Genomic DNA, 57,671 nt, shown 5'->3' on the forward strand with positions numbered 1-57,671 from the left:
TGAACAAACTTATGGAAACCCATGGAGACGATTGGGAGTCTATTTTTATGGAGTATCAAAAAGAACGTAAGCCCAATGCGGATGCGATAGCGGAACTCAGCTACCGGAATTTTATGGAGATGAGCAGTAAGACCGCCGACCCCAATTTTTTACTTCAAAAGAAAATCGAGAAACGGTTCGCTGCCAAACATCCCAAAAAATGGATACCTGCGTACTCCCGGGTCACTTTTTCCGAAAGGCCCTATTCCGAAGCCCTTGCCGTAGGCGATGCACAGGAAGCGATTATGAAACAGGTGATGCAACTACCGAATATCGCCGATAAATGGGACAGTACGGAGGTAGAGGAAAAGATACTGGGTTTGTTACAATGACCAAAGCATACCAAATTGCATTCAGCACATGCTGCAGAGGTGTGAAGGGCGCATATTAGTATTGCCTATCTCCTTTCCACTACCATTACTACTTTGAGTTTTGAAAACATAAGGGCCGAAGACTATGATTTTGGTTAGTGGATGATTATCCGTTTTGGATCTAAGGGAAGTTCAACATGGGATTTGATGTTACCTTCGTAATCCGCGAAAACAACGTACCCCGTACTGGCTGAGGTTGAATATGCAAAAATTATGGTTTCCGTTTTCAAATCGACCTTAAAATCATGAAAAGAACGGGCGTAATCTGCTGGAGTCACAAGGTCGGGTAGAATTTCCGTCAATACTTTATTGTCGAATGTTATTAGTTCTTCCGCCGTCATTTCAAAAAGGATATCCCCGTTTTCCAAATCGGTGATAGCGGGTGCGACCGGAAAGGAAGATGGTTGGGGAAGGGCAATAAAGGAAGGAAATTTGTTTTCTACTGTAAACGATGTCAGTAAAGTGGGCGTAAATGGTTTTGATACAATGGTAATACTCCGTTTAAAGCTAAAATCATTTATATCATAAACATCATATTCATTAAAGTTGTTGGTTTTACTATCTATAAATACTTCGTTGCCCGCTATAAATGCTTTATTGATGGTATCATCAAAAGTGAATTCGTTTAATACTTCTCCAGCTGCAAGGTCCACCAAGGATACTCGATATTCTGGTACTCCCCCTTCGGCTTTTAGGTAATAGACCAAAACAAAGTTATCATACGTTTGAATATCGAAAGGGGTGAAATCTGCAGAAGCAGAATCGGAATAGGCGACATCAATTCTTGAACAGGGTGCTTCTTCCAGTAGGTCGTAAACCTCTAAATAGAGGCTTTTATCGATTTCATTTTCGGTACCGGCCAGTTTGTATACCACATCGCCATTGGTTCCAGGGCCGTAGCGTATTTCATCTTCAAAACTGGCACAAAACTCCGGTACCAGAGTTGTGGTCGCGGTTGCTAAGTTTCTAAGTTTTAGGTCCAAGGTAGGTATGTCCAAAGTATAAAACAGTAACATATCAAAGGTGAACACCGAAAAATATTTATAATCCGGATTTAAACCGAATTCAGTTTCAAGATTGGTGAATTGGGTCGTTCCCTCACTGGAAATATCCAATACAGCAGGTTTATCATTGACTTGCCCATAAACCGTTACCGGAATATACGCGGTATCTTCTTCCTCTTCGGTGGTGGTGTCATCAGTGCTACTACAGGCCGATAGGGCAATGAGGGTACTAAAAAACCAAGGTAGGTAAAAGTGTTGGGCTTTAAATGACATCTGTTTTTTTTATAGTTGTACCGTGCTAGGCCAAAAAATCATCATAAAAGTAGCTAAAATATAGTCAAGGGTTTCGTGTTGTTATCTTAAAATGCCCTTTGTGGTCCGAGGAGTATGAAACTTCGCTCGACAAAGCGGTCTCTTTTTCTTTGGTTCTGTTTCTTTTGAAAAAGCAAAAAAATGAACGGACGTTTCAATTAAAAAACAAAGGGCTGATGTTCTTCATTCATTTTGTCATGAAGCCCATTTTTTAGTCGAACCCAGGTTGCTTTAATGCCATGTTGAAAACGAATTTCATTCTTTTCCGATTAACCTGTGTATGTTAAATGCGAAGCGGTTTGGTAGCGTTATGACCTCATGGCCAGGATACTAAACTCGGGTCTTTTGCGTTATAGAAAAGAAAAATGTAAGAAAATACATCAGTAAATCAATAAAATTGCATAAAGTTCCCTCAATTTTAGCAGTCTTGTTTTTAGGCTGTTTTTATATGGTCCATTCCCAAAACCTGGTGTATAATCCAAGTTTTGAGGAGCATTTTAAATGCCCCGAAGAATTGGGCAATATCGATGATGACGTTCCCCATTGGTCCAGGTCTACCGGAGGCACCACCGACTACTTTCACAGTTGTAGTTCGGATATGGGCGTTCCTAAAAATTTTAATGGATACCAACCTGCCGATTTTGGTCAGGCCTATGCCGGTCTATATTTAAGTGCTCCGAACGACTATCGGGAATACCTTCAGGGACAACTAAAACAACCGTTGCGGGCGGGAAAGCGTTATGAGGTCAGTTTTTATATCAGTTTGGCCGATAAATCGGGATATTCCATACGCGATATCGGAGTGTTGTTTTCATCGAACAAGAAAAAGGTCAATACCCGAAAGGTGATCAAATTTCAAGGCGATATCTCCAGAAATTCGAAATATAGTTTTACCGAAATGCGCAATTGGATGTATTTTACCAATACCAAAAGTTGGAGCCGGGTGGTAACGACATTTATAGCCAAGGGAAACGAAAAGTTCTTGACCATTGGTAATTTTCGGGATGATCGAAAATCGAACCTCCATAAAGAGAAAGGGGTGAAAAAGGCGGCCTATTATTATTTGGATATGGTTTCCGTCACCCTTTTACCCGATGAATATCCGTTTAACGACATACAGGTAAACAAAATATACAGGTTGCCCAATGTGAAATTTAAAACGGACGAATATGAATTGGACCATCTGGCAAAAACGGAATTGAAACGGCTTTTTCAAGAATTGGAAAAAGACGAAAAACTTTTTGTGACCATTCATGCGCATACCGATAATGATGGAACCGAAAATTATAACAACGAACTTTCCGCCAAAAGGGCAAAATCGGTCGCGGCGTACCTGACCGGTTTAGGGCTTCCCAAAGAACGTATCCGTTGGATCGGGCATGGCGGAAAGCAGCCCGTTGCGGACAATGCTACCGAAGATGGGCAACGCAAAAACAGAAGAGCGGAGTTTATGATCTCGAACGGAGCCTTTGAACAACAAGATGGAATTACGGAAACCCTTTTCGAGGATGGGCAATAATAGCGATACTACCTTTCAAGATCCTTGCGACCTTCGGAATTGCCATGAGATTGTACATTTTAACATAGGAAACGGCAGGAAGTTATAACCGAGCCCCACGACCCCTTTCGGTGGCAGGGGAATGACTATTGCATCAATTGGGGCGAACATTCGATAGGACATGGATTTTCTAAAATCCCATAAATCCATAAAAAGCTACCGTTTAACGAAGGGAAGCGGCCAGTGTTGTATCCGATAAACATATATCGTAGTTTTAGAGGATAACTAACACCATTTTAACTTTGAAATCGCGCGTATAGAAATTGAATTATTTTTTAGTTGTTCGAGGCAAAAAGCCTGTCCCCGGCTTGACCGGGGATCTAAGCATAGCCTTAGCTACGGTTATATTTTTTAACGAAGAACAGCCGAAAAAGAAACGATTTATTAGTGCTATTTCAAAGTTAAAATGGTACAACCATTCGGTAATGCTTGTTTCGATCGGCATAAAGCGATTGCTCTTTTTGTGCATGGGAATTTTTCCATTGCTCCTACGTGCACAGAACCTGGTCGCGAATCCCAGTTTTGAAAGCTATGCCAAATGCCCTGAAAGACTTGGACTTTTCGATACCAATGTCGCTTCTTGGTCATGCCCTACATCCGGTACCACCGATTATTTTAATGCTTGTAGTTCCGCTATGGGCACTCCCGAAAACTTTAAGGGCAGGCAACCTGCCGATTTTGGTGATGGGTATACCGGTATGTACGTGTTTGCCCCGGACGATTATCGGGAATATATACAGGTGGCGCTTACCGAACCATTACAGGCGGGAAAAAAATATCAGGTTTCTTTTTACGTAAGCCTAGCCGAAAAATCGGATTCCGCAATAAAGGAGTTCGGAGTGTTGTTCTCCAATTACGAGTTAAAGATTCCCACGCAAAAAAATCTTTCCAAGAAAAAACGGTATCAGTTACAGGGACATCAATACACCTATTTGGAAATCGGATACACCAATTTTTTTTCCGATACCAAAGATTGGATTTTGGTCAATTCCCAATTTACCGCCAAGGGAAACGAGCGTTTTATGTGTATCGGTAATTTTAAGGCCAACGCCCGTACACGAATGTTCAAGACCAAAAAAAATGCCAAGCAAGGGGCATATTATTATATCGATATGGTCGCCGTAAGCGGTGTTGAAAAAATGGAGGTGGCAAAACCCCTTGTAGCGATTGCCGATGGAAAAGAAACGAGTAACATCGAACTTGACCGAAGTTACATCTTTAAAAATGTACTGTTCGAATTTGATCGGTCGTCCCTTTTAAAATCGGCCAAAAATGAACTCGAAAAGGTATACACCTTATTGCGCTCCAATGCCAATCTGAAAATTGCTATTGACGGACATACCGATAATGTAGGGTCGGTAGCGTACAATCAACAACTTTCCCAGCTGCGGGCGAAAGCCGTAGCGAACCACCTGCAGGAATTGGGGGTGCCAAAGGAACGGATCGTTTGGCAGGGCCATGGCGGCAATTCGCCTATTACGGAAAACGAAACCGAACAGGGCCGGCAACAAAATAGAAGGGTAGAGTTTACCATTAGCAAAAGTGTCGTTGCTCCCGATTAAATTTGCGGTACCATTTCCATTCCCATTCAAATCCCCTTACCTTGCGGTAGATTGGACAATGATGTCGGTTACCATAGAAACAAAACAGGTATGGATGTAAATTTTGCGGTACTCATAGATGGAGATAACATACCTTCGGCTTATGTGAAGGAGATGATGGAGGAAATTGCCAAGTATGGGAACCCCACTATAAAACGGATCTATGGAGACTGGACAAACCCCAGACTTGGCAAGTGGAAACAAGTACTGCTCGAAAATGCCATTGTACCAATCCAACAGTACGGCTATACCCAAGGTAAAAATGCTACGGATTCCGCCATGATCATCGATGCCATGGATATTTTGTATTCCGGTAAGGTGAACGGTTTTTGTATCGTAAGTAGCGACAGCGATTTTACGCGCCTGGCCACAAGGCTTCGGGAAGCGGGCATGCAGGTATTCGGTATCGGGGAAAAAAAGACGCCAAATCCGTTCATTGTTGCCTGTGACAAGTTCATCTACATCGAAATTTTAAAAAACAATTCGGGAGAGGACACTACGGACAATAACAAGGACAAAACTGCTACAAAGAACGATATCGATAAAATTACGGCCAAGGAAGTCCGTTGGATATCGAACACCATTAACGATTTGGCGGATGATGACGGTTGGGCCTTTTTGGGCGATGTCGGAAGCCTACTTCAAAAGAAACAACCGAACTTTGATGCACGTAATTATGGGTTTCAAAAATTGACCCCGTTGGTCGATTCTATTTCCAACTTTGAAGTGGAGCGCCGTGAAGACTCCAAAGGCCGCAGAAAATTGGTTTTTGTAAAGATCAAGGAGAAAAAAAGAGCTTCGTCCCGTAAACGAAAATCCTAAGGTTTCTATAGCCTTCCGTTACTTTCCGTAAAGGAAAACTGTTTCAGGGATTATGGTCCGGTTTTGGGTTTGGTGGCATTTTTGTTATCCATTTCCATAGGCGAACGGGCCACGTCACAACACCCATTTTTTATAACATACTTCCTGACACAAGGTTGTCACTATCCGGTGGTACTATTGTAGCTCATAAGGCAATATCGAATGGAAAAAAGAAAACAAGAGGGATTTAGCGTCATCGGAATCAAAGTGAGGACGATCAATGAAAATGGGCAAGCGGCAAGAGATATCGGGAAACTGTGGCACAGGTTCGTTTCGGAAAACATCGTGGCTAAGATTCCCAACAAAATAAGTACCTCCGTTTTGTCCATATACACTAATTATGAGAAGGACCATACCGCACCTTATGATACCATATTGGGCTGTATGGTGGATTCCTTGGAGGATATTCCCGAGGGGATGGTCGGGCAGCGTTTTAACGATAGCAATTATTTAAGGTTTCTAGCGAATGGCGACCTGTCAAAAGGAGTGGTATACAAGGTTTGGAAGGAGATATGGGAAAACGATTTCGACCGCTTGTATACGGCCGATTTTGAAGTTTACGGGGAAAAGGCCCAGGACCCTACCAACGCCGAGGTAGAAATTTTTGTTGCAGTCCGGTAACGGTGGTGCGAATGGTCCGCTAATACCATTTTAACTTTGAAATCGCGCGTATAGAAATTGAATTATCTTTTAGTTGTTCGAGGCAAAAAATCTAAGCATAGCCGTAGCTACGGTTATATTTTTTAACGAAGAACAGCTGAAAAAGAAACGATTTATTAGTGCTATTTCAAAGTTAAAATGGTATAATTTCCAATTTCACACAATTTTATTTCTACCGTTCGGTTTTGGCAGTATTTTTGAACAAGGTCAGAAACGGAATACGCAATGCTGCATTGTGTGCAAAATAGCAACGCCTGAAACCAAAGTTCCTGAAAAGCGATATCTTTAGTAGGGAACGCGTCCCAACTTTTTTTCAAAAACCGGACAAGATGGTTTTGGCACGGTAATCGAGCTTTTTCCGTTTGTATTGCTCCGGATATTTCGGGGCTACTGAAGTTTAAAATGTTGAAATTATGGTGCAGAATGCGACCCTGAAGCCGCGGGGGGTAGGTATAAGAAAAGCACGGTTTGAGTATATTAAAACAAAGGGTATCCTTTGTTTGGGATTTGTATTTTTTATGATGTTACGATCACATGCACAGGACAACACCGAGTTTACGGTGAAAATGGAGAAAGAAGCCAAAGTGCTACGGACCGATTGCTCGGAGTATGCGGCCTATTTGGCCAAGGAAGAAGCGCTTTTTAAAAAACAGGCTTTTGATCGTGAAGTCGGGATGCACGTAATTTACGAGCCCGACCTACAAACGATAGCTGCTCCATTGGCCTATTTTTTCGTTAGGTTGAAGGAGGCGCCCGACCGATGGCCGTACTACCTGAAAGCCATTGCGACATCAAAAAATGTACGGGATAGGCAACAGTTTGTACACTATCTATGGGAAAAACAGGAGAAAGCCCCGGATAGTGCCGCTAACCGTTCGCAAGTAAATTGGAGCAGGTACCTTTCCATTTCGGGAAACAAGGAATGGGCCAATACCTATATCGCCGAAAATCCATTAGAGCATGTATTGGGCTATGAGCACGCATTGCCCTATCAGGTAATTTACCATTGGGCGGATAGCCTGGGCACGGCCAATAAAACGAAAGCGTATGCGTATGTAAGGACGCTCTATACCGGTGGTCCGTCCAATGGCGACGGCGAACGCTTTTTTAAACTTTTTTATCGGCTTAAACCAGAGCGGACCCAACAAGAGTTGTTGGAATATTGGCATCGCGACAATGGGGCATTCCGCTTTTACGTGCTAAAATTATTGTCAGAAAGCGATAACGTAAACAAAAAGGTAGCTTCCCAGTTGGTTACGTTACGGGCGAACAAGGATGAAAATCAAGATTTTTTGGAGTATATGAATACTGCCATCGCCTTTCTGGACCCCGAACAGGGAAAAAAGGAAATTACCTCATATTTGGCAAAGGAAATGGAAGATGGCGAAGCCATGGAAAACCACTACGTCGATCCCATAAGGGTACTTTTGGCCTACGCAGCCGATTTGGACGCGAATTCCAAGGAAATGAAAGTATTGCTGAACTATGTTCGCTCCGATGCTAACAGTACTTTTGGAAGTGTATATCGATTCGAAATGGCGAAAATGTTGGCGTCGGATTTTCAGGAGAAGTTTAAAGAGTTGTATGATAGTTTGGAGGAAAAGGAAAGGACCAACGGAAAAACAGGGTCGCTTCTTCGATCGTTGAGAGCGGAAGGCATTACAACGCGCAACTAAGAAAATGTTTCAGTAGACGCAATGGTACGGTTATTGCACCAAAAAATCAGTAAATTAGGATTGTCATGGCTCCCTTTGGATGGCGAAAGCGATAACACCTGCAAATACCAGATATAATGAAAAAAATAGTGTTCTATTCCTTTTGGATGCTGCTATTGTATTCCACTGCAGCCGGCGCCTCCATTTTACCATCGGAAACAAAAGAAGCCACACGTTGTCCCGTATTCGAATCCGTTTTCGTTGGCGGATGGTCCTACGATGTGCAAGGGGCACCGGAAGGCTATGAAAACGGGTTTTTATTGGTGCTAAAAGAAGGCAAGCAATATAAAGCACAAGTGCAGGTAGGGGACAAGGCCTATATGGCTACGGACGTAGTCGCAAAAAAGCGTACGCTCCGTTTTACCCTTCAGATCAAAACGGAGACCATTGGGGTATTTTTGAACGCCAATGGCAGTAACTTCACCGGAACCGTAAGGGCTACCCAAGGGGTCTTTAGGGTAATCGGGAAAAAAACGGTATCGGCGGGCTGAAGTAAAGCTCGGTCGCTATGCGGGACAGCGAGAAAACCTTTATTGCCTTGTTGTTGTATAACATACCCGTCGTAAAATACGCCGTCGACATTTCCTCCAGGTACGGGCGTTTTAAATCTTGGATAATTTAGCGGTCGCGCTTGGCGGTCCGCAATTTTTATGGATTACAAAACGGCCCACAGCCAACCGTTTACCGCTACTTTAATGTATGGTTGAAAAGAATTTCATACTTTTCTTAAAAACGATCTATTTCATCGGGCAATAGGTATAGTACAGTTACTTGAGGGACCAAAAAAAACCCTAACGCCCATCGGGCCTAGGGTTTTGTTCGACAAAACGATTTCAGGTCGTTGTGATACCATTTCTGGTATTACATGGTAATCGGCACGGCAACGCGAGTGGTATCCCATCCCATAACCAAATGTGCGCCTCCGTCCACTTCCTTAAAAGCGATCGAAAAGGCTTCCAAAGATTTACCATCCGTTGAGGCAGCTCCCTTTACCCGCACAACATCGTTCTTTTCATCATAAAAATAAGATCCCCATTGGTTCAACTGATCGTGAAGGATAACGGTCCATTCCCCGTCACCAGGTATGCTCAATAAAGCATAAGTTCCCGCTTTTACCTCCTGTCCGCCAAAAGTGACGTCTTTGTAAAAGGTGATTTCCGGAGCCTCATTTGCCCCTGTGCGCCATACTTCTCCCGATTTGGCCAATTCCCCAATGGAACGACCTTTCAATTGAGGTCTGCTATAAACGATACGGACCATTTTATCCGCAACCTTGTAATCGGAAGGGTATGATGCGGCATCCATAGGACTTTTATCCAATCCGCTAAATTTTTGAGCTGTGGCTTCCGATGCGAAAACCAAGGTTAGTGCCAATAGGGCAAGAGTACAAGCTTTTTTCATATTGTGTTTTTGTTTTTGTGCCTGAGTCGTTTCAGGTTTGTGGTTCAAAACTAGTTAACAGTGCTTTCAAATTCTTTTAAAAGGTCGTTAAAATTACACCACCTTACAGAATCACCGTTTTAAATGCTTTTTGGTATTCCTAAATTTTAATATGATCTGATATTGATGTAAAAATCATTAAATTATAAGTAAAAGCAGAATTTAAGTTTTATATACAAACATTAAGGGTCATATTTGTATTGAAATTGATATAATATTATTAGATATGTGTGGAATTGTTTGTGCCTTTGATGTAAAGGAAAGTACCGAGACATTAAGGCCTCAATTATTGGAAATGTCCAAAAAGATAAGACACCGTGGCCCCGATTGGAGCGGTATTTATGCAGGAGATAAAGCTATTTTGGCCCATGAACGGCTGGCCATTGTAGACCCGGTTTCTGGAAAGCAGCCCCTATTGGGGCCTGAAGGAAAACTGATACTTGCGGCAAACGGTGAAATTTATAACCATAGGGAACTGCGAAAACAGTTCGAAGGATCTTATGAATTCAAGACCGAGTCGGATTGTGAAGTGATCTTGGCCATGTACCAGGAGAAGGGACCTGGTTTTATAGACGAGCTTAACGGTATCTTCGGTTTTGCCATTTACGATTCCGAAAAGGACGAATATTTTATTGCCCGTGACCATATGGGGATCATACCCCTATATATTGGATGGGACCAAAACGGTACCTTTTATGTGGCTTCCGAGCTAAAGGCATTGGAGGGGACCTGTACAAAAATTGAACTATTTCCGCCCGGACACTATTTACACAGCAAGGACGGTACATTTACAAAGTGGTACTCAAGAGATTGGATGGACTATGATGCGGTAAAGGAAAATGAGACCAGTATCCATGCGGTAAAGGAAGCTTTGGAGGCTGCAGTGCACCGGCAGTTAATGTCTGATGTTCCGTATGGAGTACTGCTCTCTGGCGGTTTGGATTCCTCCGTAACTTCCGCTATCGCTAAAAAGTACGCACAAAAACGAATCGAATCCGATGATACCAAGGAGGCATGGTGGCCGCAGTTGCACTCGTTCTCCGTAGGTTTGGAAGGTTCTCCCGATCTGGCTGCGGCCCGAAAGGTGGCCGACCATATCGGAACGGTACATCACGAGATCAAGTTTACCATTCAAGAAGGATTGGATGCCATAAAAGATGTGATCTATAATCTGGAAACCTATGATATTACCACGATCCGTGCATCGACACCGATGTATTTAATGGCGCGGGTCATCAAATCGATGGGGATTAAAATGGTGCTTTCCGGAGAAGGTGCGGACGAACTTTTTGGAGGATACCTATATTTCCACAAAGCGCCCAGTCCAAAGGATTTTCATGAGGAAACCGTTCGTAAACTGGACAAGCTGCATATGTACGACTGCCTTCGTGCCAACAAGTCCCTAGCTGCTTGGGGTATTGAAGGACGTGTACCGTTTTTGGACAAGGAGTTTATGGATGTGGCCATGCGGATCAACCCAAAAGATAAGATGATCAATGGGGAACGTATGGAAAAATGGGTAGTGCGTAAAGCCTTTGAGGATATGTTGCCCGAAAGCGTCGCATGGCGCCAAAAGGAGCAATTTTCCGATGGTGTAGGGTACAGTTGGATCGATACCCTAAAGGAAGTTGTGGACAAGGAAGTGAGCGACGAACAATTGGCCAACGCCCGTTTTCGGTTTCCGCTTCAGACCCCGACTAATAAAGAAGAATTTTACTATCGTTCCATTTTCGAATCACATTTCCCTAGTGATGCGGCCGCGATGTCGGTGCCTCAGGAGCCTTCCGTGGCCTGTAGTACGAAAATCGCCCTGGAATGGGACGAGGCATTTAAAAATATGAACGATCCTTCTGGAAGGGCCGTTGCAAAAGTACACGAAGATGCTTACGAAAATTAGGCGTTGGGCATAAACGAAAATTCTGTTTCATTCAGTTTTTATTTTTATTAGTCAATCGACCCCGGCAATTTGTCGGGGTCTTTTTGTGAACGTTACCGTTGTTTTTTTCATCTCCAAGATGGTTTGGAAATATCTCGATTATTTTCTTGTAGCCTCTTTTGCACGAACCTTGAACGGTTTGGGTTGCCTTACAACACATCAAAAACGGGCCATAATACTACTAAGATATTTCAAGACAGCCTCTCAAAAACAAGCGTTTTTTGAAGAAATCCCTTTTCTAAATTTTCAAGTTGTCCCAAAGGGATTTTTCCACATTTTTTGTTGATAACTTCGAAGTGGCGTTTGGGTTGTAACGCCATATTCTATAGGGTATTCAGTATATTTGTAAGATTGCAAAATTTCAAGCGGGAACCTTTCCAAAAAGGACAAAAGGACTCCCGAACGAACAACCTAACACTATGAGCGAAGAAGCGGAAAAAAACAAAAATTATTCAGCGGATAGCATTCAGGCCCTAGAGGGTATGGAGCACGTACGCATGCGGCCGTCCATGTACATAGGCGACGTCGGTACCCGCGGTTTGCACCACTTGGTCTATGAGGTGGTCGATAACTCTATCGATGAGGCCATGGGGGGGCACTGTGACACCATAAGCGTAGTCATTAACGAGGACAATTCCATTACCACGAAAGATAACGGTAGGGGTATTCCGGTAGGCCTCCATAAAAAAGAAGGGGTTTCCGCCCTGCAAGTGGTCATGACCAAAATCGGTGCCGGTGGAAAATTCGACAAGGATTCCTACAAGGTATCCGGTGGACTCCACGGTGTTGGGGTTTCCTGTGTGAACGCACTATCCAATCATTTGCGGGCCACCGTGCACAGGGACGGAAAAATATGGGAACAGGAGTATGAGCGCGGAAAAGCCTTATACCCTGTTAAAACGATAGGGGAAACCACCGAAAGGGGTACCATCGTCACCTTTAAGCCCGATGATACCATTTTTACCCAGACCACGGAGTACAGTTACGAGACTTTGGCGAACCGTATGCGGGAGCTTTCCTTTTTAAATAAGGGCGTGACCATTACCATAATGGACAAACGCCAGAAAGACCCGGAAAGCGAAACCGGTTATGTTGGGGAAACTTTTTTCTCCAATGAAGGCCTTAAGGAGTTCGTCAAGTTTCTTGACGGAAACCGGGAGGCGCTTACGCAAAACATCATTTCCATAGAAGGGGAAAAGAACGGGATTCCGGTAGAGGTGGCCATGATTTATAACACCTCCTATACGGAAAATCTACACTCTTATGTAAACAACATCAATACCCATGAAGGGGGTACCCATTTATCGGGCTTCCGCAGGGGGCTTACCTCTACCTTAAAGAAGTATGCCGATAGCTCCGGAATGTTGGACAAGCTGAAGTTCGAAATTCAGGGCGACGATTTTAGGGAGGGGCTTACGGCCATTGTGTCCGTGAAAGTTGCCGAACCCCAGTTCGAAGGGCAGACCAAGACAAAGTTGGGGAACCGTGAGGTGTCCTCCGCAGTTTCTCAGGCCGTTTCCGAGATGTTGACCGACTATTTGGAGGAACATCCCGATGATGCCAAAACCATCGTGCAGAAAGTGATTTTGGCCGCTCAGGCCCGTCACGCGGCGACCAAGGCGCGTGAAATGGTACAGCGTAAAACCGTAATGAGTATCGGTGGCCTACCGGGAAAATTATCGGATTGCTCCGAACAAGATCCTACCCTTTGCGAAGTGTTCCTAGTCGAGGGGGATTCTGCGGGCGGAACGGCAAAACAAGGACGAGATCGTAATTTTCAGGCCATTCTGCCGTTGCGGGGGAAAATATTGAATGTAGAGAAGGCCATGCCGCACCGGGTATTCGAGAACGAGGAAATCAAGAACATTTATACGGCACTCGGGGTCACTATCGGTACCGAGGAAGACAGTAAGGCCTTGAACTTGGAAAAACTGCGCTACCATAAAGTAGTGATCATGTGTGATGCAGATGTGGATGGAAGCCATATCGAAACGCTCATCCTTACCTTTTTCTACCGGTACATGCGCGAACTGATCGAGGGTGGTCATGTCTACATTGCCACACCACCGTTGTATTTGGTGAAAAAAGGAAGTAAAAAACAATATGCCTGGGACGATAAAGAGCGCGATGCCATAGCCGACACCTACAGTGGCGGAGTAAGCATTCAGCGCTATAAAGGTCTTGGGGAAATGAATGCGGAACAGTTGTGGGATACCACTATGAATCCCGATTTTAGAACGTTGCGACAGGTTTCTATAGATAATGCCACGGAGGCGGACCGGATTTTTTCCATGTTAATGGGTGATGAGGTACCTCCCCGAAGGGAATTTATAGAGAAGAATGCCGTGTATGCGAACATTGACGTATAACAAAGCGTACTTTCACAACAATAATTCGTCCGCTACCTAGCGGACGAACTATTTTAGGGCCATATACAAACCCTAAAGTTTAAGAATGAAAGTAAAATTAGTAGCAACGGCACTGTTCATGACCGCAACCATGTGTTTTGGACAAGAAGATTTAAAAGAACGGGAAAAACAGGCGGCCTTCGATCCTGCATACAGTTCATATTCCAGAAAAAAACCAGCTTATATCACCCTAAAGGACGGAACCAAAATAGAAGGGGATATAAAAGATGTGGATCGAAAGAAAGGACAGATAGAGCGCCTGAAAATTATTGAGAACGGGAAGAAAAAGGTCAAGATCGAAGCGACCGAAATAGCAGATCTGTACATGGCACCTTCCGGTTTCGATCAGTTCAACAAACAGGCGACCTATTTCAACGATGCTACCAAATGGGGCAAGTCCGATGCTTCAAAGCACATTAGCAAGGGATATACCATGTATACCAATCAAATGGTTTCTTTGAAGAACAAGAAAAAACCAACGGAATATTTGATGCAGGTAATCAATCCGAAGTATAGTCAAAAAATTGAGGTGTATGCCGATCCTTGGGCAAAACAGACCGCGAGCATCGGTGTTGGCTCCTTGAAGTTGGCCGGAGGAATCGCCAAGAGCTATTACATTAAAAAAGGAGACGAAAAAGTACTTTGGTTGACCAAAAAGGATTTTGACGAGCATTTTGAATCGCTGTTCATGGACAACGAAAAGTTTAAAGCGAAATACGCAGACCATAAATTCAAATGGAGTCTTTTGGGTGTGTATGTTTTGGATTATACCGAGTTCAGCATGGAAACGGAAACGGTCGAATCCAAATAGTAATACCGTTTCCGATGTTAAATTACCCTTTAAAAATTACTCTTTTCCGTGTATACTTCAAAAGAAAATCCCTGTTTTTTATTTGCGCAATTTAACACCGGAAACGGGATAAGAAGTTTAAACGAGTTCATAAAAAAACCCTGACAGTTTTGTCAGGGTTTTTTTGGTGTATTTAAGAGTGTTTAATAAAAATCAGTTTCTGATGGCAACGATGGTTCCCTGGGCATCTTTTAATATTTCTTCGCCCTTGTCCGATTGTTGCAGGGTCACTTTCTGATCTGGAAGGTCGGTACCGGGATAGGAGATGGTATAAGTACCTTGATCCTCGGACCATTTGAAATCGGTGCGTAGGGTCTCTTTTGCATTTATTTCGTGGTTGTACCTGCCTAAATAGGCATCGTTAAAGGTCCATTTTTGAAGTACTTTTTGTTTGTTGGTCTGGCTCGTGGTTTGAATGTCCACCTTTTCCCAGTAACCGATGATCGGGTCATCGTTCTCGGGAATTCGGGAACAATTGCTCGCCAGTATGATGCCAAGAATGGCAAATAGCGAAAAAATCTTTTTCATAATGCAGGTAATTAAGATTCGGGGTTTCTTATAAACGATAACGGGAGCGCATCCCTTGGTATTGCTAAAATTCGATGTATGACCGCGAATTCGGATTTTCTTCGTTGAATAACACGTTTTAAGGGTATTCGGCGCATTTCGTCGATGATGGCATGGTGCGATTCATCGATAAAATCGGACAAAGTGCGGGCAGGATTTCAAGACGGAATTTGGCACGTTTCCGTTTCCTAATTTTTAAAAACAACTTTTTAACCGTGTATTTTTAGATAAAAACCAAAGGGCGGATAAAAATTGAGGACATTCGCTCTAGTATTCCGAAAATGCAATGGGTATTAAAAACCATATCGATGTCCGTATTTAGGTAAGATTCCGTAATTTTGGAAGCCTTAAAAAATAAACGTTATCATTATAAAAACATATTTATGAAAGTTACCGTAGTAGGAGCAGGTGCCGTAGGGGCAAGCTGTGCAGAGTATATTGCAATCAAGAATTTCGCATCGGAAGTCGTATTGTTGGACATCAAAGAGGGTTATGCAGAAGGAAAGGCCATGGATCTCATGCAATGCGCCTCTTTAAATGGTTTTGATACCAAGCTCACAGGGGTTACCAACGACTATTCCAAAACAGCGGGAAGCGATATTGCGGTAATCACCTCAGGTATCCCAAGAAAACCGGGTATGACCCGAGAGGAGTTGATCGGGATCAATGCCGGTATCGTCAAATCCGTTTCCGCAAGCCTGATCGAACATTCCCCGAACGTTATTCTGATCGTGGTCAGTAATCCAATGGATACCATGACCTATTTGGTACACAAAACGACCAATCTTCCCAAACACAAAATAATAGGAATGGGCGGGGCCTTGGACAGCGCCCGGTTCAAGTATCGTTTGGCCCAGGCCTTGGAAGCGCCTATTTCAGATGTCGATGGTATGGTCATTGGCGGACATAGTGATAAAGGAATGGTTCCATTGACCTCACATGCCACTCGAAACAGCATACGGGTATCTGAATTTTTGACCGCCGAACGTTTGCAACAAGTGGCCGAGGATACCAAGGTCGGGGGTGCTACCCTAACAAAGTTATTGGGTACCAGTGCCTGGTATGCCCCGGGAGCCGCAGTTTCCGGTTTGGTACAGGCAATCGCTTGCGACCAAAAGAAAATATTTCCGTGCTCTACCTATTTGGAAGGCGAATACGGCTTGGAAGATATTTGTATCGGCGTGCCCGTAGTGCTCGGAAAAGATGGTATAGAAGCCATTGTCGATGTTCCGTTGAGCGATGCCGAAAAGGCAAAAATGAAAGAGAGTGCCGAAGGTGTTACGAAAACCAATGGTTTACTGGAATTGTAAACCGAGAGCAGCGATCGGAATACTTTCGTTCGCGAAAGTCAGTTTTAAAAGTGCCATTCTTGTTACCAAGAGTGGCGCTTTTTTTGCTGTATACCGATAAAAAGTTCAGGTATCTTCAGCTGTCCTTAAAGCAAACAACACCTGAGATTTAGCCATACCGGTAATAACTCCTAAATATGTTGTCAAATCCTACGGGAAAATCATATATTTGCAGGCTGTTATAAAAAGCATCCAATTAATATACGTAACCAATGCAAAGTAAAGGACTTATAAAGCTTTTTGCCTTCTTGTTCGGGCTAGTAAGCATTTATCAATTATCATATACATTTATAACCAATAATGTAGAAAGCAAGGCCGAGGCCTTTGCCATAGCAAATGTTGCCGAAGACCAGGAGGACTATCTTGAAAAGCGGGAAGCTTTGGAGGCCAAGTATTTGGATTCTATCGGAAAGCAAAAAATATTAGGGTTCACCGATTATAACGAAGCAAGGAAGAAACAGCTCAACAAGGGGCTCGATTTAGAGGGTGGAATCAACGTTACCCTTCAGATTTCCGTAAAGGATATTTTGATCGGATTGGCGAATGGCACAAAAAATCCGGTTTTCAACAAGGCGCTGGCCGATGCCGATGCCGCTTCAAGGGAAAGCGACGACACCTATTTGGAACTCTTTTTTGACGCTTTTGACAACATTAAGGGAGATACCAAATTGGCTACGCCCGACATTTTTTACACCCGGGGACTAGAAGGAGAGATCAATGCGAACATGTCCGATGATGAGGTAAAACCCGTTATCCGTAAAAAAATTGATGAATCCATAGAATCCGCTTTTGAAGTACTTCGTGAGCGTATCGATGGTTTTGGGGTCACCCAACCGAACATCCAACGGGAAGGAACTTCAGGACGTATATTGGTAGAACTTCCCGGTGCAAGGGATATTTCTCGCGCCCAGACATTGTTGTCCAGTACTGCGCAGTTGGAATTTTGGGAAACCTACAGACCAAACAATCAGGCCTTGCAAGGATTCTTTTTTCAAGCGAATGAGGCCCTAAAGGGATTGGTAGCGGATACCAAGGAGCCAGAGGTAAAAGAAGCCTCGGAGATCGATTCGTTGCTTTCCGATGTATCGCAGGATTCCCTGGACCTGGCAACACAGCGCAATCCATTGTTCGAGAAATTCCAGATCGGTGCCCCCAGCTACGCAGTTGGTGTTGTCGCCATAAAGGATACCGCCGAGGTAGGGAGCTACCTTCGTATTAAGGAAATCAGAAGATTGCTACCGGCGGAGTTGCAGTTCGTTAAATTTCTTTGGGAACGCCCACAAGAAGGTTCAGAGACGGTGGAATTGTACGCCTTGAAATCCAATCGTGAAAAAACACCTCGTATCAGTGGCGATGTGGTAAGCGATGCCAGGGCCGACTTCGATATCGGAGGAAAGCCAGCAGTATCGATGAGTATGAATACGAAAGGTGCCAAAGAGTGGGAAAAGTTAACGGGCGATGCCTATACCAATCAAACCGGAATCGCTATTGTACTTGACAATAAAGTGTACACGGCACCTGGGGTTTCCAGTGGACCCATCTCCGGGGGTAATTCCGAAATTACCGGAAAGTTCACGATAAACGAAACCAAGGATATTTCCAATGTACTCCGTGCCGGAAAGCTTCCAGCACGAGCTGAAATTATCCAATCCGAAATCGTAGGACCCTCATTGGGGCAAGAAGCCATCGATAGCGGTCTGATGTCCTTTTTGATTGCCATGGCCATTGTATTGGTATGGATGGTGTTCTATTACGGAAAAGCGGGCATCTTTGCCGACATCGCTTTGTTGCTCAACATCTTATTGATTTTTGGGGTATTGACCAGTTTGGGCGCCGTATTGACATTGCCTGGTATCGCCGGTATCGTTCTTACCATTGGTATGTCGGTTGATGCCAACGTACTTATTTTTGAGCGGATCAAAGAAGAATTGGCCAAAGGAAAAGGAAAGGCACAAGCGGTCGCCGATGGTTTCAGCAATGCGCTTTCCTCTATCTTGGATGCCAACATCACTACGGGACTTACGGCCATTATCCTATTCATTTTTGGTTCGGGCCCTATCAAGGGGTTTGCGACTACGTTGCTTATCGGTATCGTCACATCCTTGTTCACCGCTATTTTCATAACACGATTGTTGGTGGATTGGTACATCGGTGGAAAAGACCGTCGTTTGGATTTTTCAACGCCATTGACCAAAAATTTATTCAAGAATATCGATATCAATTTCTTGTCGAAAAGAAAGATAGCCTATGTGTTCTCCGTAATTTTGGTAGGTATCGGAATCTTTTCTTTAGCTACAAAAGGATTGCAGCAGGGAGTCGATTTTATTGGAGGACGAACCTATCAAGTGCGTTTTGAAAAGGCGGTGAGTGCTTCCGAAATCGCTTCGGAGCTCAATACGGAATTTGGTAGCGGTACCCAGGTGAAGACGTACGGGGAAGCGAACCAAATCAAGATTACCACTGCGTATAAGGTAGATGTGGAAGGCATTGAAGTGGACAATGAAATTCAGGATAAGTTGTTCGGTGCATTACAGAAATATTTGCCGGACGGCACTTCCAAGGCCGATTTTATTACCGGAGGTGGAGAAGCCTCGTTGGGGATCTTACAATCGGTAAAAGTAGGGCCTACCATTGCGGATGATATTAAGAAGAATGCCTTTTTGGCCATTATCGGCTCGTTAGCGGTAGTATTCCTTTACATCCTGATACGTTTCCGTAGATGGCAATTTTCTTTGGGAGCCGTTGCAGCGGTTTTTCATGATGTGATGATCGTTCTCGGAATCTTTTCATTATTGGGTACCGCAATGCCGTTTAACATGGAAATCGACCAAGCATTTATCGCGGCCATCCTTACGGTAATCGGATACTCTTTGAACGATACCGTGGTTGTGTTCGACCGTATACGGGAAATTATCGGTGAAAAGGGATGGAAAGCGGGAGAGAATATCAACCTGGCCTTGAATAGTACCCTTAGTAGAACGTTGAATACTTCCTTGACCACCTTGGTGGTATTGTTAGCGATATTCACTTTTGGTGGAGAGTCGTTACGAGGCTTTATGTTCGCCATGATCATCGGTATTATTGTAGGTACGTACTCGTCCTTGTTTATCGCGACACCAATAATGTACGATACCTTAAAGAAAAGTGTTACCTCGCCGATCAAGGAAAAAGCAAAGGCCGTAGAACAAGAAAAAGTGACTGCATAGTCAGAATACAATGGCATAACAGAAACCGCTGATGGTGCATTCCATTAGCGGTTTTTTTGTGTTCTATGGTTTTGTTGTAGTGCGAGGATTTCGAGGGTTTGTACCATTTCAAAGTTTAAATGGTATTAGTACAGTACCTCGCCTTTGGCGCCTTTTGGAGTCATCGTAAGTTGATATACCTGATCCGCATTCAATCCCGGTTCGGACCGGTGCGAAACAAAAATAACGGTCGTGTCGCTTTCCTGTGCGAACCTATTGACGAGGCTTACGAACATTCGAGCACTTTCATCATCCAGTCCGGTAGTCGGTTCGTCCAAAATCAATAGTACGGGGTGTTTTATCATTGCCCGTATGCACATGACCATGCGTTTTTGTCCGGTGCCGAGCTCTTGAAAAAGAACATCTTTTAAATGCCACATACCGATCAGTTGCAACCATGCCTTGGCCAGGCGAAGCTGCGCCGCAGTCGGACGGATGTAGAGCCCTATGGAGTCGTATAGCCCGCTGATGACCATATGGATTACGGAATGGTATCCCGTAAAATTATCGGTCATTGCCGGAGTAAAATACCCGATTTTTTGTTTGAGCTCCCATACACTTTCACCGCTTCCTTTTTTTTGACCGAAAAGGTACAGCTCTTGGCCATATCCTTTAGGATTTTCCCCGGTGATCATGGAAAGTATGGTCGTTTTTCCGGAGCCGTTCGCTCCACGGAGTTCCCAAAAACTTCCCTTTTCAATGGTCCAGTTAATGTGGTCCAAAATACAGCGCCCCTCATAAGAGACCCGAATGTCTTTCAATTTGATGACGATGGGAGCATCATAGGACATCGGTTCAAGCGGTTCGGGAATGCGTTGCTCCACAAAAAGTTCCCGCGCTTCCGCTCCTGGGTCTTCCCGATCTTCGAATTCAAGAACATCTTGGATATCTCCCCTAGGGCCCATTTGGACCACATGTTCCGTAAAAGTGAGAATATCCGTTTTTCTGCTAACGACTTGGATAAGGGAAATCGTACTGGAAGCTTTTTGCAAGGTGGTTTTTACCGTTTCCCGTGTTTTGGAATCCAAATGATCAAAAACGTTATCGAGTATAATAAAATCGGGAGCTTGCTCCAAAAGAAATGCGAGGAGCACCTTTTTCTGCTCACCGCTCGACATGGTCTTTAAATTTTGGGTGCGGGTATCGGTGATGATCTTACGATCGTGTTTTTCTTCTTCGTCGATAAACTCCGAAAGTGTCTTTTTGGAAAAAAGAAGCCCTTGTTTGTCCTTAAAATGTTCAAACCCTTTTGGGATGGGACCTTTTAAAAGCGATTCGATAAAAACGGCTTTCGGACTGGAATTGTCCACCAATATGGCCCAGTGCTGTGCATTCATAGGGCAATACGGTATATGTGAACGGGATTATTGTGGTATTGCGTAGTCCCGCGCTGTTGCATTCCGACAGCGGTGGCTACCTTTTGGGAAGGAAGGTTGTGAATTTGAATGATGGAGATAAGCGAAGGGGCCAATTGCCTTTCAATTGCAACTTCCTTGCATTGCAAGGCGGCCTCCGTGGCAAGGCCTTTTCCCCAAAATTCCGGTAAAAGGGAGTAGGCGATCTCAATTTCCCGTTTGCCGGCAACCTCCTGAATGAGCAATCCCGCCAATCCTACAAGCTGTTCGGTATCACGGAGTATTAAGGCCTGCTTTCCGCCCAATCCGTTCTCATATCGGTATAACGTCCGTTCAAGGTCGTCGGTACAGGCTTTTATCGGGTCTTTTGGCAGTCCTGACCAAAATTCGGAAGTACGTCGGTCTCGGTGAAAAGGCAACCATGCATCAAAGTGGGAAAGCGTTACTTTTCGGAAAAGCAATCGTTCGGTCGATTCTCCATCCAACAACAATTCCATAACGGCTATAGCTTTTCGTAGGCAATTCGGTCCCCAACCGTCAGCCCGAGTTCTTGTACCAGCCCTGCATTCACTTCCAGTACATATTGAACGGGAACACCAGATGGTAGGCTGTTTTCATTAAAAGGTTCGGCATTTTCTTGAAAACTGGCAATGGTCAGATCTGTTTTTATAAAAATAAGGTCCAAGGGAAATGCGGTGTTTTTCATATAAAAGGCATGCATTTCTTCCCGTTCAAAAACAAAAAGCATCCCTTGTTTCCGTTCCATTCCTTTTCGGTACATCAGACCGGTCTGCGTTTCATAGGAATTGTCGGCAATTTCGATATCCATGGTCATGATCAGGCTATCGCTTTTTTGCGAAAAGAAGGAGAGCGTACCTTCTTTGGTAAAACGCACTTCTTGGGTTTTTACCGGTTTTTTAGCGTCCTCCTTGCATCCCGTAAAAACGGTTAATAGCATCAGGGAAACGATAAAAAAAGTACAAGGGCGCATGTTCTTGGTTTTAATCAGCAATGAATTCAACGGTTTTACACTGTTTTTCCCGGTCGGAACATAAAATAAAGCCCTACTATAATGAACGGGATACTGAGCCATTGCCCGGTGGAGAGCAGCCCTAGACTTTCTTCAAAACCACCTTGACTTTTCTTCACGTACTCGACAAAGAAACGAACGGTCCACAGCAAAATTAAAAACAGACCGAAAAGGTACCCTTGTTTGTTCTTCTTGTCCGTTTTCCAATATAAAAAGTAGAGCAGGGCAAATACACAAATATAACAGACCCCCTCGTATAATTGTGCTGGGTGACGGTATGGAATTTGTGCCAGGTATTCGGAAAATTCGGGATTGTTCTCAATGGCGTCATAGGCGGCATTCAAGGTTTTTTCTTTTGTGACGCCCAAGGCTTTTGAGGGATGCATATCATTGGAATCCCGAATAAAACGGGTGGCGAAAAGGGTGGATTCCTCCGTTACCTTTCCATTGATCTCCGAGTTGAAGAAGTTTCCTAGGCGTACCAAAAAGGCTCCTATGGCGAAGGGAATGACCATACGGTCCAAAAGCCACAACAAGCTAAACTCGGGATGCTTTCGAATGTATAGGTACATGCCTATGATCACGCCGATCGTAGCACCATGACTCGCAAGACCGGTAAATCCGGTAAACTCGTATCCATCGATAAATCCGAACAACGAACCCTTTCCGGTGTCGCGTATCGGCAATAATATTTCTATCAAATTTTCGGAATAGTAAGACCAGTCATAAAAAAATACATGTCCCAAGCGCGCACCTAAAAGTGTTGCGATAAGGGTGTATATAAAAAGGGAATCCAGTTGTTCAACGGTTTTCCCTTCGTTTTTAAAAATACGTTTCATAAGGGCCCAACCCAAGGCAAAAGCGGTCACCCATAGCAAATTGTAGTATTTGATCTGCAATGGTCCAAGGCTAAATAAGGTTTCGTTCGGATTCCAGGTAATACCTAAAAAGTACATAGTAATTGTTTAGAGGGCTAAGATACATATTTCAAGTAAAGTCAGGGTATTCCGATAACCCAAATGGACTAGAAAAGTGAATACCCCTGAAACGTTCAAATTTCAGGGGTATTCCTTCCGCTATTGGCCATCACCGTTAATAGAAAAACTGTTCCGAAAGGATTTTTCCGTTTTGCACTTTATAAACGATAACTTCATCTAAAGGCCATTGGTTGCCGTCTTTTAATTCAACGGTCATTTTGTATGGGATAGCGATATAGTCTTTAGCAATAATGGCATCACCCACTTCCATACCTTGCACACCGGCAATGTTTTCCTGCATCGCTGCATCTTTTGCTTTAATGGCGGCAACGCCCTTAACGTGTGCGAAATGTTCGGACTGTGGCTCGATATGCTCAGCATCTGGATGAAAGAGCTCATCATACACATCATTGAATTTGCCATCCCTTAAAAGACTTACTAGTCTGTTTCCTACTTCTTGATTTGTCATTTCTTTTATGTTTATATTAATCGAATTGTTAAGAGACCTTCTTAAGCCTCTTTTTATTAAACTTTAAGTCGGATTTAGTTTTAATTTCAGTTTGCATATCGGTTTCCGCAAAATATTTTAAGTCGACCAAAGTCTGAAGAACGTCTTTTTTCATTTTTGGTACCATCATCCAACTCATTAATATTTTTGGAACAATGGCCAGCTCAACATTCAAATCCAGTTCCACTTCGGAAGTGTTTACGCTTTTCTTATTTACCGTAAAAGAATTTACCGCACTTTTCATCATTTTGGGTAATCCGTCTGCGCGATACCTATAGGTCATTCTTTCGGTATCCACATGTTCTACTATCTCGCTTATTTCGCCCCAAGCACTGTGGCAAGTACGTCCGCCATTTTCATTACCTAGCACTTTGCGGTCAGAAGAAGAATTTACTGTGCTTGCCCAGTCACAAACTTGTCCATACTTGTTCCATAAAATATCCCAGACTTTTTCTGCCGGTGCGTCTATTTGTATTGTTTCCTGTATTCTCATAGTGCAGTTATATTAAGTATACCCTTTTGATGCAAAAATTGAAGAGGTGTGACAACGCTGCTCAGTTTTCAAAAAAAATGCCCGCTGGATCAGCGGGCATTTTTTTAGTGCAAATTAGAATTATGCCTTCTCCGCCATTTTGGTTGACATTTCGTCAATGGAAGAATTCATAAATCCTTTAAACTGCTCTTCGTTCATTTGTGGGTTTTCCATAAATGCGTCATAGTTGGACCACCATACGATCATTGATTTATTGTAGCCCAAATCCACCACTTTAAAGTTGTTTACCAGGCCTTTTACAGGTACGCCCTCAACTACGGCATAAGTATATGTACGGTTGGTATCGTCGAACGAAAGGATATTTTCTTTAAAAAAACCTTTTCCGTCCGGTGTGGAGCAAACACGCTGCCCACCTGCGCCTTTTTCGCCCGTAAATTTTACACTGGCCACAGCGGATGAATATTTGTCGATATCATCCAGTTCTCGGATAATCTCCCAAACATCATCTGCACTTTTATTTACTACTTTGGTGTAGGTAAGTTTTGCATTTGGGTTTTGTGCAGTTGCGTTTTGATTTCCCGCTCCGATTGCAAATAGTACAACAAAACCTAGTAATTTTAATGTTTTCATTTTATATGTTTTTAAATGTTACAAAGCTTTGATGCAATTAAGTTTGAGGTGTGACGGATTACGCCAATTTTTTACCGGAGGGCGTGCCGAGTTGTTATTGAAGCATAAAAGCGAAACTCATTAAAACAGGTACTTTAATAGGTTTAATCAAGACGAAGTTGTCACATATTAAAAAGAATTGCATCTAATTCATAAACTAGGTCACAATGGACAACCCTTTCTCAAATACATATACCGGTGAAAAGACAGATTCCGCACTTGTCTTCGAGGCACAGAACGGAAGTACACAAGCGCTGGAAGAATTACTTTTAAAACACCAACCTTTTATATATAATGTGGCTTGGAAAATGGTGCGCCATCCTGCAGATGCAAAAGATTTAACACAGGAAGCACTTATAAAAATCGTTACAAGCTTAAGTAAGTTTCAAGGTAAAAGTAAGTTTACAACCTGGTGTTATAGGATTGTAGTCAATCATTTTCTGGAATCAAAAAGAAAACCGGGCGAGGAAGTGTTTACAGGTTTTGATGCACACGCAAATGGTCTTGAAAACACTCCTGATACGTCAATGACCGAAGCCGAGAAGCAGGAAAATGAAACGTATATCAAGGAAATGAATTATTCCTGTATGAGCGGAATGTTACTTTGTTTAAACAGGGACCAACGTATCGTTTATATATTGGGTGAAATGTTCGATGCCGACCATACTATAGGTTCTGAAATTCTCGATATTTCAAAAGAAAATTATAGAAAACGACTTTCTAGGGCACGAAAGGATATGTTCAACTATATGAACAATAAATGTGGTTTGGTCAATCCTGATAATCCTTGTAGATGTCATAAAAAAGTACAATTTGCACTTGATAATAAAATTATAGATGCAAAGCATTTACTGTTTAATAGAAAAGAGCATTCCAACTTTAAAAATGCCATAAAGCCGGACGCCGATTTTATGCTAGAAACCGTAGAAGACAAGTTTGATGAACTTTATAGGCAAATGCCTTTTAAGAAGGATTTTGATAAAAAAACCTTTTTACAGGATATTATAAATGACAAAGAAATTAATCGTGCAATGCGCCTGAATTAGTAGTTGACAACTAACGAAATTAGTAAATCCCAATGTGCACACATTGGGATTTTTTATGTGTATTTGTCACACCTTACTAATTTCTGCATCTAAAATTAAAATAGTAAAACGAAGATTATGAGAATATTTAAATTATTGATGATGTCCGTATCAGTATTAATGGTCGGGTGTAACGAAAAAGCTGAGAAAACCGAAAAACAAATCAAAGCAGAAGAAGTTACCATAAAATCTCAAGAATTAAAAGATGGGATTACAAATACCATATTCATTAATGCCAATGCTGATGACGTATGGTCACTTCTTAGAGAAATGGATAACATAGACGAATATTCGAGTGCAGTGGACAAAGTAGAGTGGAATGGTGATAAGGGTGTTGGCGGGCAACGTATGTGCACTTCATCTGATGGTAAAAACCAATTTAAAGAAAGTATCGTGGCGTTTAATGACCAGCAAAGAACATATTCCTATGCAGTTACGGAAGGTATACCCGCTAAAAATATGGTCAATACATTTAAAGTGGTAAATATGGGTTATCATAGATCTGCTATTGTCTGGACATCCAATTATGATATGTTTATAGAAAACCCGCAGATGGACGAAAATCAGTTTTTAGCTTTTGTAAATCAGTCCTCAAAGGAAATGATCGCTAATATTTCAAAAGTGGTTCAATAATGGGCTTTTTAAGCTTCATACGGATATCCATAGTAATGATTACATCAGCTTCGGCGAACCAGTGTAGTCCGGATAATCCCGTTGAGCAGACCTTTAGTCTGGACAGTAAGATTTTATCTGAACAGATTTCTGTTGTTCATTACAGTTTTTCTACATCTAAAGATATTCCTGTTATTTACATTACGGACGGACAAAAAATGATTGACAACGGTGCTTTAGAAAGGATAAAGACGCTTACCAGGGAAGAAAAAATTCCAAAGGCGGAATATGTATTTGTAAGTACCATTGCTGCCGAAACAAAGGAGGATAAGCGCAACACGTATTTTTTCTGTAACGCGGATTATATTTGGTTTTTTGAAGAAGAATTGGTACCTCGAATCGAGGGTGCACCTTCGCGAAAAGCCAAAAACAGAAGTTTGATCGGGATATCCTTTGGTGGATTGAACGCTGCCTATTTTTCGGGAAAAACGGATTTGTTTCAGAATTACGCCCTGTTATCGCCCATAACCTATCCTTGTGATGACGCGCTCAAGGCTATCGCTTTTTCGAAAAACAAAAATCTTAATATTATTATTTCAACAGGAAAAAATGATGCCGAAAAGTATGTGACGCCGCTTGCCAACCTTTATACATCAAAAGAATATAGGGTGAAGAATATTACAACTAACGGCGCCCACGATTTTGAAAATTGGAACGGACAGTTGCAAGAAGTACTAAATACATTGCTTCAATGAGATGGATCATGATGAACATACAACAATTTTTATTCACGAGCATATTATGCGTCACAGGATTGACATCTTGCCAAACCAATGAAAAAAACGCTTCACAAACAATAGAACGTATGCCAAAGGCACTCTTATTACAACTTTCAAAAACCGAGCAAGACCCACAAATGATGTTTTACTTGGAACAATCGGTCGAAGGTACTACCGTTGACGAAGTTTTGCTAAATTCCGAACAGGTAATGTTAAACTTCATAAATGCAATTCCCGATGATAAAATGTCGTACAACTACGGATTTGGTAAATGGACAGTTGCCGAAGTATTGCAACACATTATTTCGTACGAAAAGATAATGACCGAGAGTGCTTTGAAAATAGCAGAAAAGAAAGTAGAAAATCCTTTTGGAAATTACTCGCAATCATCTACCGCAGCAGCAGGGAAAGGTACAACTAAAGAGCAAATACTCGAACGTTTTAAAGTGACAAGAAAAGAAACTATGGCCACTTTCGCTTCCTTCACTGCCGAGGAATTAAAAATAATGGGGACACATGAATGGTTTGCTGCTTCCCCCAGAACTTTGGCACTTTGCATTTCAGGCCATCAGACGCATCATTTTGATGTGATTCAAAAACGGTATTTGGATTGAAACGAGTGTGGAAGAATGAAAAATGGTATTGGCTTTCCAATACTATTCTACTCATAAAATGGATTTGTTTTCACCTATCGGTTCAAGGATGTAGGACTAGTACAGTTTACGCACAGGCGTTGGACCAGTGTTGAGCCCATTGTATACCAACCGATGAACGGGTACATCTTTGATTACAGTGGTAAAATTAAGGTGCTTTCCATTGATTGCACATACGGGTTCCGTTACCGCACGGGTCACCTTGTCCTCATTAAACTGAATTCTTCCGCGGTATCCACCGAAACCTGGCGATAGCGGTGGTTATGGAACAATTGTCATTTCGTACCATTTTAACTTTGAAACAGCACTGATAAATGGTTTTTTTGTCACGGAGCCATACCAGCAAACCCTGTAAATCATGACATTTGTAGGGTTTTAAAACGCTTTGTATGTTTTAAAAGAGACCTCTTAGGGTACAGGGTCATAACCCTTTCCGCCCCAGGGGTTGCAACTGAAAATACGTTTTGTAGCGAGCCAACCCCCTTTAAAAAGGCCATGTTTTTTGAGGGCTTCAAGCGTGTATTGGGAACAAGTGGGGGAGTAACGGCATGTCGCCGGGGTATAGGGCGAAATGGCCAATTGGTAAAAACGGACGAGCCATACGAAGGGTGCTATTAAAATTTTTTTCATAAACGGTTCGCTTTGCATGTATAGCGCCACTGGCTATAGTACGGTAAAAGTAGTACCCTCCTTGCCATCCTTGAGCTGAATGCCCAAAGCGGCCAATTGGTCCCTTATCGTATCGGAAGTGGCAAAATCTTTATTGGCACGCGCTTCCATACGCAACTGTATCAACAGTTCTACAACACCCGACAGTTGCTCGGAGTTGGCCTGGCTTTCCTCATGCAATTGGAGCCCCAAAACATCGAATACAAAAGCGTTGACGGTATCGGTCAACAACTGTTTGTCCGCAGCGGTGAGGGTCGCCTCTCCCTTTTTTATAAGGTTGATGTGTTTTACCGCCTCGAACAAATGTGCGATGAGTACCGGCGTATTAAAATCATCGTTCATTGCTGAATAGCATTGTGCTATCCAAGCGTTTACGTCAAAATCACTTTTTTCGCCGGTTTCCAGCCCTTTGATCTGGCTTACCGCTTCCATCAAACGTTGATATCCTTTTTCGGAAGCCAAAAGCGCTTCATCGCTCAGGTCCAATATACTGGTGTAGTGCGCTTGCATCATAAAAAATCGGACCACGGAAGGGGCAAAGGCCTTTGATAAAACCTTGTTTTCCCCGGAAAATATTTCTCCCGGAAGAATATTGTTTCCGGTAGACTTGGCCATTTTTTTCCCGTTCATGGTCAGCATGTTGGCGTGCATCCAATACCGGACGGGCGATTTCCCATAACTGGCTTCGGCCTGTGCAATTTCACATTCGTGGTGCGGAAATTTCAGATCCATTCCCCCTCCATGAATATCGAAGGTTTCGCCCAAATATTTTGTGCTCATTGCGGTACATTCCAAATGCCAACCCGGAAAACCGTCGCCCCAAGGTGAGGGCCATCGCATGATATGTTGTGGTTCCGCCTTTTTCCATAGGGCAAAGTCCTGTGGATTTTTTTTCTCGTCCTGAGCGTTGAGCGCCCGGGTATTGGCGATCATGTCCTCCAACTTTCTGCCGCTCAGTTTTCCATATGTAGCCTTTTCATTGAATTTGGCCACATCAAAATAGACCGAACCGTTCACCTTATAAGCATATCCTTTTGCCAGGATATCCTTTATAATTTCAATTTGTTCGATAATGTGTCCCGTAGCGGTAGGCTCGATACTTGGAGGAAGAAAGTTAAATTTTTCCAATATGGTATGAAAATCCACCGTATAGCGTTGCACCACCTCCATGGGCTCCAGCTTTTCCAGTCGGGCCTTCTTTGCAATTTTATCTTCGCCATCCTCCGCATCGTCCACCAAATGGCCGGCATCGGTAATGTTACGCACGTAACGGACCTTATACCCCAAATGGCGCAGGTACCGAAAAATCATATCAAAGGACATGAAGGTGCGGCAATTTCCCAAGTGCACGTTGCTGTATACGGTAGGGCCACAGACATACATGCCCACATACCCATCGTTCAGGGCTACAAAACGTTCTTTTTTACCGGTTAAGGAATTGTAAATGTGAAGCGGTTGATTTTGATACAAAGGCATTGTTACGAGTACGGTATTAGAAATTGGTGTCTATATTGATGTAGTCCAAAAACTCCCGTCTTACGGAATCTTCCTTGAATTTACCGCCATATTCGGCCGTAACGGTACTACTTTCGATATCGCGGATGCCGCGCGAGTTGACACACAAATGTTTCGCATCGATAACACAGGCCACGTCTTTCGTGCCCAACACCTCTTGTAGCTCCTTAACGATCTGTATGTTGAGACGTTCCTGAACCTGGGGACGTTTCGCATAATAGTCCACGATGCGGTTCATTTTGGAAAGGCCTACCACGGTTCCGTTCGAGATATAGGCAACATGGGCCCTGCCGACTATAGGGAGCAAATGGTGCTCGCAAGTAGAGTAGAGCGTAATGTTCTTTTCTACCAGCATTTCGCCGTACTGATATTTGTTATCAAAGGTGGACGCTTTTGGTTTTCTATCGGGATGGAGGCCTCCGAACAGTTCGTTCACGAACATTTTGGCGACCCGCAACGGGGTGCCCTTTAAGCTGTCGTCTTCCAGATCAAGGCCCAGGGTAAGCATTACCGCTCTTATATTTTCTTGAATACGTTCTATTTTTTCCGAATCGGTCAATACAAACGCATCCTTCCGCATGGGGGTATCCGAGGCAGACGAAAAGTGATCGTCTCCCAAAGCTTCAAATTGCTCGTCCAAGGTATCCTTGATTTTCATTACTATCGTGAATAAAAAGAATGGCAAAGATATACATAATATCACACTTTAGGACGTCCATACCGCCCAAGACTACTTAAATTCCTGTTAAGGAGTCAGGAGCGTGGCGTTCGTTTCAGAGCGTATAAAAGGTGCTTTTTTTTAAGTACGTTCTTCATTTCGTCGATAAACGGTATAAAAACCCTGTCGAGTATACTAAAACATACCAAACACCAGTTATAAGCATAGTTATAGCGATGTTAATCAGCTCCGATACCTATGCGCAACCTACTCGTTTTTGCATGTTTCCTATGTCTTGTTATTTCCGTACGCGCGCAGACTTCTGCCGACTGTAGAACGGCCATTCCCGTATGTGCCGATGCCCCCATTGACGGTCTGCTGGACGGTAGGGGGGATATCGACGATTTTGACCCGGAGGTCATCGACCGTACCGGTTGTTTGGAAAAAGGGAGCCTTGGGAACGCTAATATTGAAAACAATACGGCATGGTACGTGTTTCGGGCGGGTACCGGGGGTCAGGTCGGTTTTGATATCGAAGGGCTCAACCCAACGGCAGAACTCGATTTTGCCGTGTATGGTCCGGATGTGGATTGCGGGGCGATCAGTAGTGGTGAGGCCCAGCCCATTCGCTGTAATTTTGAAGTAAACGAAACACGTTTTACAGGGGTGGGGGTAAACCCGGAAAATGGACAAACAGGGCAACCTTCCTTGACCCAAAACCTGAATACCTATGATGAGTGGCTGGATGTAGAACCAGGGGAAATCTATTTTATTTTGATCAATAACTTCGGAAGTGTGAATTCGGACCCGGAACCTTTTATACTCACCTTTACGGGAAATTCTGTAGAAGCCGATCAGAACACCGCATTGGACTGTACCCTGCGCGACGAGTTTTTGGGACTGGATATCATCGCTTGTGAAGGCGATCCCGACATTACCTTAAGCGCATTGAATTCTCCTGCCGGACCGGACATCGTAAACGTAAGTTGGACGGTAGACTACAATGATGACGGTACCATGGACGATAACTTGTTGAGCGGACCCGATGCCACCGAACTGATCGTTTCAAGCCCGAATTCCGGGCGCTATTTTGTTACGATTGAAACCAGTTTTGGTCCGGTAATCGATGATGTTTTGATTACGTTTTATGGCGTACCCATACTCGATCGAGTTGATATTTTGGAAGATATCCTTGATGACGATACCCGAACGAACAGTGTGGCCATTTTTGCATCGGGTGATGGCGATTACGAATATTCGGTCAATGATAGTCCCTTTCAGGACGACCCGGTATTCGATAATGTGCCCGTCGGCATAAATACGGTGATCATTAACGATAAAAATGGTTGTGGGACATCGGAACCCGATGAGTTTTTAGTAGCGGGATATCCCAAATTTTTCACTCCAAATGCCGACGGCATCAATGACGAATGGTTCGTATACGGAATAGAAACATTGACCGATCCTAGCGTATTCATATTTGATCGTTACGGAAAACTATTAAAACAACTCACCCCCAACGATACTTGGGACGGTACTTTCAACGGAAGGCCCTTGCCTTCATCCGATTATTGGTTTAAGCTCGATTTTTCTAGGACCGAGAACGGTATCGTTGTGGCCCGTACCATTCAATCGCATTTTACTTTGAAGCGTTGAATACTTCCGTTTCAACTACAGGGTTGTTAAAAGTTCAAGGTATACCCCAAACTAATATTCGTGTTTACACGATCCACTATAGCCGGTGTGGTCACCCCAACATCAAATAATTGTAGATTGGTAGTTCGTTCCGCACGGCTAAAGGCCAAATCGAGTCGGCTACCACCAAAATCATAACCTAGTCCACCTGAAAATCCGGTCAGATCTCCAACGGTAGTTCCGTTGACGTAAGGACTCTGTTCGTACCGATAACCACCACGAAGGCTAAACCGTTGGATACGGTATTCCCCGCCTACTCTTACTGTTGACACTCCAGTGAGTGCTTCCGTAATCTCTGAATTTGCAGTGTTGATAAATTCAGGATTGTCTCTGCGACTGAATTTTGAGCTTGAAAAGTCTTGATAATCATAATCGACGCTGAGCAGACCGCGTTTCCCAAATATGAGGGCCATACTTGCGGTTAGTTTCCCTGGAGTTTTTAGGGTATAGGTTTCAAAAAGATTAACAGCGTTGTTAAAATTGATAAAAATGATATCGGGATTTCGCTGGGCAAAATCAGAGTTTAGTTCTTGGGAGGTATCTGCTGTAAGCCTATACCATGTAGGGGATTGATAGCTGGCCCCCAAACGAACCGTTTCGTTTATTTTTAATATGGAACCTAGGCCGAGAGAAAACCCTCCGCCATTTATTCGCAACAAATTGTCAAAAGTGGTACTTGAAATTGCTGAATCGTCGTCATACCCGCTTTCCGTAAATAAGTCAATTTGCTCGTAGAAAACATCATGAATGTTAATTGAAGCGCCTAGGTGTAGTTTTTTTTGGTACTGTGTGGCAACGTTGATTGTATATTTTGCATTATATCCAGAGGTGATTTGTGTAAAGCGTTGTGCGACTTCTGAATAAGAAGCATTACGAATATAAGTGGTATTGGTATTTTCATTTGTGACGGGATCAATTATGCCGCCTTGAAACCCTAGGAAGGTTTGTTGGTCGTCAAAGGCAAAAGGGTTATTAGGATTTGCGCCGATATCCTCATATACACGTTCAATCAATTCACCATCATCCAATACAATTTCTTCAAGAGGAAGCCCGTTTGCAAAGGCCAAAAAGTAGGAGTCGATTCCTTGGTTGCTTCGTCCCTCGACCTGGGTGCGGTCGTCAAAATTTTCCACGAGGTCATAGTTGAAGGCGATGGAAAAACGGTTCCAGTCGGCCTCATCGTCGCTATTATTGAAAACCAAAACACCACCGATTTGATTCAATTCGGAAGTGTTGAAATCGAAGTTTCTTGAAGTCCCGAAATAATTGGAGGTATTGTCCCTGTTATAATTGCTGCCGGTCATGGTAAAAAGGCCGTGATTGAAGACCGCCGATCCTGCGGGATTGTTGTTCAGGGCCGATAGGTCTCCACCCAACGCTCCGAAAGCACCGCCCATCGCTTGATAACGGGCCGTTCCCTGGAGGTTTTCCCGTGAAAAACGGAGAACGTCGTTAATGTTTTGCGCGCTGCCGATAGCACATACCAAACAGGTTATGAAAATGGATAACTTTTTCATTGCTAAATAATTTTGTATTTGTACCATTTTAACTTTGAAATAGCACTAATAAATCGTTTCTTTTTTAGTTATTCTTCGTTAAAAAGCCTGTCCCCGGCTTGAACGGGGATAGAACCGTAGCTAAGGCTATGCTTAGATTTTTTGTCTTGAATTACTAAAAGATAATTCAATTTCTATACATGCCATTTCAAAGTTAAAATGGTATGGGAATTTGGAATACTACCCTCTGCTACGTCCGCCGCTGCGGCCTCCACCGCTGCTTCTTCCGCCACCTGAAGAACGTGACGACCCACCACCGGAACTTCGGTAGCTTCCGCTGCTGCGTGAGCTGCCACCGGAACTTCGGTAACTTCCACTACTTCGTGAACTTCCTCCCGAACTTCGGTAACTTCCACTGCTCCGTGAGCTGCCACCGGAACTTCGGTAACTTCCGCTACTGCGCGAACTTCCCGTTCTGCCGTAAGAACCGCTACTGCGGGTACTGTTGCGACTTCCGCTGCCCCTGTAGGTGGAGGTCCTTGGTGTTGTAGCCCTTCCCACTCCTGTGGAAGAACCCCTTTGGTAGCCACTGCTCCGTGGAACGGTACTGCGATAGCCGTTATTACTTCTTGTTGCGCTATTGTATCGGGATGTGCCATTGTTTCTCGGTACTGCCCGGGTACTTCGGCTGCTCCGGTACGAACGGTTCTGATTGATACCGGCAGTTCTTCTGCTGCTCGAGCTGCTTCTATAGTTTCGGGAGCTTCGTCCTACGTTGCCACGGGTACTTGATGTACTTCTGTAGCGACTGCTCGCATTGGAGCGACCAGCGGTACGGTTGGAACGGCCAAGAATGTCGCTTCTGTTTCCATTGGCGGCAAGCGCCCTTGTATTGTAGTAGCCACGCCTTCCTTGGTTTACGGCAAAATTGCGTCTTCCATATCCATAGTTGTTCCATCCGTTGTAATAGCCGTACGGTGGGCACCAGGTATTGAAACCTCCCCAACCCCAGCCAAAGCCTCCGCCCCAGCCCCAGTTGTTCCATCGGTTCCAGCCCCAGCCTCCGCCCCAGCCCCAATTGTTCCATCGGTTCCAGCCCCAGCCGGCATTCCAGCCGAAGCCTCCGCCCCAGCCCCAGTTGTTCCATAGCCACGGCGATCCGAAACCTGCGCCGCCCCAGCCCCAATTGTCATAGACATTGACAGTTACGTTCTGTGGGTTGTCTCCCCATGCCGGTTGTCCGGCGTAATCGTTGTCGCTTTGGTAGTAGTCGGTCAATTGCGATTCGGCAATACTATCGTTTAAGGTATCGCTGCTGTAACCGTCCACGTCCACAAAAATGTCGTCCTCCAGCAGTTCGCCATATTGGTCGGCCTGTTGCTCAAAGTAATTTTTATAAATGTTATCTCCGTTTGTACCCTGTTGTCTTTGTTGCCGGGTATTCTGAACCGGCCTTTCAACGCCCACCTGCCTTTGGCCATTGGAGTAAATACCGTCATTATCGTAGTAAGAGGCTTGATGGTACGATCCGCAGGAAGCGGCAATTATACCGACAAAGGTTAAAAGCATGGCCTGACGAAAGCGATGGAGGGGTGGCGATTGTATCATGGTTGCAATTTTATATTGTTGAACATTTTAAAAATAGTTAGTTTTACCCAAATATTTCACGTTACTAAGCACAATATTTGTGCCAAACTATAGACTATGGGTAAAAAATTGACGAAGCGTAGTGAGGATTATTCCAAATGGTACAACGAACTGGTGGTAAAGGCCGACTTGGCCGAAAATTCCGGTGTCCGTGGCTGTATGGTGATCAAACCCTATGGTTTCGCTATCTGGGAAAAAATGCAGGCGGCGTTGGATAAAATGTTCAAGGATACGGGGCATCAGAACGCGTATTTCCCATTGTTTATTCCCAAATCCTATTTGAGCAAAGAGGCCAGTCATGTAGAGGGTTTTGCCAAGGAATGCGCCGTTGTTACCCACTACCGTTTAAAAAATGACGAAAATGGTAAGGGAATCATTGTAGATCCCGAAGCAAAATTGGAGGAGGAGCTGATCGTCAGGCCCACTTCGGAAACGATTATTTGGGATACCTATCGACGATGGATCCAATCCTATCGCGACCTGCCCCTTTTGATCAATCAATGGGCCAATGTGGTGCGATGGGAGATGCGTACCCGACTCTTTTTGCGTACCGCGGAGTTTCTCTGGCAGGAAGGCCATACGGCCCATGCTACGGAAAAAGAAGCGGTGACCGAGGCAAAATTGATTTTGGACATCTATGCCGATTTTGCCGAAGAACATATGGCGGTCCCCGTGATCAAAGGTACAAAGACCGCAAGCGAGCGTTTCGCCGGTGCCCTGGACACCTACTGTATAGAGGCCTTAATGCAGGACGGTAAAGCATTGCAGGCAGGTACTTCACATTTTTTGGGACAGAATTTTGCCAAAGCCTTCGATGTGAAGTTCGCAAACAAGGAAGGAAAACAGGAATACGTATGGGCATCCTCCTGGGGCGTTTCCACACGTTTGATGGGCGCCCTTATCATGACACATAGCGATGATAACGGTTTGGTGCTGCCACCAAAATTAGCGCCGATACAAGTTGTTATTGTCCCGATTTACAAAGGCTTGGAGCAACTGGAAGTCATATCGGAAAAAGTACTTCCTATGGTACGAACATTACAAAAAATGGGAATTTCCGTGAAGTATGATGATCGTGATACGCACAAGCCCGGTTTTAAATTTAATGAGTACGAGCTAAAGGGCGTACCGGTGCGTTTGGCCATTGGGCAACGCGATCTGGAAAACGGTACCTACGAAGTGGCGCGTAGGGACACCTTGGAAAAGGAAAGTGTTCCCGCCGATGAAGTGGTCGCCAAAATCGAATGGCTTTTGGAGGACATACAACGCAACGTCTACCAAAAAGCTTCCGACCATAGGGATGCCAATATCACCGAGGTAAGCTCATATGAGGAGTTTAAAACGGTACTGGAAACGAAAGGCGGCTTTATTTCCGCCCATTGGGACGGAACGGGAGAAACCGAGGAAAAAGTGAAGAATGAAACCAAGGCCACTATACGTTGTATTCCCTTGGAGGATGTTGCTGAAAATGGGAACTGTATGGTCACAGGAAAACCTTCGGCAGGTCGTGTGCTGTTCGCAAAGGCGTATTAAGGGATGCAGGCCGATGTATTGGAGATAAAAAGGCGACCCGTTTTTAGGGTAGGTCTACCGGATATGCGACAGAAAATGAGGGTTTCTTTAAAAAAAAATAGCTAGCAGTTGTAGTAGTAAAAAATAATTGTATTTTTGCATCCGCAATTATGCGAAAGCAGGCCCGTTCGTCTAGGGGTTAGGACGCCAGGTTTTCATCCTGGTAACAGGGGTTCGATTCCCCTACGGGCTACTAAGGTACTTTTGTTTTGGTGCCCAATTTGTTTTTTGAAGTACCAAACGTATTGGCCCGTTCGTCTAGGGGTTAGGACGCCAGGTTTTCATCCTGGTAACAGGGGTTCGATTCCCCTACGGGCTACAAGTTTTAAAGCGGTTTTGCTTTAATCGAACAAGATAATATTTAGAAGAAATGGCAAATCATAAGTCGGCATTAAAAAGAATTAGAAGAAACGAAGCGGTTCGCTTGCGCAATAGATATCAGCATAAGACCACTCGTAACGCAATCAAAAAATTGCGTGGTCTTGAGGATAAGAAAGAAGCGGAGGCGTTATTGCCAAGTGTTGTGAGCATGATCGATCGTCTGGCTAAAAGGAACATCGTACACAACAACAAAGCGGCCAACTTAAAAAGTAAGCTTGCCAAGCACGTTGCTGCGTTATAAGGCTTACACAAGGTAAAAGAAACGCCCTAACGGTTTTAAATCGTTAGGGTGTTTTTGTTTTAAAAGAGAAAGATCTAATATAGGCTCCGCAAGTGGACCAAGAAAACGTTCAACACATTTTTTCAGGAACGCTCATGGAATTATTAACCATCAACGACCGTCCATCTTCATAAATCGATTCATAGAGGCCATTTTTAGGTATCCTAGGATAAAACAGGCGTACATCATGGAAAGGGCGGCCATATGCCAAGAATATAAATTTGCCGTTCGGTAGGTGTTGTAATCATATTCCAAAAGCAGCATTGCCCAGGGGTAGAACGAATGAAAAATGATATTCCCCGCACCAAGCCAAAATAAAAGGTTTCTGCTTTTTAAAACTTTTGAACTGCCCTTTTTGACCTCGATTATATATTGAACGGAACAATATACCAGTAAACAGGAACCGATAACGATGGCAAAATTCTGAGGCCTGATCATTACATTTTGAATAAAGGGATTTACGAGACTTGCAATAACCAAAGCCACCGTTCCCCACACTATAATTTTTTTTGCCTTTTCTGATTTTACCGTCAACCAAAAAATCCTAAAAAAATAGCCGTACCAAACGACGTCAAAAATATTATAGATTATGCTATTGTATGCTTCGTATTCCTCTTGATAGATCAATTGAAAGTTTTCGAAATCCCGTATCAACGCCCCTAAAATTTCCATCAATAGCGTATAGGAAAAAAGTATGGGTAGATATTTTAGGGGCGTATCAAAGTATAATTTGTACCGCACGATGGATAACACTACCGTAATCAAATAAACGAATAGAATGTAATTTTCCTTAATAAAATCCAATTCGGTCAGTTTTCATTATGGTAGGTCGGAAATCGTTCTGGTTCGTTCAATCGTTTTTTGGAGGTGGAACCCCATTGGCCCTATTTAAGGTGAGGCTCTGCCCGTTGAAATAGGGATTCGGCGAAACCGGATTTGGAGCGAGGCTCGGTAAAAAAGAGGCGTACGCTTTGGTGCTTTCGCTCTTTGATTTCCCTATGGTCGTGTTTGTAGGGCTGAAATCGTCTTTTAGCAACACGGGCCTCAAATCGTTTGGATCGGCATCATCGATATAAAACAGAAACTCTCGGTCTCCCTTTTTTAAAGCCGGTGAAATCATAATCGAGTTTTGCCTGGGGTGTACAAATTTTTCATTGTCCGGATAGTTTGAAAAATAGAACCGTAGCGTTGAGATATCTACTTTTGCCGCGGTCGCCTGTTGCTCGATAAAAGTGATATAGTCCTTTATGGTCTTGTAATCATAATACACGTACCGGGCGACATCGAATTTTTCGTAGGCTTCGGAACGTTGCATGCTTTTGAGCGCTCCCTTGTCGGCACCTTTCTTAGGGTCTTTTTCATATTGCTCTTGATCACGTTCTTTACCTGCTCCTCGGTTTATGGAATCTTCATACCGCTGGATGAGCGGCACCCTACGTTCGGAATAGTTGTCGTAATAGCCCTTGGCATTGGCAATAGTGATAATTTGCCCTGGCGGGGGAACAGGTTTTTCTTCTTTGGGTTCTTCGGTTTTTGGCTGGCAACTTCCCAGCCCGATTAGCAGCAGTAACATAAGCGGTGCTACAGCATTTCCACGGTTTTTCATGGTTCTGGTTTTTAGAGGTTAAAATAAGATTAATGTTTCTCAACTAGGGGGAAGAGCGCATCTCTGCACGATAAAGATATTTATTTTAAGGATAACAGTACTTAAAAAAGTAATTATTCCTGAAAACAATAAATCCCGAACACCAAAATTGGAGCTCGGGATTTAAAGTATGTATTTCGCCTGATGGCGTCTATTGACTCATGGTCATTAAAAACTCTTCGTTATTACGGGTCTGTTTGATGCGTTGTTCAATGAATTCCATAGCTTCCACGGGATTCATGTCCGCCAAATACTTGCGCAAGATCCACATGCGTTGAATCGTACTTTCGTCCAATAATAGGTCGTCTCTTCGCGTGCTCGAAGAAGTAAGGTCGATGGCAGGGAATATCCTTCGGTTCGAAATTTTTCGATCCAACTGCAACTCCATGTTACCGGTACCTTTGAATTCTTCAAAAATAACTTCGTCCATTTTGGATCCGGTTTCGGTCAATGCGGTAGCGATGATGGATAACGATCCGCCGTTTTCGATATTACGGGCGGCTCCAAAGAATCGTTTTGGTTTGTGAAGCGCGTTGGCGTCGACACCACCACTCAACACCTTTCCAGATGCGGGTTGTACGGTGTTATACGCACGTGCCAATCGGGTTATGGAATCGAGCAGGATGACCACATCATGGCCACATTCCACCAGTCTTTTCGCTTTTTCCAAAACAATGTTTGCGACCCTAACGTGTTCCACTGCCTCCTTGTCGAAGGTAGAAGCTACTACTTCGCCACGTACATTACGCTGCATATCCGTTACCTCTTCGGGACGTTCGTCGATCAGCAAAATGATCTGATAAACCTCTGGGTGGTTGGCGGCTATTGCGTTGGCAATGTCTTTCAACAACATTGTCTTCCCTGTTTTGGGTTGCGATACGATCATACCACGTTGTCCTTTACCGATTGGGGAAAACAAATCCATGACACGGGTAGAGATACTGCTCTGCCGTTCGGCAATATTAAATTTTTCCTGAGGGAAAAGCGGTGTCAAATGTTCAAAGGACACCCGATCGCGAACGACCTGCGGGTCTATTCCATTGATCTTGTTTACCTTGATCAGGGGAAAATACTTTTCACCTTCTTTTGGTGGGCGCACATTTCCCAACACCGTATCACCGGTTTTTAGACCGAACAGACGGATCTGCGATTGGGAAACATAAATATCATCGGGAGAGGAAAGGTAGTTGTAATCCGAAGAACGTAGAAAGCCGTATCCGTCCTGCATGATATCCAGAACGCCTTCACTTTCAATAATGCTATCGAATTCAAATTCGGGTTCCTTATAACGGTTGCGCAAATCTTTGTCAAAATTACTCTTATCGTAATTTTGCTGCTTTTGGGGCCGTTGGGGCCTATTTTTGCTTTGGGGTTTGTGCTGTTCTTTTCGAGGGGCGTTGTGTTCCGGTTTTTTAACTTCGGTCTTTTCTTTGGTATCGTTGTTCGATTCCGTTTTTTGTGACTTTTTGTCCTGTTCCGCACGGGGTTTCGGATTCGGCCTGTTTTTATCCACCCGTTCCCTTTTTACCTTGGGCTTTGCCGGGGCCGGTTTTTTTGTTTCGGTGGCTTCCGGTTGCTTTTTGGCTGGGGCCACTTCGGCTACTTTTTTGGGGTCGGCCGCTTGCACATCTAAAATTTGATAAACAAGGTCCAGTTTTTTGAGGGATTTGTATTTGGGAACTTTTAATCCGGATGCTATTTCCTGAAGTTCAGGTAGCTTTTTAGCTTTTAAATCTGAAATTTCAAACATTAAAGTATGTGTAAATTAGTACGTGTGTTGAAAATTGTTGAAGTCTTCTGTTAATTGGATAAACTGGGGAATGAAATCCCAGAGGGTAAGTGCTTTGTCTTAACGCAACAATAATACAAATTATTTTCAACATTAAATGAATATTTTTAAAAAGACCTGTACTTTTGCGATGCTTAAAACGTTAATAGTCCATGTTGCAGAGAATTCAAACCGTATATTTACTCTTGGTACTGATCATTGCGGGCGTTTTGCCCTTTTGGTTGCACCTTTGGTCCGATGCTAGCGGTACGGAAATTTATGCAAGCAATGAAATGTTGATTTCCATTTCGTTCTATGTAATCGCCGTTTTGGCCCTTGTGGCTATCTTGTTGTTCAAGAATAGAAAAAATCAATTTGTGATAAACAGATTGAATATGATATTAAATCTTTTTTTACTAGGATTTTTCGTTTACCGATCGCTAAACTTATCTGGAGAAACCTTGGTTTCGGAGAAGGGTATTGGGATGCTGATTCCTATTATTTCTATCGTTTTTTTGGTCCTGGCCAACAGGAACATTAAAAAGGATGAGGATCTTGTAAAATCTGTGGATCGTTTGCGATAAACCTTACATCTTAGTAGTATTAGTGCGTGAGCCCAGGGGTTGTTCCCTGGGCTTTTTTTGTACCATACGCAAGGTACTCTGCATAGTAATGCCATACTCGGAGCATACCACGGTAAGGGTGCCGTCCGACCGCTTTATTCAATCTTTAACGGAGAACGTTCCCTCCCTAAGGGCAGGTAACCAAACCGTTTCCAATTTTTGGGTGTAGGCGTCCTGGGAACCTTCTTTGGATTGGTGTTCCGAACGGGGCAACAACAACACTTCTCGATACTCTTTCAATTGGTTGATACCGGCATAAATACCCTCCGGCGGGCAAGTTTGGTCGAGAAGTCCGATTCCCATCAACATGGGACATTTGATATTGGGTACAAAATTGGCCACATCATAATACCGACTGGTAGCCCATACTTTTTCCTTGTCTTTTCCTTCGGTATTGGTATACCAATGTGGCCAACCGCCCTTTCTGCCGATCGTGGGGCCCATAGTATCAAAACCTGCGGGTACCAAAGCCATGGAGGCGGTTATCTTAGGATGCAGTCCCGCCGTAACCACGGCCTGCAGGCCTCCCTGGCTCGTTCCCATGACGACCAAGGTCTCTCCGTCCCAATCGGGATGTTCGGTCAAGTATTCGGCGGCACGGAAACAAGAAAGGTACATGCGTAAAAAGTAGCTCTGTTCCCTACTCTCATTATCAATGGAGGGGTAATCTTTTAGAAAACCTTCTTTTTTTTCGGTATAAAAATGCTGCTCCCGGTCGATAGGCAGGTCATGGGGGTTGATGTTGAGTACCAACCAACCCTCTTTGGCCTTGTCGATGGCCCATTCGGGTTGTAATGGATATACCCCTGCCCATTGCACGATCAACAGCGCGGGAAGTTTTTTGTTGTCCTTTGGTTTTGCCATTTGGCCACGGATCCAACTTTTGTTAATGTTTTTCATCTGAATATGGGCATATTCGATATTCGGATTTTCCGGCAAATGACGGTGTTGTATCTGGGTGTTTTTGGGGATGGCCTTTAGTAGTTCGATCTGCTTGTCCCAAAAGGCATCAAAATCGGCCGGGCGTTCGCTTGAGAGCGCTATTTTGTCGGGGTCGGCAATGGCCCCGCTCAGCTGTTCGTTATGCGACCCGTTCGCAGTTACCCAGTCGAGTTCGAGTAAAATGGCACCAGGGGCGGTAAATTGATGTTGCAACCGTGCCTTGTTGCCTTTTGTGGGTAGGGCCCCCTCGGAAACGACCGTGAGCCCGCCAAGCTTTAAAGAATAGGTAAGGGAGTCTAATTTTGCATCCTTATCTAGGGTAATGGTCCAATGGACTGTTTCCCCCACCGAAAAGATTCCATCGGGTCTGTCCAGGGAAATGGATACTTGGGCAATCGCCGTAAATTGAAACTGTAAGATCAAGGCGATCATGGTCGCCATTCGTTGTGCAAAGGTCATTTTGAGCTTGATTAAAAGGATTGTTATGCGTTTTGTCGGTTTACGAAAATAAGGAGAAAAAGATGGTTCCTGAATAAGGTTATCGTTTCCCCAATTCCACGACCTCTAGGTTTTTAATGTCTTTTCCATCGATTTCGAAACGTAGCATGGTCCGCACATGATGAAAACCATGTTTTCCACAAGCTCCGGGATTCATATGCAACACCTGCAGTTTTTTGTCCATCATCACTTTTAAAATATGGGAATGCCCACAGATAAACAATTGTGGAGGGTCATTTTTGATCTCGTTCCGGGTACGCGCATTGTATTTTGGGGGATAGCCACCGATATGCGTCATAAACACCGATACCTCCTCGCAAAAAAAACGATCGTTCAACGGAAATTCCTGCTGAATGGCCGTGTTGTCGATATTGCCGTATACCGCGCGCAGCGGTTTGATCTTTGCCAGGGTATCGGTAACGGATAAACTGCCGATATCCCCCGCATGCCAAATTTCATCTGCCTGGGCAGCATATTTTAGTATGCTATCGTCCATATGGGAATGGGTATCCGATAAAAGCAGAATTTTGGTCACGTACGATTGCTATTGTTCGGTCCGCTAAGCTATAAAATAGGAACGGCCAGTGAAAATTTCCCGATTAAAAATAATGCTTTAGTTTTTATCCTTTCGTTGCACATTTCCTTTTAGTGATCGAGCCTATGTACTCTTAAGGTTTAACACGATTATAACGGCTTTCCGATTCCCGTGCCACTTTTTAAGCAGGCTTGTTTCCGCTAATGTGTATCTTTGCATTCGTGAATCCTACTTTTCTTCCTTGAGATATTTTGTTCAGTTTTCATATATGGGAACCGCGTACCACGGGTGGCAAAAACAACCGAATGCCATTACCGTGCAATCGGTAATGGAAGATGCCTTTTCCAAGCTGTTGGGGAATGCCATAAACTTGGTTGGTGCCGGTCGAACGGACGCAGGAGTACATGCAAAGACCATGTTTGCCCATTTTGACAGTGATGGTATCGCCGAACGATCTGAATTGACGCATCGTTTGAATGCATTTTTGCCCGAGGGTATTGCCGTCGAGGAAATTTTTGAGGTTTCCGATACGGCCCACGCACGTTTTCATGCGGTGGAACGGGGTTATGAATATTGGGTGACACAGCAAAAAAATCCTTTTTTAACGGGTCTGGCACATTATGTAAAAATGCCATTGGACGTAGCGGCGATGAACCGTGCGGCATCCCTATTATTGGAGTATGACGATTTCGAATGTTTTTCCAAATCCAACACCGATGTAAAAACCTATCGCTGCGATATCCGTTCGGCACAATGGCAAGTTGTGGGGGACCGATTGGTCTTTTCGATTACGGCGGATCGATTTCTAAGGAACATGGTGCGGGCGATCGTGGGCACCTTATTGGACATCGGAACGGGTAAAAAATTACCAGAGGCGCTACATGCGGTCATCGCCAGTAAGGACCGGGCCATGGCGGGCCCTTCGGTACCGGCAAAAGGATTATATTTAACCAGGGTTTTATATCCACAGGAGCTATTTAAGTAATGAACTCATTTAGACTTTTTGGATTGAAGCGAAAATTAGTGATTTAAAGGCCTGTTGAAGACTTTTTTGAGTTTCATAGCAGGGCTACGAGAGGAAAAAAAGGCAAAAACAGGGCTGTAAAGGACAATTTTTTAGCCAATTAAAAAAGTCTAAATGAGTTCAATGGAAAATAATTCGGGGAAGGCATTTGATTACAACTTGTTCAAGCGGTTGATCGCGCATACAAGACCGTATCGCACAACGTTTTATGGGGTGGCCCTTGCCGCTGTACTGTTGTCCGTTTTTGCCGTATTGACGGCTTCTTTTGCCGGAAAGATCGTAAACGAGGCCATAAAACCGAACGATGCCGACAAGTTGTTGACCCTTACATTGACCATGCTGGGAGTGTTATTGGGGCAGGTGATCAGTCAGTTGGGCTTTAACTATTATGCCAATTGGCTAGGGCAATCGGTGATCAAGGATATACGTGTGGCCCTTTTCCAAAAGATGATGGGTTTTCGAATGCAGTATTTTGATAACTCGTCCATTGGGGTTTTGGTCACCAGGGCAGTGGCCGATATGCAGCGCATCGGGGAAATTTTTAGTCAAGGCTTTTTTGTGATCGTTGCCGATTTATTGAAAATGCTAACGGCAGCAATAGTGATGTTATATCTTAACTGGAGATTGGCTTTATTGGTCTTTGCCCTGTTGCCGATCATCCTATATGCTACCCGATTGTTTCAAAAAGCAATGAAAATCGCGTTTATCGAAGTGCGTGCCCAGGTATCCAATTTAAACTCTTTTGTGCAAGAGCGTATAACGGGCATGAAAATAGTACAGTTGTTCACACGTGAGGAAATCGAGAAAGAAAAATTCAGGAAGATCAACGAGAAACATCAGAACGCTTGGTTAAAAACGGTATGGTACAATTCCATTTTTTTTCCGATTGCCGAAATTGTCTCTGCCATAGCGGTAGGTTTGGTGGTGTATTTTGGCGTATTACAGGATTTGAACAGCGTTGTACCCGACACCATCGGTACCATTGTTTCCTTTCTATTTTTGATAGAACTTCTTTTTAGGCCGCTACGGCAGATTGCCGATAAGTTCAATACCCTACAGATGGGCATGGTCGCGGCCAATCGCGTATTTGCCATTTTGGATACCGACAGCCGTATTGCCGATTCTGGAGCAACGGAACGGGAACAGGTACAAGGGGAAATCTCTTTTAAGGATGTCCACTTTGGCTATTTGGCGGACGAGGAGGTGTTGCACGGTATTTCTTTCGATGTGAAAGCAGGGGAGACCGTGGCCATTGTCGGGTCCACAGGGGCCGGTAAATCGACCATCATTAACCTTTTGAACCGTTTTTATGAAATAAATTCCGGTACCATTTCGGTGGATGGCGTTTCCATAAAGGAATACACCTTGTCCAACTTACGCTCACATATCGCGGTGGTTTTGCAAGATGTTTTTCTTTTTGCCGATACCATTGCCAACAATATCTCTTTAAAGGACGCGGAGGTGTCCCTACAGCAAATCGAGGCGGCGGCAAAACAGATCGGAGTGCACGAGTTTATCGAAAGTCTTCCCGGAGGGTATACCTATAACGTAAAGGAGCGTGGAACCATGCTATCGAGCGGACAGCGACAGTTGATCGCTTTTTTAAGGGCCTATGTCAGCGATCCGAGTATTTTGGTGTTGGACGAGGCCACGTCATCCGTAGATACCTATTCCGAGCAGCTCATACAAAAGGCAACGGAAAAAATTACAGAGGGCCGTACCTCCATTATTATTGCACACCGGTTGGCGACCATTAAAAAGGCGGATAAGATTTTGGTGATGGATGCCGGTAAAATTGTGGAGACCGGAACCCATAAAGAACTTCTGAAAAAAGGTGGCTACTATAACACCCTCTACGAGGCCCAATTTTTGGCCGACGAGGTTGCTTGATGATAGGTAGCCATATCAAGTTTGGTAATTCACTAAAGTAGCTTCTAAGTAATATTGGACCTGATGAGTTTCTTTAAACCAAATCCTCTTTTAGCATGTTGGAAAGGCTTTCGGTATCCTTAAAAGGGACAAAGGCGCCGTTTTTAATGTAGGAGATGTTTCCCGTTTCCTCACTGACTACCAGTGCGATCGCATCGGTCTTGTCCGTAATGCCCACCGCTGCACGATGCCGTAACCCGAAGCGCAGCGGAATACCACGTTCATTGGAAACGGGCAGTATTACCCTCGTCGCTACGATATAATTGTTTTCTATTACTACAGCGCCATCATGGAGGGGACTGTTTTTATAAAAGATGCTCTCCAAGATCGGTTGGTTTACCTCGGAGTACATAATATCCCCCGTCGATTTAACAAAGTCCAAGGAGTTGTTTCGGGCAAATACCAAAAGGGCTCCCGTTTTGGAACTGGCCATGTTTTCGCACGCCCCTAAAATGGCGTTCACATCCAAACTGGTGGTCAACCCTTCCTGTCTTAAAAACTTAAAATGTTTTATAAAGTTTCGTTTGTTCGCAAAATTGGTCGAACCGATCATCAGCAAAAACTTACGTATTTCCTGTTGAAATACAATGATCAGGGCAATCAGGCCAACTTGCATAAAGGCACCGACCATACTACTGATCATTTCCATACCCAACAATTCGGTCAGTTTCCAAAAGGTCCAAACAATAACGATTCCGATAAAGATGTTGATGGCCACGGAGCCGCGGACCAATTTGTAGATATAGTAAAGAAGAATGGCGACCAGAATAATATCAAGGACATCCGTTATCTTAAATTCGATAAAATTCAAAAAATCCAATTCCCTTTCGCCGTTTTGGTAAAATTATGAAAAATAGACGTACCAAAATCGATGGTATCCGAACTACCGGTGTCGGGAGGTCGAAAATCATGGTAATGGACGTGAACTTAAGCTAAAAGCTGTGAAAGTGTGATGGCCTCCATTGCCTCCTTAACGTCGTGTACCCGAAGTATTTGTGCGCCCTTTTGCAAGGCATAGGTATGCAAAACGGTAGACCCGTTCAGGGCGTTTTCCGCAGTGGTGCCCAACGCTTTATAGATCATCGATTTTCTGCTAAGCCCCACCAAAATTGGAAGTTCCAGGGCTTTGAAAGCGTCAAGGTGCGACAACAGCTCGTAATTTTGCTCCAGGGTTTTGGCAAAACCAAAACCGGGATCTACTACAATGTCATGAATTCCGAGCGTCCTTGCCGCGGCAATCCGCTCTGAAAAATAGAATAGGATGTCCGTAAGCAGATCGCTATAGCCGGTCTGTTCCTGCATGGTCTTCGCAGTTCCCCGCATATGCATCATAATATAGGGTACCCGCAAACGTGCTACGGTAGCCAGCATTTCCGTATCCCTTGTTCCGGCGGAAATATCGTTGATCATGGCGGCACCGGCGGCTATACATTCGGCGGCCACGCTGCTCCTAAAGGTGTCTATGGACAATGTTATTTTTGGAAAATGGTCCAACAACAGCCGTACTATCGGTAAAATACGTTGCAATTCCTCCGTTTCGGATACCGCTTGCGCTCCGGGGCGTGAGCTATAAGCGCCCAGGTCGATAAACGTGGCGCCCTCATCCAACATTTTGGTTACCTGTGCCAATACGCCCTCATTATCCGAGTATCGGCCACCGTCGTAAAATGAGTCGGGAGTAACGTTTAGGATTCCCATTATTTTAGGAACGGCGAGGTCGATCAGGGTGCCTTTACAGTTTAAGGTCATATTCGCAAGGGTATCGTTTGACAAAACAAGTTTAAAACACGAGATTTGCCTTCAAACTCGGGGTTTACGACCGCCGAAGTCCAAGAATTCAAAATTTTGAACGAAATTTACGCAAATTAGAGCGATTACGATGCAGCAAACCTCCGAACAATACGACCACGTTATTCAAACGTGTCGCGCGCTATTCGAAAAGAAAATGAGCGACTATGGCAGTGCTTGGAGAATTCTTCGACTTCCCTCGTTAACGGATCAAATTTTTATCAAAGCGCAACGTATTCGAGGTTTGCAGGAAAATCAGGTGCGCAAAGTGGACGAAGGGGAGCGTTCCGAGTTTATCGGAATCATCAACTACTCCATTATGGCATTGGTTCAGCTGAAGAAGGGTGTTGCCGACCAGCCCGATCTTTCGGTCTCCGAAGCTTTGGCGCTGTTCGATGCCCACACCCATGAAACAAAACGGTTGATGGAAAATAAAAATCACGATTATGGCGAAGCTTGGAGGGACATGCGCGTGAGTTCGCTTACCGATCTTATTTTACAAAAAATATTACGGGTCAAACAAATAGAGGACAATAAGGGGAAAACGTTGGTCAGTGAGGGTATCGATGCCAACTATCAGGACATGGTGAACTATGCCGTTTTCGCCATGATCCATTTAGGGGCCGAACCGGAATAACGCGGTCAGTTGTAGCAGACCATTTTTTGGAACATGACAAACATAATGTGCGGAAAATATTTAAAAGGAAGTTGAGCAAATGATGAAATATTTGGTTTCCATAAGCAGGGTTTTAGTAGGGGTGTTATTTATCGTAAGCGGATTTATAAAACTGAACGATCCCGTAGGCTTCTCTTTTAAATTGGAAGAGTATTTTAGCCCGGGCGTGCTCGATTTGCCCTTCTTCGAACCTTATGCGCTGTATATTTCTATTTTTGTCGTCATACTCGAGGTGCTATTGGGGGTAATGCTCTTGGTAGGGTTTCGTATAAAATTTACGGTGTGGAGCCTTTTGGCAATGATTTTGGGCTTTACCTTTCTCACCTTTTATTCCGCTTATTTCAATAAGGTTACCGATTGTGGTTGCTTTGGCGATGCGTTAAAGCTGACCCCTTGGCAGTCCTTTATCAAAGATGTGATTTTATTGGTGCTCATCCTGATACTTTTCAAGGGAAGGGCCTTCATTAAACCGATCGTCGGTTCCAATGCCAAGCGTATCATTACCGTCGCGGCTTTGGTGATCAGTGCGCTATATGCAAGATATGTGCTGCGGCACCTTCCCGTAATCGATTTCAGACCATATAAGATAGGGGCCAACATTAAAGATGGAATGAACGTCCCCGAAGGGGCACCGGCGGCCATCTTTGATTATGCCTGGAAGTTTAAAATTGATGGCAAGGAAGAGGTTATCGTAACACAGGGCGATTACCCAAATGTAGAAGGGGAGTTCATCGATGTTGAAACTACGGAAGTGCAGAAGGGATATGAACCACCGATACATGATTTTACATTGGAACGGAACGGAACCGATTTTACCGATACCCTGTTGGTCGCGCCAAAGTTGGTAATGGTCATCGCCTATGATGTGGCCAAAACGGAACGCAATGTGTATTCGGAAATCAAGACCGTTACCGATACTGCCTTGGAAAAAGGCTATCAGGTCATCGGTATGTCCGCCTCCAACGATGCACTTACCGGACCCTTGATCAACGATTACGGACTCGGATTCGATTTTTATTTTACCGATGAAACGGCTTTAAAAACAATAGTACGTTCCAATCCGGGAGTATTGGTGTTGGAAAAGGGCACTATAGTCCAAAAAGTGCATTTCAATGATTTGGACGAACTGGAATTTAAAGAATAGCAATAGAAACACGTATAACGTAATCACGAAAATAAACAGTCATTATAATGAGAAGTAAAATAGTAGCAGGAAACTGGAAGATGAATAAAAATAGGACCGAGACCGAAGCCTTGTTGGCGGAGTTATCGGCAAAACTGCCCGATACGAATGCCGAAGTAATGGTCGCCCCACCTTACGTAAATCTGGGTGAAGCTGTCCGGTATCTTGATGATTCCATTATAGCGGTCATTGCCCAAAACATGCATTTTGCAGAAAGCGGTGCATATACCGGCGAGATTTCCGCAGATATGTTGTTGGATATTGGTGTGGATACCGCCATCATCGGTCATTCCGAACGTAGGGCCTATTTTGGGGAAACCGATGCTATTTTGGCTAAAAAAGTAGCTTTTGCCCTAGAAAAGAACATTCGTACCATGTTTTGTTTTGGGGAAGAATTGGAAGATAGAAAATCCGGGAACCATTTTAACGTGGTGGCCGACCAGCTAAAAAATGCGCTGTTCTCCTTGGATGCTTCGGCATGGAAAAATATTGTTCTGGCTTACGAACCGGTATGGGCCATCGGCACCGGGGAAACGGCTTCACCGGAGCAGGCGCAAGAAATGCACGCCTTTATCCGAAAAACGATTACCGATCGTTACGACGCCAATGTTGCCGGTAATGTATCCATATTGTATGGTGGTAGTGTAAAGCCTGGCAATGCCAATGAAATTTTCTCCAAACCCGATGTGGACGGTGGTTTGATCGGGGGCGCCTCACTGGTAGCCGATGATTTTATCGCCATTATCAAGGCAATATAGACAACCTTTTATTTTTTTGATGGCAGATACGGATACGGTTTATGTAGAGTATGTTTTTAACGTAAACCCTTTACAGCCCGCATGCGATATTTTGATTGCGGAGCTGGGCGAGGAGGGTTTTGAAAGTTTTGTGGAAAACGAAGATGGGGTACTGGCATATATCCAAAAAGAAGACTGGGACCCCGATGTACTTCAAAAAATTTCTATACTGTCGAATACCGATTTCGAATTTTCCCATTCCAAACGTGAAATTCAACAGGAGAATTGGAACGCAAACTGGGAGCGACATTTTGAACCTATTAGCGTAGACGATACCTGTGTGGTGCGCGCCCCCTTTCATGACAAGGTGGATGTGGAATACGACATTGTGATCATGCCTAAAATGAGTTTTGGTACCGGTCACCATGAGACCACCCATATGATGCTGGCGTATATTTTGGCCAACGATATGCAAGAAAAAGCGGTTTTGGATATGGGTAGCGGAACCGGGGTGCTCGCCATTCTAGCAGCCATGAAAGGAGCAAAATCGGTCGATGCGATAGACATCGACCATTGGTGTTTTTTAAACGCAAAAGAGAATGTAGATCGTAATGGCTGCTCCCATATACAGGTTTTTGAGGGGGATGTGGCTTTGATCGGTGAAAAGAAGTACGACCTCATCTTGGCAAATATCAACCGTAATATTTTACTGAGCGATATTCCTTCCTATGCCGGGGCTTTGCGCCCGGGGGGACAGCTTTTCCTGAGCGGTTTTTTTGAAGAAGACCTACCCTTGGTGAACGAACGTGCGTCACTATCGGGGCTCGAGTATCGGTCAAATCGTGAAAAAAATAATTGGGTCGCGGCCCATTATGCTATTTCTGATGTTAGCATACGCAAATAGAAACCAGGGATTTTTTGTTTAGGCGAAAAAGAACAAGTGTTAAGGGGCAAACTAACATCAGAAATGGTATTATGGTCTAAAGAGTTGACATGTTGGTGCTTATGTGCTGAAATTTCCCACGGTATTTCTCGCTGGACTGACATTCCTAAGCGCAAAATGATTCTGTTAAAAAAACCGGAAAGCGTTTTTTTTTCAGTTCAGAAGGTTATATTTAATCTTGAAACCACAGGTATAACGTTAAAGTTATTGTTATGGGTTACAAAGAAAAGTACCAAGAGGATGTATTATTGGAGGAGGAGACCGTCAAACAAAATGAGATCGTACTCTTCAATGATGAGGTCAACACCTTTGACCATGTAATCGAAACATTGATCGCCGTATGTGAACACTCCCCGGAACAGGCCGAACAGTGTTCCCTAATTGTACATTATAATGGAAAATGCACGGTTAAAACGGGGGAATACGATGATTTGAAACCACGTTGCAGCCGTTTGCTCCAAGCAGGCCTCAGTGCCGAAATCGTGTAATACGACTATCCAGCTTCTTTTTTATAATTGACAACTGTATTCGCATTACGCGAGAACTATTTATATCATCTACTTAGGTAGTTGGTATCAGTTTTTATAAACCAGTTGGGCACTGGTCCTTCCCCTTGAAGTGAACAGTTTGATCAAGTACATTCCGGTTCGTAGTTGATCCAAGACCACAAATTCCTGTTCCTCCGTTATCGTTTTTCGGAATACCTGTTTTCCGGTCAGGTCATAAATTTCTATCCATACTTCATCTGCAGGAATATCAGCGGAATAGACGGTAATCCCCGTGCTTATGGGGTTCGGTAAGGCTATAAAGGGATTGGTCCTTAAAAAAACGAGATCGGCTTCCCCTGAAAAGAAAGCGGTGCCATCGGTAAGATCGATACGTATGCGATAACGGTTGAGGCCTTCATTGGGCATGGGGTCGAAGTATGTCGTATCCCGGGCGTCCAAGGTTTCGAGCGTTCCGATTTCGACAAAGGCATCCCCTTGTTGCCGCTCAATGGCCACGGTAGCTACCTGATAAAGGCTGCTAAGGGCAATAGAAAGCGCTGCTCCGGTACCATCCTCGCTTTTATTGGCGATCAGTGAAGCGTCATAACAAGGGCCACCGAAGGTGCGGTAATCGATCGTTTCGCTGCGTATGCCCGAACTTCCGTCGTTCAATACGGGTTTTATCGAAAAATAGGGCGATGCGATTTCCTGCACGCTAACGACCAATGCCGTGTCCCTTAGGGTAGATAAGAGCTCAAGATCGGCTCCGTTCAAATTATAGACTTCGTACGCGTCGTCCTGTTCTTGCGCGTTCCAGGTAATTTCCACAGCGTCCCTACAATCCAAGGCAACATTAATGGTCGGAGCCCTGGAAATTTGAAAGGAATCGGAGAGGTATTCCCTGGTGCCAATGGTCATTTTAAGGATACCGGTGGCACTCAATCCCTCTGGCGGGGACCATAGGAGAAAACCTTCTTCCAATGATGCCTCCTCCGCAATCGTTTCCCAATCGACTCCGTTGCTATAGCTTACTTCCAGTATTCCAGACTCTTGGTCGAAGCTGTTTTCCCATCTGAGATAGCTTAGGGTTTCCCCATCATAGGGCAGGTTGTCCCCGCTTACGGGATAGTTCCATTGGAAAAAATCATTGTTTTGTACTTCATAGGCAATAGCAAAAGCTTGGGGGCCGCCAGAAATATCGAATCCCGATACCCTAAGGTTCATTTGTCCGGGCGCCGGGTCCGTTATCAGGATTTGTTCCACATTGTTCAGACGGTCAATCCCGGTGGTCGCTGCTGTTTCGAGTGCCGATAAGGAAGGGTCGGTACGCAATACCCATGGCATATAGGTGTTGTTTTGGCCATCGACAATGGTAAGGTCCAAATCGTTCACCAGTGCCTTATTGCTATTGACCTCCGCGGGTGCATCCGTCCATACCAAGGTCGCCTTTAAAAATTTGGTATTGGGAGGCACGGTAATCGTAAAATTTTGATCGGTTCCCCCATCTACTGTACCGGTAACAAAACGGTTCGATCTAATGTTTTCCAGTGCTTTATACGCATTTACCGCGCCGTAGCCCGAACGATGGTCGGGGCCTGGGGAATTTAGGTCGTCGGCCGTAGAGATCAATACCGCTTTTAATAGGGCTGCGGTCGGGGTTTCGCCATACCATTGTTGATACCCTTGGAGCAGTAGCGCGGCTACCCCAGAGGTCAATGCCGTAGCATTCGATGTTCCGGTAATGCTATAGGCCACGAGGTCCGGTTTGATCCTACCATCATAAGTCGGTCCGCTCGACGAAAACGAAACCACCTGTCCTTCCTCATTGGTAGCTCCTACAAGTAGGGTGTTTTTCGCCATTTTAAAGTTTCCCGTAAGGTTACCATAGGTACCTAGGTCTGCATAGGGGCCGTCCGTTGGAATTTCCTGTCCGTCATTCCCGGCCGAAAAAACATGTAGTTCTTCAGAATGGGTATAGGTGTGGTCGTCGTATGCGGCAGCTACCGAGCCGTAAAAGTTTTCGATGGCCGTACCGTAGGAATGGTTTTGCACAAAAATACCGGCCGACGATAGGTTGGTTTCAGGGTCTGGCGATACCAAGGAAAAGTCCGAGGATTGTAGTTTTGCCCCAGGGGCGATTCCCTTGCCCTTGATCGAGGAATTGCCCAGGCCGGCGATAATGGTCGCCATGTCAGTAGCATGATCGTCCACCGTTTCGGCGATCAAAGGGGAGTCGGTGAGTTTATCGATCAAGTCGATATCCCCTTCGCGAAACTTGTTGTCCTTTACCGAAACGGTTATCCCATTGCCGTTCAGTTCGGGATGGTCTCGGTATATTTTTGGAATATTATTTATGGATGGGTTCAAGTCCCTTACGGTACTTTCAGGGACGGTTTTAAGGGTTTCCTTGCCGATATAGCGGACAGTCGGTTCTGCCATAAGCTCTGAAAGAAAGGAAACCGTGCTTGCCTTGAAGTAAATGGTATTGAAATGACGGTGTACTATGGTAACATCCGGAAATTTGGCCAATAGCGCCAGTGTGCGTTCCGCATTGTCGGTTGTCGTCACATAGGGTATAGCACTATCGGTATTGCCGATGTCCTGGATAAGGCGGTCCGCTACTTTCCACCAATCGTTTGCGGGTACTGCGGAAAGTCCTTTTTTCTTTTTTAGGATAGCTGTATCGGTGATGAAAACAATGGCGTGGTACGGGTCCAAAAAGCGTTTTAATACATAACCTTCGTCCCTTAGGTGTTCTCTTTTGATTGGATGTGCGAAACGCACCAAAAATGTTTTTTGGCCATTTTTTGAAGAAACGCTTTGTTCCATATTGATGCTATCGCTGGCAAAAGAACTCCAAATCGGAGCTATCTTTTGCTGTCCAATACACCATTGGACAAAAAGGGCCATAAACCAAAAACACTTTTTCATAGCAGGTATTCACCTTTTAAAAGTATCGGTTTTCAAAAGAAAATCTGGTGTTTTTATCTTTTTTTCGACCAAAAACGTATCGTTTTTTTGTAGGAAACCAAATCTTAAAAAATGTTAACCCAAAATAGCGGAAAAATCGGCAAAAACAGCAGTATTTCGTCGATTTTTTGAGTAAAAAGTGCGGTTTATCGATAAAAGTTAATATTTTAACGGTGTCTTAACTTGGTGCACAAGGTTTGGACATTAATATATTATTAACATAAATCGTATTAAAAAATGAGAAAATTACGAAACTTTATGAAAGTGGTTGCTTTGTCATCCGTCGTTTTGGTCGCATCCTGTGAGAAGGACAACACCGAATCCGATGTGGCTTCTTCGGATGCCGTAAGTGATGATTTGGTAGCAAAACTAGATGGCTTTTACCTGAACGGTAAAGCTGCGGTACCTTTTGTTAACGAATATCCCGATGGAAGTTCGCAAGAGGGTGTTATGGTCGAAGATCTTTTCTTCAGTACAGAACAAATTCAGGCCATGCAGAATTTGAAGGATGGGGAAATGGAAATATGGGGCGAACAGTATCGCACCACCAATTTGGTCAGTCAGCCCAAGACGATCAGCGTTATCGGTTATACCGGTGGTCAATTTGCTTTGAGCAGCGCTGGAAGAACCGGTTTGCAATGGGCGGTCAATAACTACAATAGACTGAACTTGAACATCCGTTTCACCCTTACTTTCGCGGCTTCTACGAGCGCCGATATGGTCATTTATGACAATTCGGTGAACAATCCTGGGTCTTCAGGTGGGTCGGCTGGTTTTCCTTCAGGAGGAAATCCTTTTAAGTTCATTCAAATTTACGGGCTTTCCGGAAGCTCCAACAACGTGAACGAGCATGTTATCTGTCATGAAATGGGCCATTCTATCGGTTTCCGTCATACGGATTACTTTAGCCGTCAAAGCTGTGGTGACAACGTGAACGAAGGTAGTGCAGGAGTGGGAGCGATCTTGATTCCAGGAACACCATCCGGATTTGATCCGAATTCCATTATGTTGGCCTGCTTTAACGACGGTGTTAACGGTGAGTTCAACAACAACGATATTACGGCATTGAACTTTTTGTACTAAGTTTTTTGTTTTAATACTACTGAAGGGGCCGTGGAAATGGCCCCTTTTTTAATGCGGTAACTTTTCTTTCACCAGTCCGTATGCAAAAGTGCCGATCAGTGCCGCAAATATTAAGAGCACAACACTATAATTACCGGTACCGATTAAAACATACATCGGACCGGGGCATGCGCCCGCCAACGCCCATCCCAGGCCGAATAACGAGCCGCCCACAAGGTATCGTATAACGGACTTCTTTTTCTGGGGAAGTGCAATGGAGTTTCCCGCCACATCCTTGACCCCCATTCGTTTGAATAGGAACAGCCCGAGCATACCCACACCGACTGCGGACCCGATAATACCATACATGTGCAGGGCTTCAAATCGGAACATTTCATAAATACGGTACCACGATACCGCTTCCGATTTCACCAAGATGATACCGAACAATATACCGACACTTAAAAATTTTAGAAACTTCATCTTAAAAAATTAATGGGAAGAGTACATGGGTCATCAACAACCCACCAATAAAAAAACCGATTACCGCGATCAATGAAGGCAACTGCAGATTGCTAAGCCCGGTAATGGCATGTCCCGAGGTGCATCCTCCGGCATAGCGGGTACCAAACCCTACCAAAAAGCCAGCGATTAAAATAATGGACATGCCCTTGACGCTCCAAACCTGATCCCAATCGTAAAGTTCGCCGGGCAAAAGCGCCGCACCGGCCTTTTCAAACCCCAACTCGCTCAAAGCTGCAACCGTTTCGGGGTTTAAGGCAATGGGTTTTTGATCGGATAAAAATGTCACGGCAACAAAACCCCCGATAATCGCTCCCGCCACCACGGTTAGGTTCCACTTTTGGGATT

Annotated in this window: 53 protein-coding genes and 2 tRNA genes (2 of these 55 running past the window's edge); 30 read left to right on the forward strand and 25 right to left on the reverse strand. The window is 44.1% G+C overall.

Going from position 1 to position 57,671, the window contains the following annotated elements:
- On the forward strand, positions 1-371 hold the 3' end of the coding sequence (locus ACRD7P_RS04400) for an FAD-dependent oxidoreductase (RefSeq protein WP_430906292.1). It extends 973 nt beyond the left edge of the window; the window shows 371 of its 1,344 coding nt (coding positions 974-1,344); its start codon lies off the left edge, out of view; its stop codon occupies positions 369-371.
- A 134-nt stretch (positions 372-505) separates the two neighbouring features.
- On the opposite strand, the gene ACRD7P_RS04405 is transcribed toward ACRD7P_RS04400, so the two are convergent.
- Entirely contained in the window at positions 506-1,687 is a 1,182-nt protein-coding gene (locus tag ACRD7P_RS04405) for a hypothetical protein (protein WP_430906294.1), read from the reverse strand.
- A gap of 436 nt (positions 1,688-2,123) precedes the next feature.
- On the opposite strand from ACRD7P_RS04405, the gene ACRD7P_RS04410 reads away from it, so the two are divergent.
- From ACRD7P_RS04410 to ACRD7P_RS04435, 6 genes are all read left to right on the forward strand, one after another.
- Complete coding sequence (locus tag ACRD7P_RS04410) at positions 2,124-3,245, forward strand: OmpA family protein (protein ID WP_430906295.1); 1,122 nt, start codon at positions 2,124-2,126, stop codon at positions 3,243-3,245.
- 464 nt (positions 3,246-3,709) lie between these two features.
- Positions 3,710-4,846: an OmpA family protein gene (locus ACRD7P_RS04415; protein ID WP_430906296.1), complete on the forward strand. Its 1,137-nt coding sequence runs from the start codon at positions 3,710-3,712 to the stop codon at positions 4,844-4,846.
- Positions 4,847-4,936: 90 nt separating this feature from the next.
- Positions 4,937-5,707 carry an NYN domain-containing protein gene (locus ACRD7P_RS04420; RefSeq protein WP_430906297.1) on the forward strand — a complete coding sequence of 257 codons (771 nt, stop codon included), beginning with the start codon at positions 4,937-4,939 and terminating at the stop codon, positions 5,705-5,707.
- 201 nt (positions 5,708-5,908) lie between these two features.
- A complete protein-coding gene (locus tag ACRD7P_RS04425) occupies positions 5,909-6,367 on the forward strand; it encodes a GyrI-like domain-containing protein (protein WP_430906298.1) in 459 nt (152 codons plus the stop codon).
- A gap of 539 nt (positions 6,368-6,906) precedes the next feature.
- A complete protein-coding gene (locus tag ACRD7P_RS04430; protein ID WP_430906299.1) occupies positions 6,907-8,082 on the forward strand; it encodes a hypothetical protein in 1,176 nt (391 codons plus the stop codon).
- A gap of 116 nt (positions 8,083-8,198) precedes the next feature.
- The gene (locus tag ACRD7P_RS04435; RefSeq protein WP_430906300.1) at positions 8,199-8,612 is read left to right on the forward strand and encodes a hypothetical protein; all 414 of its coding nucleotides are present in this window, start codon (positions 8,199-8,201) and stop codon (positions 8,610-8,612) included.
- A 370-nt stretch (positions 8,613-8,982) separates the two neighbouring features.
- On the opposite strand, the gene ACRD7P_RS04440 is transcribed toward ACRD7P_RS04435, so the two are convergent.
- Positions 8,983-9,522, reverse strand: coding sequence for a DUF2911 domain-containing protein (locus tag ACRD7P_RS04440; RefSeq protein WP_430906301.1), 540 nt, complete (start codon positions 9,520-9,522; stop codon positions 8,983-8,985).
- A gap of 265 nt (positions 9,523-9,787) precedes the next feature.
- On the opposite strand from ACRD7P_RS04440, the gene asnB reads away from it, so the two are divergent.
- The 3 genes from asnB (at position 9,788) to ACRD7P_RS04455 (ending at position 14,716) form a co-directional block, all read left to right on the forward strand.
- Positions 9,788-11,458, forward strand: a complete 1,671-nt coding sequence (gene asnB / locus ACRD7P_RS04445; protein ID WP_430906303.1) for an asparagine synthase B — start codon at positions 9,788-9,790, stop codon at positions 11,456-11,458.
- A gap of 458 nt (positions 11,459-11,916) precedes the next feature.
- Positions 11,917-13,866 (forward strand): DNA topoisomerase (ATP-hydrolyzing) subunit B, encoded by a 1,950-nt coding sequence (gene gyrB, locus ACRD7P_RS04450; RefSeq protein WP_430906304.1) that lies wholly within the window; start codon positions 11,917-11,919, stop codon positions 13,864-13,866.
- A gap of 85 nt (positions 13,867-13,951) precedes the next feature.
- Complete coding sequence (locus tag ACRD7P_RS04455) at positions 13,952-14,716, forward strand: hypothetical protein (RefSeq protein WP_430906305.1); 765 nt, start codon at positions 13,952-13,954, stop codon at positions 14,714-14,716.
- A 192-nt stretch (positions 14,717-14,908) separates the two neighbouring features.
- Here the strand turns inward: ACRD7P_RS04455 and ACRD7P_RS04460 are convergent, their stop codons facing one another.
- The gene (locus tag ACRD7P_RS04460; protein WP_430906306.1) at positions 14,909-15,283 is read right to left on the reverse strand and encodes a hypothetical protein; all 375 of its coding nucleotides are present in this window, start codon (positions 15,281-15,283) and stop codon (positions 14,909-14,911) included.
- Between the two features lie 422 nt (positions 15,284-15,705).
- Between ACRD7P_RS04460 and ACRD7P_RS04465 the strand changes: the two genes are divergently transcribed.
- Both ACRD7P_RS04465 and secDF read left to right on the forward strand, forming a co-directional pair.
- The gene (locus ACRD7P_RS04465; protein ID WP_430906307.1) at positions 15,706-16,632 is read left to right on the forward strand and encodes a malate dehydrogenase; all 927 of its coding nucleotides are present in this window, start codon (positions 15,706-15,708) and stop codon (positions 16,630-16,632) included.
- Between the two features lie 251 nt (positions 16,633-16,883).
- Positions 16,884-19,877, forward strand: a complete 2,994-nt coding sequence (gene secDF / locus ACRD7P_RS04470; protein WP_430906308.1) for a protein translocase subunit SecDF — start codon at positions 16,884-16,886, stop codon at positions 19,875-19,877.
- Between the two features lie 125 nt (positions 19,878-20,002).
- Here the strand turns inward: secDF and ACRD7P_RS04475 are convergent, their stop codons facing one another.
- The 7 genes from ACRD7P_RS04475 to ACRD7P_RS04505 form a co-directional block, all read right to left on the reverse strand.
- The gene (locus tag ACRD7P_RS04475) at positions 20,003-21,253 is read right to left on the reverse strand and encodes an ATP-binding cassette domain-containing protein (RefSeq protein ID WP_430906309.1); all 1,251 of its coding nucleotides are present in this window, start codon (positions 21,251-21,253) and stop codon (positions 20,003-20,005) included.
- The gene (locus ACRD7P_RS04480) at positions 21,250-21,768 is read right to left on the reverse strand and encodes a GNAT family N-acetyltransferase (RefSeq protein ID WP_430906310.1); all 519 of its coding nucleotides are present in this window, start codon (positions 21,766-21,768) and stop codon (positions 21,250-21,252) included. Before ACRD7P_RS04480 ends, ACRD7P_RS04475 begins: the two co-directional genes overlap by 4 nt.
- Before the next feature lie 5 nt (positions 21,769-21,773).
- The gene (locus tag ACRD7P_RS04485) at positions 21,774-22,262 is read right to left on the reverse strand and encodes a DUF192 domain-containing protein (RefSeq protein ID WP_430906311.1); all 489 of its coding nucleotides are present in this window, start codon (positions 22,260-22,262) and stop codon (positions 21,774-21,776) included.
- Positions 22,263-22,297: 35 nt separating this feature from the next.
- Entirely contained in the window at positions 22,298-23,257 is a 960-nt protein-coding gene (gene lgt, locus ACRD7P_RS04490) for a prolipoprotein diacylglyceryl transferase (RefSeq protein ID WP_430906312.1), read from the reverse strand.
- 136 nt (positions 23,258-23,393) lie between these two features.
- Positions 23,394-23,747, reverse strand: a complete 354-nt coding sequence (locus tag ACRD7P_RS04495) for a SnoaL-like domain-containing protein (RefSeq protein ID WP_430906313.1) — start codon at positions 23,745-23,747, stop codon at positions 23,394-23,396.
- 28 nt (positions 23,748-23,775) lie between these two features.
- Complete coding sequence (locus tag ACRD7P_RS04500) at positions 23,776-24,279, reverse strand: SRPBCC family protein (protein WP_430906314.1); 504 nt, start codon at positions 24,277-24,279, stop codon at positions 23,776-23,778.
- 120 nt (positions 24,280-24,399) lie between these two features.
- Positions 24,400-24,909, reverse strand: a complete 510-nt coding sequence (locus ACRD7P_RS04505; RefSeq protein WP_430906315.1) for an SRPBCC family protein — start codon at positions 24,907-24,909, stop codon at positions 24,400-24,402.
- 206 nt (positions 24,910-25,115) lie between these two features.
- Here ACRD7P_RS04505 and ACRD7P_RS04510 point away from each other — a divergent pair, with 206 nt between their 5' ends.
- From ACRD7P_RS04510 to ACRD7P_RS04525, 4 genes are all read left to right on the forward strand, one after another.
- On the forward strand, positions 25,116-25,994 hold the full coding sequence (locus tag ACRD7P_RS04510; RefSeq protein WP_430906316.1) for an RNA polymerase sigma factor: 879 nt from the start codon (positions 25,116-25,118) through the stop codon (positions 25,992-25,994).
- Between the two features lie 117 nt (positions 25,995-26,111).
- Positions 26,112-26,666 carry an SRPBCC family protein gene (locus ACRD7P_RS04515; RefSeq protein WP_430906317.1) on the forward strand — a complete coding sequence of 185 codons (555 nt, stop codon included), beginning with the start codon at positions 26,112-26,114 and terminating at the stop codon, positions 26,664-26,666.
- Between the two features lie 35 nt (positions 26,667-26,701).
- A complete protein-coding gene (locus tag ACRD7P_RS04520) occupies positions 26,702-27,400 on the forward strand; it encodes an alpha/beta hydrolase (protein WP_430906318.1) in 699 nt (232 codons plus the stop codon).
- Between the two features lie 8 nt (positions 27,401-27,408).
- Positions 27,409-28,038 (forward strand): DinB family protein, encoded by a 630-nt coding sequence (locus ACRD7P_RS04525; RefSeq protein ID WP_430906319.1) that lies wholly within the window; start codon positions 27,409-27,411, stop codon positions 28,036-28,038.
- 447 nt (positions 28,039-28,485) lie between these two features.
- Here ACRD7P_RS04525 and yidD read toward each other — a convergent pair whose 3' ends face one another.
- The 3 genes from yidD to folE are packed head-to-tail and all read right to left on the reverse strand — an operon-like array spanning position 28,486 to position 30,919.
- Positions 28,486-28,707, reverse strand: a complete 222-nt coding sequence (gene yidD, locus ACRD7P_RS04530; protein WP_430906320.1) for a membrane protein insertion efficiency factor YidD — start codon at positions 28,705-28,707, stop codon at positions 28,486-28,488.
- A gap of 33 nt (positions 28,708-28,740) precedes the next feature.
- Positions 28,741-30,222 (reverse strand): cysteine--tRNA ligase, encoded by a 1,482-nt coding sequence (gene cysS / locus ACRD7P_RS04535; protein ID WP_430906321.1) that lies wholly within the window; start codon positions 30,220-30,222, stop codon positions 28,741-28,743.
- A 16-nt stretch (positions 30,223-30,238) separates the two neighbouring features.
- Entirely contained in the window at positions 30,239-30,919 is a 681-nt protein-coding gene (gene folE / locus ACRD7P_RS04540; protein ID WP_430906322.1) for a GTP cyclohydrolase I FolE, read from the reverse strand.
- 258 nt (positions 30,920-31,177) lie between these two features.
- On the opposite strand from folE, the gene ACRD7P_RS04545 reads away from it, so the two are divergent.
- Positions 31,178-32,575 (forward strand): T9SS type B sorting domain-containing protein, encoded by a 1,398-nt coding sequence (locus tag ACRD7P_RS04545; RefSeq protein ID WP_430906323.1) that lies wholly within the window; start codon positions 31,178-31,180, stop codon positions 32,573-32,575.
- Positions 32,576-32,601: 26 nt separating this feature from the next.
- On the opposite strand, the gene ACRD7P_RS04550 is transcribed toward ACRD7P_RS04545, so the two are convergent.
- Together ACRD7P_RS04550 and ACRD7P_RS04555 are read right to left on the reverse strand one after the other, a co-directional pair.
- Positions 32,602-34,131, reverse strand: coding sequence for an outer membrane protein transport protein (locus ACRD7P_RS04550; RefSeq protein ID WP_430906324.1), 1,530 nt, complete (start codon positions 34,129-34,131; stop codon positions 32,602-32,604).
- A 219-nt stretch (positions 34,132-34,350) separates the two neighbouring features.
- Entirely contained in the window at positions 34,351-35,718 is a 1,368-nt protein-coding gene (locus tag ACRD7P_RS04555; RefSeq protein WP_430906325.1) for a hypothetical protein, read from the reverse strand.
- Between the two features lie 96 nt (positions 35,719-35,814).
- On the opposite strand from ACRD7P_RS04555, the gene proS reads away from it, so the two are divergent.
- The 4 genes from proS (at position 35,815) to rpsT (ending at position 37,951) form a co-directional block, all read left to right on the forward strand.
- The gene (gene proS, locus ACRD7P_RS04560) at positions 35,815-37,290 is read left to right on the forward strand and encodes a proline--tRNA ligase (protein WP_430906326.1); all 1,476 of its coding nucleotides are present in this window, start codon (positions 35,815-35,817) and stop codon (positions 37,288-37,290) included.
- A 160-nt stretch (positions 37,291-37,450) separates the two neighbouring features.
- A tRNA-Glu gene (locus ACRD7P_RS04565) sits at positions 37,451-37,522 on the forward strand.
- Between the two features lie 54 nt (positions 37,523-37,576).
- Positions 37,577-37,648: transfer RNA gene (locus ACRD7P_RS04570), tRNA-Glu, on the forward strand.
- Between the two features lie 51 nt (positions 37,649-37,699).
- A complete protein-coding gene (gene rpsT, locus ACRD7P_RS04575) occupies positions 37,700-37,951 on the forward strand; it encodes a 30S ribosomal protein S20 (RefSeq protein ID WP_430906327.1) in 252 nt (83 codons plus the stop codon).
- A gap of 150 nt (positions 37,952-38,101) precedes the next feature.
- Here the strand turns inward: rpsT and ACRD7P_RS04580 are convergent, their stop codons facing one another.
- The 3 genes from ACRD7P_RS04580 to rho form a co-directional block, all read right to left on the reverse strand.
- Entirely contained in the window at positions 38,102-38,794 is a 693-nt protein-coding gene (locus ACRD7P_RS04580; RefSeq protein ID WP_430906328.1) for a hypothetical protein, read from the reverse strand.
- Positions 38,795-38,840: 46 nt separating this feature from the next.
- The gene (locus ACRD7P_RS04585) at positions 38,841-39,596 is read right to left on the reverse strand and encodes a hypothetical protein (protein WP_430906329.1); all 756 of its coding nucleotides are present in this window, start codon (positions 39,594-39,596) and stop codon (positions 38,841-38,843) included.
- A 190-nt stretch (positions 39,597-39,786) separates the two neighbouring features.
- Positions 39,787-41,385, reverse strand: coding sequence for a transcription termination factor Rho (gene rho / locus ACRD7P_RS04590; protein WP_430906330.1), 1,599 nt, complete (start codon positions 41,383-41,385; stop codon positions 39,787-39,789).
- Between the two features lie 191 nt (positions 41,386-41,576).
- On the opposite strand from rho, the gene ACRD7P_RS04595 reads away from it, so the two are divergent.
- A complete protein-coding gene (locus ACRD7P_RS04595; RefSeq protein ID WP_430906331.1) occupies positions 41,577-41,987 on the forward strand; it encodes a DUF4293 domain-containing protein in 411 nt (136 codons plus the stop codon).
- 138 nt (positions 41,988-42,125) lie between these two features.
- On the opposite strand, the gene ACRD7P_RS04600 is transcribed toward ACRD7P_RS04595, so the two are convergent.
- On the reverse strand, positions 42,126-43,427 hold the full coding sequence (locus ACRD7P_RS04600) for an acetylxylan esterase (protein ID WP_430906332.1): 1,302 nt from the start codon (positions 43,425-43,427) through the stop codon (positions 42,126-42,128).
- Between the two features lie 79 nt (positions 43,428-43,506).
- Complete coding sequence (locus ACRD7P_RS04605; protein WP_430906333.1) at positions 43,507-44,001, reverse strand: metallophosphoesterase family protein; 495 nt, start codon at positions 43,999-44,001, stop codon at positions 43,507-43,509.
- Between the two features lie 241 nt (positions 44,002-44,242).
- Between ACRD7P_RS04605 and truA the strand changes: the two genes are divergently transcribed.
- Together truA and ACRD7P_RS04615 are read left to right on the forward strand one after the other, a co-directional pair.
- Positions 44,243-44,986, forward strand: a complete 744-nt coding sequence (gene truA, locus ACRD7P_RS04610; RefSeq protein ID WP_430906334.1) for a tRNA pseudouridine(38-40) synthase TruA — start codon at positions 44,243-44,245, stop codon at positions 44,984-44,986.
- A gap of 162 nt (positions 44,987-45,148) precedes the next feature.
- Positions 45,149-46,915 (forward strand): ABC transporter ATP-binding protein, encoded by a 1,767-nt coding sequence (locus ACRD7P_RS04615; RefSeq protein ID WP_430906438.1) that lies wholly within the window; start codon positions 45,149-45,151, stop codon positions 46,913-46,915.
- 73 nt (positions 46,916-46,988) lie between these two features.
- On the opposite strand, the gene ACRD7P_RS04620 is transcribed toward ACRD7P_RS04615, so the two are convergent.
- A complete protein-coding gene (locus ACRD7P_RS04620; RefSeq protein ID WP_430906335.1) occupies positions 46,989-47,774 on the reverse strand; it encodes a diadenylate cyclase in 786 nt (261 codons plus the stop codon).
- Between the two features lie 107 nt (positions 47,775-47,881).
- Positions 47,882-48,703: a dihydropteroate synthase gene (gene folP, locus ACRD7P_RS04625; RefSeq protein ID WP_430906336.1), complete on the reverse strand. Its 822-nt coding sequence runs from the start codon at positions 48,701-48,703 to the stop codon at positions 47,882-47,884.
- Positions 48,704-48,833: 130 nt separating this feature from the next.
- Here folP and ACRD7P_RS04630 point away from each other — a divergent pair, with 130 nt between their 5' ends.
- The 5 genes from ACRD7P_RS04630 (at position 48,834) to ACRD7P_RS04650 (ending at position 52,769) form a co-directional block, all read left to right on the forward strand.
- Positions 48,834-49,379: a DUF1599 domain-containing protein gene (locus ACRD7P_RS04630; protein ID WP_430906337.1), complete on the forward strand. Its 546-nt coding sequence runs from the start codon at positions 48,834-48,836 to the stop codon at positions 49,377-49,379.
- An 82-nt stretch (positions 49,380-49,461) separates the two neighbouring features.
- Positions 49,462-50,562 (forward strand): BT_3928 family protein, encoded by a 1,101-nt coding sequence (locus tag ACRD7P_RS04635; protein WP_430906439.1) that lies wholly within the window; start codon positions 49,462-49,464, stop codon positions 50,560-50,562.
- Between the two features lie 47 nt (positions 50,563-50,609).
- Positions 50,610-51,359 carry a triose-phosphate isomerase gene (gene tpiA / locus ACRD7P_RS04640; RefSeq protein ID WP_430906339.1) on the forward strand — a complete coding sequence of 250 codons (750 nt, stop codon included), beginning with the start codon at positions 50,610-50,612 and terminating at the stop codon, positions 51,357-51,359.
- 19 nt (positions 51,360-51,378) lie between these two features.
- Positions 51,379-52,242, forward strand: coding sequence for a 50S ribosomal protein L11 methyltransferase (prmA, locus tag ACRD7P_RS04645; protein ID WP_430906340.1), 864 nt, complete (start codon positions 51,379-51,381; stop codon positions 52,240-52,242).
- Between the two features lie 251 nt (positions 52,243-52,493).
- A complete protein-coding gene (locus ACRD7P_RS04650; RefSeq protein WP_430906341.1) occupies positions 52,494-52,769 on the forward strand; it encodes an ATP-dependent Clp protease adaptor ClpS in 276 nt (91 codons plus the stop codon).
- Between the two features lie 87 nt (positions 52,770-52,856).
- Here the strand turns inward: ACRD7P_RS04650 and ACRD7P_RS04655 are convergent, their stop codons facing one another.
- Positions 52,857-55,700 carry a S8 family serine peptidase gene (locus tag ACRD7P_RS04655; protein WP_430906342.1) on the reverse strand — a complete coding sequence of 948 codons (2,844 nt, stop codon included), beginning with the start codon at positions 55,698-55,700 and terminating at the stop codon, positions 52,857-52,859.
- 276 nt (positions 55,701-55,976) lie between these two features.
- Here ACRD7P_RS04655 and ACRD7P_RS04660 point away from each other — a divergent pair, with 276 nt between their 5' ends.
- Positions 55,977-56,822, forward strand: a complete 846-nt coding sequence (locus ACRD7P_RS04660; protein ID WP_430906343.1) for a M57 family metalloprotease — start codon at positions 55,977-55,979, stop codon at positions 56,820-56,822.
- A 48-nt stretch (positions 56,823-56,870) separates the two neighbouring features.
- Here ACRD7P_RS04660 and ACRD7P_RS04665 read toward each other — a convergent pair whose 3' ends face one another.
- Both ACRD7P_RS04665 and ACRD7P_RS04670 read right to left on the reverse strand, forming a co-directional pair.
- On the reverse strand, positions 56,871-57,284 hold the full coding sequence (locus ACRD7P_RS04665) for a DUF6691 family protein (protein WP_430906344.1): 414 nt from the start codon (positions 57,282-57,284) through the stop codon (positions 56,871-56,873).
- A gap of 1 nt (position 57,285) precedes the next feature.
- Positions 57,286-57,671 carry the 3' portion of a YeeE/YedE family protein gene (locus ACRD7P_RS04670; protein ID WP_430906345.1) on the reverse strand. It continues 172 nt past the right edge of the window, so the window shows 386 of its 558 coding nt (coding positions 173-558); the start codon falls outside the window, past its right edge; its stop codon occupies positions 57,286-57,288.

Source organism: Maribacter sp. 2-571, assembly GCF_050589625.1.
Taxonomy (GTDB): Bacteria; Bacteroidota; Bacteroidia; order Flavobacteriales; family Flavobacteriaceae; genus Pelagihabitans.

Coding starts and splice junctions, on each gene's coding strand:
- ACRD7P_RS04405 (WP_430906294.1), bottom strand. CDS start 1,687: ATGTCATTTAAAGCCCAACACTTTTACCTACCTTGGTTTTTTAGTACC.
- ACRD7P_RS04415 (WP_430906296.1), top strand. CDS start 3,710: ATGCTTGTTTCGATCGGCATAAAGCGATTGCTCTTTTTGTGCATGGGA.
- ACRD7P_RS04420 (WP_430906297.1), top strand. CDS start 4,937: ATGGATGTAAATTTTGCGGTACTCATAGATGGAGATAACATACCTTCG.
- ACRD7P_RS04425 (WP_430906298.1), top strand. CDS start 5,909: ATGGAAAAAAGAAAACAAGAGGGATTTAGCGTCATCGGAATCAAAGTG.
- ACRD7P_RS04435 (WP_430906300.1), top strand. CDS start 8,199: ATGAAAAAAATAGTGTTCTATTCCTTTTGGATGCTGCTATTGTATTCC.
- ACRD7P_RS04440 (WP_430906301.1), bottom strand. CDS start 9,522: ATGAAAAAAGCTTGTACTCTTGCCCTATTGGCACTAACCTTGGTTTTC.
- asnB (WP_430906303.1), top strand. CDS start 9,788: ATGTGTGGAATTGTTTGTGCCTTTGATGTAAAGGAAAGTACCGAGACA.
- gyrB (WP_430906304.1), top strand. CDS start 11,917: ATGAGCGAAGAAGCGGAAAAAAACAAAAATTATTCAGCGGATAGCATT.
- ACRD7P_RS04455 (WP_430906305.1), top strand. CDS start 13,952: ATGAAAGTAAAATTAGTAGCAACGGCACTGTTCATGACCGCAACCATG.
- ACRD7P_RS04460 (WP_430906306.1), bottom strand. CDS start 15,283: ATGAAAAAGATTTTTTCGCTATTTGCCATTCTTGGCATCATACTGGCG.
- ACRD7P_RS04465 (WP_430906307.1), top strand. CDS start 15,706: ATGAAAGTTACCGTAGTAGGAGCAGGTGCCGTAGGGGCAAGCTGTGCA.
- secDF (WP_430906308.1), top strand. CDS start 16,884: ATGCAAAGTAAAGGACTTATAAAGCTTTTTGCCTTCTTGTTCGGGCTA.
- ACRD7P_RS04475 (WP_430906309.1), bottom strand. CDS start 21,253: ATGAATGCACAGCACTGGGCCATATTGGTGGACAATTCCAGTCCGAAA.
- ACRD7P_RS04480 (WP_430906310.1), bottom strand. CDS start 21,768: ATGGAATTGTTGTTGGATGGAGAATCGACCGAACGATTGCTTTTCCGA.
- ACRD7P_RS04485 (WP_430906311.1), bottom strand. CDS start 22,262: ATGCGCCCTTGTACTTTTTTTATCGTTTCCCTGATGCTATTAACCGTT.
- lgt (WP_430906312.1), bottom strand. CDS start 23,257: ATGTACTTTTTAGGTATTACCTGGAATCCGAACGAAACCTTATTTAGC.
- ACRD7P_RS04495 (WP_430906313.1), bottom strand. CDS start 23,747: ATGACAAATCAAGAAGTAGGAAACAGACTAGTAAGTCTTTTAAGGGAT.
- ACRD7P_RS04500 (WP_430906314.1), bottom strand. CDS start 24,279: ATGAGAATACAGGAAACAATACAAATAGACGCACCGGCAGAAAAAGTC.
- ACRD7P_RS04505 (WP_430906315.1), bottom strand. CDS start 24,909: ATGAAAACATTAAAATTACTAGGTTTTGTTGTACTATTTGCAATCGGA.
- ACRD7P_RS04510 (WP_430906316.1), top strand. CDS start 25,116: ATGGACAACCCTTTCTCAAATACATATACCGGTGAAAAGACAGATTCC.
- ACRD7P_RS04515 (WP_430906317.1), top strand. CDS start 26,112: ATGAGAATATTTAAATTATTGATGATGTCCGTATCAGTATTAATGGTC.
- ACRD7P_RS04520 (WP_430906318.1), top strand. CDS start 26,702: ATGATTACATCAGCTTCGGCGAACCAGTGTAGTCCGGATAATCCCGTT.
- ACRD7P_RS04525 (WP_430906319.1), top strand. CDS start 27,409: ATGATGAACATACAACAATTTTTATTCACGAGCATATTATGCGTCACA.
- yidD (WP_430906320.1), bottom strand. CDS start 28,707: ATGAAAAAAATTTTAATAGCACCCTTCGTATGGCTCGTCCGTTTTTAC.
- cysS (WP_430906321.1), bottom strand. CDS start 30,222: ATGCCTTTGTATCAAAATCAACCGCTTCACATTTACAATTCCTTAACC.
- folE (WP_430906322.1), bottom strand. CDS start 30,919: ATGAAAATCAAGGATACCTTGGACGAGCAATTTGAAGCTTTGGGAGAC.
- ACRD7P_RS04545 (WP_430906323.1), top strand. CDS start 31,178: ATGCGCAACCTACTCGTTTTTGCATGTTTCCTATGTCTTGTTATTTCC.
- ACRD7P_RS04550 (WP_430906324.1), bottom strand. CDS start 34,131: ATGAAAAAGTTATCCATTTTCATAACCTGTTTGGTATGTGCTATCGGC.
- ACRD7P_RS04555 (WP_430906325.1), bottom strand. CDS start 35,718: ATGATACAATCGCCACCCCTCCATCGCTTTCGTCAGGCCATGCTTTTA.
- proS (WP_430906326.1), top strand. CDS start 35,815: ATGGGTAAAAAATTGACGAAGCGTAGTGAGGATTATTCCAAATGGTAC.
- rpsT (WP_430906327.1), top strand. CDS start 37,700: ATGGCAAATCATAAGTCGGCATTAAAAAGAATTAGAAGAAACGAAGCG.
- ACRD7P_RS04585 (WP_430906329.1), bottom strand. CDS start 39,596: ATGAAAAACCGTGGAAATGCTGTAGCACCGCTTATGTTACTGCTGCTA.
- rho (WP_430906330.1), bottom strand. CDS start 41,385: ATGTTTGAAATTTCAGATTTAAAAGCTAAAAAGCTACCTGAACTTCAG.
- ACRD7P_RS04595 (WP_430906331.1), top strand. CDS start 41,577: ATGTTGCAGAGAATTCAAACCGTATATTTACTCTTGGTACTGATCATT.
- ACRD7P_RS04600 (WP_430906332.1), bottom strand. CDS start 43,427: ATGACCTTTGCACAACGAATGGCGACCATGATCGCCTTGATCTTACAG.
- ACRD7P_RS04615 (WP_430906438.1), top strand. CDS start 45,149: ATGGAAAATAATTCGGGGAAGGCATTTGATTACAACTTGTTCAAGCGG.
- folP (WP_430906336.1), bottom strand. CDS start 48,703: ATGACCTTAAACTGTAAAGGCACCCTGATCGACCTCGCCGTTCCTAAA.
- ACRD7P_RS04630 (WP_430906337.1), top strand. CDS start 48,834: ATGCAGCAAACCTCCGAACAATACGACCACGTTATTCAAACGTGTCGC.
- ACRD7P_RS04635 (WP_430906439.1), top strand. CDS start 49,462: ATGAAATATTTGGTTTCCATAAGCAGGGTTTTAGTAGGGGTGTTATTT.
- tpiA (WP_430906339.1), top strand. CDS start 50,610: ATGAGAAGTAAAATAGTAGCAGGAAACTGGAAGATGAATAAAAATAGG.
- prmA (WP_430906340.1), top strand. CDS start 51,379: ATGGCAGATACGGATACGGTTTATGTAGAGTATGTTTTTAACGTAAAC.
- ACRD7P_RS04650 (WP_430906341.1), top strand. CDS start 52,494: ATGGGTTACAAAGAAAAGTACCAAGAGGATGTATTATTGGAGGAGGAG.
- ACRD7P_RS04655 (WP_430906342.1), bottom strand. CDS start 55,700: ATGAAAAAGTGTTTTTGGTTTATGGCCCTTTTTGTCCAATGGTGTATT.
- ACRD7P_RS04660 (WP_430906343.1), top strand. CDS start 55,977: ATGAGAAAATTACGAAACTTTATGAAAGTGGTTGCTTTGTCATCCGTC.
- ACRD7P_RS04665 (WP_430906344.1), bottom strand. CDS start 57,284: ATGAAGTTTCTAAAATTTTTAAGTGTCGGTATATTGTTCGGTATCATC.